At 32.0% G+C, this 57,671-nt stretch carries 59 protein-coding genes, 2 pseudogenes and 2 riboswitches (1 of these 63 running past the window's edge); of the genes and pseudogenes, 11 read left to right on the forward strand and 50 right to left on the reverse strand.

Features of this window, described 5'->3' with window-relative positions; all coding sequences use genetic code 11:
- From ACJAX4_RS01670 to ACJAX4_RS01680, 3 genes are all read right to left on the reverse strand, one after another.
- Positions 1-1,619 (reverse strand): DUF3732 domain-containing protein (locus tag ACJAX4_RS01670; RefSeq protein WP_435787716.1); only part of this gene is annotated, 1,619 nt, incomplete at its 3' end.
- The gene (locus ACJAX4_RS01675) at positions 1,616-2,074 is read right to left on the reverse strand and encodes a three component ABC system middle component (RefSeq protein WP_435787717.1); all 459 of its coding nucleotides are present in this window, start codon (positions 2,072-2,074) and stop codon (positions 1,616-1,618) included. The genes ACJAX4_RS01675 and ACJAX4_RS01670, both read right to left, overlap by 4 nt.
- Positions 2,075-3,298, reverse strand: a complete 1,224-nt coding sequence (locus tag ACJAX4_RS01680; protein ID WP_435787718.1) for a hypothetical protein — start codon at positions 3,296-3,298, stop codon at positions 2,075-2,077.
- Positions 3,299-3,831: 533 nt separating this feature from the next.
- On the opposite strand from ACJAX4_RS01680, the gene ACJAX4_RS01685 reads away from it, so the two are divergent.
- Both ACJAX4_RS01685 and ACJAX4_RS01690 read left to right on the forward strand, forming a co-directional pair.
- Positions 3,832-4,650 (forward strand): recombinase family protein, encoded by an 819-nt coding sequence (locus ACJAX4_RS01685; protein WP_435787719.1) that lies wholly within the window; start codon positions 3,832-3,834, stop codon positions 4,648-4,650.
- A gap of 107 nt (positions 4,651-4,757) precedes the next feature.
- The gene (locus ACJAX4_RS01690) at positions 4,758-5,354 is read left to right on the forward strand and encodes a recombinase zinc beta ribbon domain-containing protein (RefSeq protein ID WP_435787774.1); all 597 of its coding nucleotides are present in this window, start codon (positions 4,758-4,760) and stop codon (positions 5,352-5,354) included.
- A gap of 234 nt (positions 5,355-5,588) precedes the next feature.
- On the opposite strand, the pseudogene ACJAX4_RS01695 reads toward ACJAX4_RS01690, so the two are convergent.
- The 17 genes and pseudogenes from ACJAX4_RS01695 to ACJAX4_RS01775 form a co-directional block, all read right to left on the reverse strand.
- Positions 5,589-5,786: pseudogene (locus tag ACJAX4_RS01695) on the reverse strand (DUF255 domain-containing protein); the annotation flags it as partial.
- A gap of 614 nt (positions 5,787-6,400) precedes the next feature.
- Positions 6,401-6,706, reverse strand: coding sequence for a nucleotidyltransferase family protein (locus ACJAX4_RS01700; protein WP_435787720.1), 306 nt, complete (start codon positions 6,704-6,706; stop codon positions 6,401-6,403).
- A gap of 1 nt (position 6,707) precedes the next feature.
- The gene (locus ACJAX4_RS01705) at positions 6,708-7,109 is read right to left on the reverse strand and encodes a nucleotidyltransferase substrate binding protein (protein ID WP_435787721.1); all 402 of its coding nucleotides are present in this window, start codon (positions 7,107-7,109) and stop codon (positions 6,708-6,710) included.
- Between the two features lie 209 nt (positions 7,110-7,318).
- Positions 7,319-7,520, reverse strand: a pseudogene (locus tag ACJAX4_RS01710) (DUF255 domain-containing protein); the annotation flags it as partial.
- Positions 7,521-7,771: 251 nt separating this feature from the next.
- Positions 7,772-10,237, reverse strand: a complete 2,466-nt coding sequence (locus ACJAX4_RS01715) for an ABC transporter substrate-binding protein (protein WP_435787722.1) — start codon at positions 10,235-10,237, stop codon at positions 7,772-7,774.
- A gap of 210 nt (positions 10,238-10,447) precedes the next feature.
- Positions 10,448-11,068, reverse strand: coding sequence for a DUF2812 domain-containing protein (locus ACJAX4_RS01720; RefSeq protein ID WP_435787723.1), 621 nt, complete (start codon positions 11,066-11,068; stop codon positions 10,448-10,450).
- 14 nt (positions 11,069-11,082) lie between these two features.
- Entirely contained in the window at positions 11,083-11,388 is a 306-nt protein-coding gene (locus ACJAX4_RS01725; RefSeq protein WP_435787724.1) for a PadR family transcriptional regulator, read from the reverse strand.
- 218 nt (positions 11,389-11,606) lie between these two features.
- Positions 11,607-12,083, reverse strand: coding sequence for a GNAT family N-acetyltransferase (locus ACJAX4_RS01730; RefSeq protein WP_435787725.1), 477 nt, complete (start codon positions 12,081-12,083; stop codon positions 11,607-11,609).
- A gap of 126 nt (positions 12,084-12,209) precedes the next feature.
- A complete protein-coding gene (locus tag ACJAX4_RS01735) occupies positions 12,210-12,848 on the reverse strand; it encodes a hypothetical protein (RefSeq protein WP_435787726.1) in 639 nt (212 codons plus the stop codon).
- Positions 12,849-12,924: 76 nt separating this feature from the next.
- Positions 12,925-14,043 carry a hypothetical protein gene (locus ACJAX4_RS01740; RefSeq protein ID WP_435787727.1) on the reverse strand — a complete coding sequence of 373 codons (1,119 nt, stop codon included), beginning with the start codon at positions 14,041-14,043 and terminating at the stop codon, positions 12,925-12,927.
- 102 nt (positions 14,044-14,145) lie between these two features.
- Entirely contained in the window at positions 14,146-14,526 is a 381-nt protein-coding gene (locus tag ACJAX4_RS01745; RefSeq protein WP_435787728.1) for a MerR family transcriptional regulator, read from the reverse strand.
- Between the two features lie 47 nt (positions 14,527-14,573).
- Positions 14,574-15,695, reverse strand: coding sequence for an aldo/keto reductase (locus ACJAX4_RS01750; RefSeq protein WP_435787729.1), 1,122 nt, complete (start codon positions 15,693-15,695; stop codon positions 14,574-14,576).
- A gap of 301 nt (positions 15,696-15,996) precedes the next feature.
- Positions 15,997-16,821, reverse strand: a complete 825-nt coding sequence (gene larE, locus ACJAX4_RS01755) for an ATP-dependent sacrificial sulfur transferase LarE (protein ID WP_435787730.1) — start codon at positions 16,819-16,821, stop codon at positions 15,997-15,999.
- Positions 16,822-16,924: 103 nt separating this feature from the next.
- The gene (locus ACJAX4_RS01760) at positions 16,925-18,085 is read right to left on the reverse strand and encodes an aldo/keto reductase (RefSeq protein ID WP_435787731.1); all 1,161 of its coding nucleotides are present in this window, start codon (positions 18,083-18,085) and stop codon (positions 16,925-16,927) included.
- A gap of 145 nt (positions 18,086-18,230) precedes the next feature.
- Complete coding sequence (locus ACJAX4_RS01765; RefSeq protein WP_435787732.1) at positions 18,231-18,521, reverse strand: hypothetical protein; 291 nt, start codon at positions 18,519-18,521, stop codon at positions 18,231-18,233.
- A gap of 548 nt (positions 18,522-19,069) precedes the next feature.
- A complete protein-coding gene (locus ACJAX4_RS01770; protein WP_435787733.1) occupies positions 19,070-19,981 on the reverse strand; it encodes a DMT family transporter in 912 nt (303 codons plus the stop codon).
- A gap of 210 nt (positions 19,982-20,191) precedes the next feature.
- Positions 20,192-21,349, reverse strand: a complete 1,158-nt coding sequence (locus ACJAX4_RS01775; RefSeq protein ID WP_435787734.1) for a PucR family transcriptional regulator — start codon at positions 21,347-21,349, stop codon at positions 20,192-20,194.
- 132 nt (positions 21,350-21,481) lie between these two features.
- Between ACJAX4_RS01775 and ACJAX4_RS01780 the strand changes: the two genes are divergently transcribed.
- On the forward strand, positions 21,482-21,901 hold the full coding sequence (locus ACJAX4_RS01780; protein ID WP_435787735.1) for a DUF3842 family protein: 420 nt from the start codon (positions 21,482-21,484) through the stop codon (positions 21,899-21,901).
- Between the two features lie 9 nt (positions 21,902-21,910).
- Here the strand turns inward: ACJAX4_RS01780 and ACJAX4_RS01785 are convergent, their stop codons facing one another.
- From ACJAX4_RS01785 to ACJAX4_RS01795, 3 genes are read right to left on the reverse strand one after another with little or no spacing between them, the layout of a single operon-like run.
- Entirely contained in the window at positions 21,911-22,675 is a 765-nt protein-coding gene (locus ACJAX4_RS01785) for an energy-coupling factor ABC transporter ATP-binding protein (protein WP_435787736.1), read from the reverse strand.
- The gene (gene cbiQ, locus ACJAX4_RS01790) at positions 22,672-23,484 is read right to left on the reverse strand and encodes a cobalt ECF transporter T component CbiQ (RefSeq protein WP_435787737.1); all 813 of its coding nucleotides are present in this window, start codon (positions 23,482-23,484) and stop codon (positions 22,672-22,674) included. Before cbiQ (ACJAX4_RS01790) ends, ACJAX4_RS01785 begins: the two co-directional genes overlap by 4 nt.
- A 57-nt stretch (positions 23,485-23,541) precedes the next feature.
- Positions 23,542-24,594 (reverse strand): energy-coupling factor ABC transporter permease, encoded by a 1,053-nt coding sequence (locus ACJAX4_RS01795; protein ID WP_435787738.1) that lies wholly within the window; start codon positions 24,592-24,594, stop codon positions 23,542-23,544.
- 363 nt (positions 24,595-24,957) lie between these two features.
- Between ACJAX4_RS01795 and ACJAX4_RS01800 the strand changes: the two genes are divergently transcribed.
- Positions 24,958-27,711 (forward strand): PAS domain-containing sensor histidine kinase, encoded by a 2,754-nt coding sequence (locus ACJAX4_RS01800; RefSeq protein ID WP_435787739.1) that lies wholly within the window; start codon positions 24,958-24,960, stop codon positions 27,709-27,711.
- 67 nt (positions 27,712-27,778) lie between these two features.
- On the opposite strand, the gene ACJAX4_RS01805 is transcribed toward ACJAX4_RS01800, so the two are convergent.
- The 24 genes from ACJAX4_RS01805 to ACJAX4_RS01920 all read right to left on the reverse strand — a co-directional run bounded on the left by ACJAX4_RS01805 (position 27,779) and on the right by ACJAX4_RS01920 (position 50,527).
- On the reverse strand, positions 27,779-28,522 hold the full coding sequence (locus ACJAX4_RS01805; protein WP_435787740.1) for an AIR synthase related protein: 744 nt from the start codon (positions 28,520-28,522) through the stop codon (positions 27,779-27,781).
- A complete protein-coding gene (locus tag ACJAX4_RS01810; protein ID WP_435787741.1) occupies positions 28,513-29,013 on the reverse strand; it encodes an ECF transporter S component in 501 nt (166 codons plus the stop codon). The genes ACJAX4_RS01805 and ACJAX4_RS01810 overlap by 10 nt, the downstream gene beginning before the upstream one ends.
- A gap of 4 nt (positions 29,014-29,017) precedes the next feature.
- Positions 29,018-29,791, reverse strand: a complete 774-nt coding sequence (locus ACJAX4_RS01815) for a cobalt-precorrin-6A reductase (RefSeq protein ID WP_435787742.1) — start codon at positions 29,789-29,791, stop codon at positions 29,018-29,020.
- 1 nt (position 29,792) lies between these two features.
- On the reverse strand, positions 29,793-30,527 hold the full coding sequence (cobJ, locus tag ACJAX4_RS01820; RefSeq protein WP_435787743.1) for a precorrin-3B C(17)-methyltransferase: 735 nt from the start codon (positions 30,525-30,527) through the stop codon (positions 29,793-29,795).
- Between the two features lie 21 nt (positions 30,528-30,548).
- Positions 30,549-31,634: a cobalt-precorrin 5A hydrolase gene (gene cbiG, locus ACJAX4_RS01825; protein WP_435787744.1), complete on the reverse strand. Its 1,086-nt coding sequence runs from the start codon at positions 31,632-31,634 to the stop codon at positions 30,549-30,551.
- Positions 31,594-32,343 carry a precorrin-4 C(11)-methyltransferase gene (cobM, locus tag ACJAX4_RS01830; RefSeq protein WP_435787745.1) on the reverse strand — a complete coding sequence of 250 codons (750 nt, stop codon included), beginning with the start codon at positions 32,341-32,343 and terminating at the stop codon, positions 31,594-31,596. Before cobM ends, cbiG begins: the two co-directional genes overlap by 41 nt.
- A gap of 44 nt (positions 32,344-32,387) precedes the next feature.
- Positions 32,388-33,053, reverse strand: a complete 666-nt coding sequence (locus tag ACJAX4_RS01835) for a cobalt-factor II C(20)-methyltransferase (protein WP_435787746.1) — start codon at positions 33,051-33,053, stop codon at positions 32,388-32,390.
- 14 nt (positions 33,054-33,067) lie between these two features.
- Positions 33,068-33,628 carry a precorrin-6Y C5,15-methyltransferase (decarboxylating) subunit CbiT gene (cbiT, locus tag ACJAX4_RS01840; RefSeq protein ID WP_435787747.1) on the reverse strand — a complete coding sequence of 187 codons (561 nt, stop codon included), beginning with the start codon at positions 33,626-33,628 and terminating at the stop codon, positions 33,068-33,070.
- A gap of 9 nt (positions 33,629-33,637) precedes the next feature.
- Positions 33,638-34,240 (reverse strand): precorrin-6y C5,15-methyltransferase (decarboxylating) subunit CbiE, encoded by a 603-nt coding sequence (cbiE, locus tag ACJAX4_RS01845; protein ID WP_435787748.1) that lies wholly within the window; start codon positions 34,238-34,240, stop codon positions 33,638-33,640.
- Between the two features lie 15 nt (positions 34,241-34,255).
- A complete protein-coding gene (gene cbiD / locus ACJAX4_RS01850) occupies positions 34,256-35,335 on the reverse strand; it encodes a cobalt-precorrin-5B (C(1))-methyltransferase CbiD (RefSeq protein ID WP_435787749.1) in 1,080 nt (359 codons plus the stop codon).
- A gap of 37 nt (positions 35,336-35,372) precedes the next feature.
- Positions 35,373-35,999 carry a precorrin-8X methylmutase gene (locus tag ACJAX4_RS01855; protein WP_435787750.1) on the reverse strand — a complete coding sequence of 209 codons (627 nt, stop codon included), beginning with the start codon at positions 35,997-35,999 and terminating at the stop codon, positions 35,373-35,375.
- A gap of 14 nt (positions 36,000-36,013) precedes the next feature.
- Entirely contained in the window at positions 36,014-37,342 is a 1,329-nt protein-coding gene (locus tag ACJAX4_RS01860; protein ID WP_435787751.1) for a cobyrinate a,c-diamide synthase, read from the reverse strand.
- Positions 37,339-38,451, reverse strand: a complete 1,113-nt coding sequence (locus ACJAX4_RS01865; RefSeq protein WP_435787752.1) for a pyridoxal phosphate-dependent aminotransferase — start codon at positions 38,449-38,451, stop codon at positions 37,339-37,341. Before ACJAX4_RS01865 ends, ACJAX4_RS01860 begins: the two co-directional genes overlap by 4 nt.
- Positions 38,452-38,466: 15 nt before the next feature.
- Entirely contained in the window at positions 38,467-39,402 is a 936-nt protein-coding gene (gene cbiB, locus ACJAX4_RS01870; protein ID WP_435787753.1) for an adenosylcobinamide-phosphate synthase CbiB, read from the reverse strand.
- Positions 39,403-39,407: 5 nt separating this feature from the next.
- Entirely contained in the window at positions 39,408-40,910 is a 1,503-nt protein-coding gene (locus ACJAX4_RS01875; RefSeq protein ID WP_435787754.1) for a cobyric acid synthase, read from the reverse strand.
- Positions 40,911-41,747 (reverse strand): sirohydrochlorin cobaltochelatase, encoded by an 837-nt coding sequence (locus ACJAX4_RS01880; RefSeq protein ID WP_435787755.1) that lies wholly within the window; start codon positions 41,745-41,747, stop codon positions 40,911-40,913.
- Positions 41,748-41,779: 32 nt separating this feature from the next.
- Positions 41,780-43,048 carry a glutamate-1-semialdehyde 2,1-aminomutase gene (gene hemL / locus ACJAX4_RS01885; protein ID WP_435787756.1) on the reverse strand — a complete coding sequence of 423 codons (1,269 nt, stop codon included), beginning with the start codon at positions 43,046-43,048 and terminating at the stop codon, positions 41,780-41,782.
- Positions 43,041-44,018 carry a porphobilinogen synthase gene (gene hemB / locus ACJAX4_RS01890; RefSeq protein ID WP_435787757.1) on the reverse strand — a complete coding sequence of 326 codons (978 nt, stop codon included), beginning with the start codon at positions 44,016-44,018 and terminating at the stop codon, positions 43,041-43,043. Before hemB ends, hemL begins: the two co-directional genes overlap by 8 nt.
- 9 nt (positions 44,019-44,027) lie before the next feature.
- The gene (cobA, locus tag ACJAX4_RS01895) at positions 44,028-45,488 is read right to left on the reverse strand and encodes a uroporphyrinogen-III C-methyltransferase (protein WP_435787758.1); all 1,461 of its coding nucleotides are present in this window, start codon (positions 45,486-45,488) and stop codon (positions 44,028-44,030) included.
- A 38-nt stretch (positions 45,489-45,526) separates the two neighbouring features.
- Positions 45,527-46,399: a hydroxymethylbilane synthase gene (gene hemC, locus ACJAX4_RS01900; protein ID WP_435787759.1), complete on the reverse strand. Its 873-nt coding sequence runs from the start codon at positions 46,397-46,399 to the stop codon at positions 45,527-45,529.
- Positions 46,368-47,048 (reverse strand): NAD(P)-dependent oxidoreductase, encoded by a 681-nt coding sequence (locus ACJAX4_RS01905; RefSeq protein WP_435787760.1) that lies wholly within the window; start codon positions 47,046-47,048, stop codon positions 46,368-46,370. Before ACJAX4_RS01905 ends, hemC begins: the two co-directional genes overlap by 32 nt.
- Positions 47,006-48,202, reverse strand: coding sequence for a glutamyl-tRNA reductase (hemA, locus tag ACJAX4_RS01910; protein ID WP_435787761.1), 1,197 nt, complete (start codon positions 48,200-48,202; stop codon positions 47,006-47,008). Before hemA ends, ACJAX4_RS01905 begins: the two co-directional genes overlap by 43 nt.
- Before the next feature lie 39 nt (positions 48,203-48,241).
- The gene (cobT, locus tag ACJAX4_RS01915; protein WP_435787762.1) at positions 48,242-49,309 is read right to left on the reverse strand and encodes a nicotinate-nucleotide--dimethylbenzimidazole phosphoribosyltransferase; all 1,068 of its coding nucleotides are present in this window, start codon (positions 49,307-49,309) and stop codon (positions 48,242-48,244) included.
- Positions 49,310-49,463: 154 nt separating this feature from the next.
- A riboswitch (cobalamin riboswitch) is annotated at positions 49,464-49,631 on the reverse strand.
- Positions 49,632-49,693: 62 nt separating this feature from the next.
- Positions 49,694-50,527, reverse strand: coding sequence for a GHMP family kinase ATP-binding protein (locus ACJAX4_RS01920; RefSeq protein WP_435787763.1), 834 nt, complete (start codon positions 50,525-50,527; stop codon positions 49,694-49,696).
- Between the two features lie 149 nt (positions 50,528-50,676).
- A riboswitch (cobalamin riboswitch) is annotated at positions 50,677-50,860 on the forward strand.
- Between the two features lie 119 nt (positions 50,861-50,979).
- Here ACJAX4_RS01920 and ACJAX4_RS01925 point away from each other — a divergent pair.
- From ACJAX4_RS01925 to cobC, 7 genes are read left to right on the forward strand one after another with little or no spacing between them, the layout of a single operon-like run.
- Positions 50,980-51,720 carry an energy-coupling factor ABC transporter permease gene (locus ACJAX4_RS01925; protein WP_435787764.1) on the forward strand — a complete coding sequence of 247 codons (741 nt, stop codon included), beginning with the start codon at positions 50,980-50,982 and terminating at the stop codon, positions 51,718-51,720.
- A 3-nt stretch (positions 51,721-51,723) separates the two neighbouring features.
- The gene (locus ACJAX4_RS01930) at positions 51,724-52,047 is read left to right on the forward strand and encodes an energy-coupling factor ABC transporter substrate-binding protein (protein WP_435787765.1); all 324 of its coding nucleotides are present in this window, start codon (positions 51,724-51,726) and stop codon (positions 52,045-52,047) included.
- Entirely contained in the window at positions 52,034-52,852 is an 819-nt protein-coding gene (cbiQ, locus tag ACJAX4_RS01935; protein WP_435787766.1) for a cobalt ECF transporter T component CbiQ, read from the forward strand. Before ACJAX4_RS01930 ends, cbiQ (ACJAX4_RS01935) begins: the two co-directional genes overlap by 14 nt.
- Positions 52,831-53,667 carry an energy-coupling factor ABC transporter ATP-binding protein gene (locus ACJAX4_RS01940; protein WP_435787767.1) on the forward strand — a complete coding sequence of 279 codons (837 nt, stop codon included), beginning with the start codon at positions 52,831-52,833 and terminating at the stop codon, positions 53,665-53,667. Before cbiQ (ACJAX4_RS01935) ends, ACJAX4_RS01940 begins: the two co-directional genes overlap by 22 nt.
- Positions 53,668-53,697: 30 nt before the next feature.
- On the forward strand, positions 53,698-54,258 hold the full coding sequence (gene cobU / locus ACJAX4_RS01945; protein WP_435787768.1) for a bifunctional adenosylcobinamide kinase/adenosylcobinamide-phosphate guanylyltransferase: 561 nt from the start codon (positions 53,698-53,700) through the stop codon (positions 54,256-54,258).
- A gap of 17 nt (positions 54,259-54,275) precedes the next feature.
- Positions 54,276-55,031, forward strand: a complete 756-nt coding sequence (gene cobS / locus ACJAX4_RS01950; protein WP_435787769.1) for an adenosylcobinamide-GDP ribazoletransferase — start codon at positions 54,276-54,278, stop codon at positions 55,029-55,031.
- The gene (gene cobC / locus ACJAX4_RS01955; RefSeq protein ID WP_435787770.1) at positions 55,028-55,624 is read left to right on the forward strand and encodes an alpha-ribazole phosphatase; all 597 of its coding nucleotides are present in this window, start codon (positions 55,028-55,030) and stop codon (positions 55,622-55,624) included. The genes cobS and cobC overlap by 4 nt, the downstream gene beginning before the upstream one ends.
- Positions 55,625-55,743: 119 nt before the next feature.
- Here the strand turns inward: cobC and ACJAX4_RS01960 are convergent, their stop codons facing one another.
- From ACJAX4_RS01960 to ACJAX4_RS01970, 3 genes are all read right to left on the reverse strand, one after another.
- On the reverse strand, positions 55,744-56,556 hold the full coding sequence (locus ACJAX4_RS01960; protein WP_435787771.1) for a M56 family metallopeptidase: 813 nt from the start codon (positions 56,554-56,556) through the stop codon (positions 55,744-55,746).
- A gap of 154 nt (positions 56,557-56,710) precedes the next feature.
- Entirely contained in the window at positions 56,711-57,094 is a 384-nt protein-coding gene (locus tag ACJAX4_RS01965) for a BlaI/MecI/CopY family transcriptional regulator (RefSeq protein WP_435787772.1), read from the reverse strand.
- Between the two features lie 152 nt (positions 57,095-57,246).
- Positions 57,247-57,671 carry the final stretch of an MATE family efflux transporter gene (locus tag ACJAX4_RS01970; RefSeq protein WP_435787773.1) on the reverse strand. It continues 931 nt past the right edge of the window, so only the last 425 of its 1,356 coding nucleotides appear in the window; the start codon falls outside the window, past its right edge; the stop codon is at positions 57,247-57,249.

The raw sequence follows: 57,671 nt of genomic DNA on the forward strand, positions 1-57,671 counted from the left end.
CTACTTGGCTGATCAATTATTAAAAAAGGCAAAATATACGGAACCTGATTGTTTATTATTAACTGATGCATACCTAAAAACAAGCACAAATGCATAAACAAATGATCGGAGCTACTTGTAATATTAGCTGTGGTAGTTGCTTTACTTTTGCGTAATTTCAGAACCTTTTTGCTATAATCAAATGTTGCTAGGTATGTACCATATTCATCTAAAGCAGATTTGGCAACTTTTATATATGTTTGCACATAATCATTTAATGCATCGATCATCGTTGCTTTGCTTTCTTCTGGAGAATTATATACATCTTTTAATTCCGAAAAATCCTTTTCTTTAGCTATAATTGATTCATCAACTGTATCTGGAGATACTTCCTGATTAATCAAACGTAAAAATTCTGTTTTTATTTCACCAAGAGAAATAAGGCGCTCTTTATCATTTTTAACCGTATCGTCGACATCCGGTACTAATTTTAGCTTTTCCTTTATATTATTTAACTCTTTTTCAAGCTCCTCTATTTTGTCATCAACGCCATATTCAAAAGGCATTTTATCTTTTATGGCTTTCTTAATATTTGCTAATTCAAATTCTAAAACATTGAGAAATTGCCTATATTCATCATTAGAAATGTTTTCTGAAAAGGTACTGTTAATATATTTAATAGGCTTAAGTGCAGCTTCTTCACCACCTAAACTTTTTTTATATGTTGCATATCTATTTTTAAAACGTCCTAACTTAGTAAGTTGTATTTCCAACTTCTGCTTTTTTTGTTTTAATTCTTCAATTTCTTTGTTTTCTTTAACTTCAACTAACGATAGATTTCCTGTCTCTAATATGTTTTTAAACTCTCTTACACATTCATCCAACTCTATCAAGTTAGGAGAAATAATTTTTGCTTCCTTTGCCTTTTTTATAATAATTTTTAGGCTTGTAGTCCGATTTTCAATCTCTTTTTCTAATAAGTTTTTATCTTTTTCAAGTTTCTGTATATCTCGTTCCACGTTAGCAATTTTATCTTGTATCATCAAATTTTCAATAGTAGTAATTCCTAAAGCCAAATCAAAAATGCGAGGTAATGCCTCTCTATATCTAGAAAGATCCATTTTATCAAAATAATTTTTACTATGATCAATAACATCTCCAGATAATGTATTAAATAGCATAAAGTATCTATAGGATATTTTTGAATTCTGCTTTATAGTTTTACCACCATAACCAAATGTAACTTTTGTATTTATTGAAAATTCTTGCTCAATAATTTCCTTTAATTGAGATTCACCTATAGTTGACCACGGTAATTTCGGAATCTCTCCAACCGACGAAAAATAATAATCTGTAGACAACTTGGTTTCGTTTTCAAATTTACCCCGTGCTATAGTGTACGCTTTTCCATTGATATGAAAATACAACCCATACCATAAAACATTTTCGCCGATATGTTCATGCGAAATATTACTTTCACTTCCACACAAGCAATAATCTATAATTTCAAGAACAGCTGTCTTTCCAGTTTTACTGTTACCAGTAATAACATTTACTTTATCATTTTTAAATTCCAAAGTTCTCTGATCACCATTTTTTAACCATAAAATTATTTTTTCAATATAAAATGTCATATTCATAATTCCACTCGCAAGCTTAGGTACAAACTACTTGCCGCCTCCTTTGTTAATATTTCAGTCAAATTACTACTAGTACCAATAATATCTTGTGCGGCTTTACCTAATGTTTTTTCATTAAAATCAAATTCGTCACCAGTAAAAAGAAGAATGTTGTTTTCTATATGTAATAGTTTTAACTGTGACATTAACAAAATAGAATTAATCGATAAAGGCAACTTTTCTTGAAATCTCCAATTGAAATTTGAAAAAACAATATTTTGTTTTACCATCAATTCTTCAATGCTTCTAACCTTGCTATTAGCATTTTTTAGATAATTTCTAATACTTTTATAGCTCAACAAAGGTTCTATCAATAAGCACTTTGTTATTTCCAATTTTTTTGTTATTTTCAAAACACTGAGGATAGCTATCCCTGTTAAGATTTCATTGCTTTGAAACGAATGTGTATTTTCCATTTAATACTTCGCCTCCCATTCTATTTTCCATCCAATCTGACTTTCATTAGACAAATAGTAAAATTCACCATCGCTTAAATCTACACCTATGTCAGTGGTAAGCATTTTTAATTCCTTAGTTCTAATATCGTCTAAACAATTTATAGCGTTGATATGGTTCAGTGCTAAATTTGTTTTAGTTAATCTATGTGATCTCTTGTGAGTATTTTTCCAAATAGAAACAGCAGCTTTATGAAATTTCTCCAAATCAGATTTTGTAATTTCGCCATCAGTATGCCATTGATTTAGATTCATCTGTACACTAAGCATAAATTCAGAGAACTCTGCTACTTGTGATAAATCATCATCTTCAATTTCGCCAATTTCTATCAATTCTTTAATAAAAGGCTGTTGAAATAAATTTTCTGGAAATACTGCTTTAAAACTTCTTACAGGTAAATTTGTACTGCGATTTTTTTCAAAAATACAGGTGTATTTATTCATCCATTCATCAAATGTAATGATCTGATGTTTTCCTACCTTTACATTATTAAAAAATTCTTGCTTAAGTTCAGAAAATAGTTCATTAAACACATCATTAACTCTATCATTAGCAATCATTTTTCTTTGTATATTTAATTTGATACTTGTAATAATTTCATCACCAGTATCTATAAAGTTTAGCTTTTTAATGAAAGATTTTAATACATTTGCATTCATATCCAAAATATCTTGAAGATGACTTTTTACATTTTCATCTTTGGTATCTTTTTTTAAATCAGACAAATAATCTGTAACTTCTTCAAAATTCAGTTTTCTATTTACAAATTTTTTGATGATAGTTATAAACTTGTTATTAGATATGTTTTTATTGGTCGCTAGGATAAATTCAGTATTTTCTAAATATGCTAATTGAGCTTTATTTGTTTTCCTTTCTTCTGTCTTATCACAAATAACCTTACACCAATTTGATAATGACTTCCATAAATCATCATCTTTATCTGTAAGATTAGTTGGAACTTTCTTTGCACTTTTTTGAACAGTATGTTTCAGTTGGACTAATTGGATGATTACTTTCCTATTTGAGGGTAATTCTATATGAACATCATCTTTTGCTTCAAATCCAATTGATTGTCCATCATCTAATTTTAAAAGTTCGTTTATAAAATAGAAATATTGGAAATCAAAACCTATAATTTTTGTATCTGCTGAAGTCAAATCATACCTGTTTTTTTCCTCATTCACAAAATCACCATCCCCACATATATACATAGGATAATTATACCATATTTTTCTACAATATAAATGCTGATTTTGTTAATCTTCCGACATATATCGCACTGCCAACAATAAAACCTTCAACGTACTGAGGATTTTAGTCTTAACAATTTTGAATAAGCAGGAGTGAGCGTGGAAGGATATCTATTCCTGCTTATTCTTTACTCGTAATATGTAATCCTTTGTTCCATCACGATTCCAGATTTGAATTGAATTTCTAGCTTATCTTTATTTTATAGCATCATCCTTTAATAGCTTTTTTATTTTAATAATTACTTAGTTAGCGCTAGTAGAATTAATGTCTTTTTTCAAATACCCCATAGTTGTATAAGAAATATTATATATTTCTTACATAATTTTTTGACTGTCTCCCTTATTTCAATATAATGTAGAAAGTTTAATTTAATTATAAATAAAAACTTGAAACTTATATAAATCTTTTTCTATAAATATATTATTACAACTCAGGTATTAATTGAAATTTAGAGAGGTGGTTAAACATGAATAACGAACATGATATTTATAAATTAATTAAATTCGTTGCAATTTATTTAAGAAAATCTCGTGGTGATGAAAGCACAGATTTAGAAAAACATAGAAGCATATTAGTAGAATTATGTAAGAAGCATAATTGGAAATATGTCCAATATGAAGAAATCAAGAGTGGGGATAGCCTCGCCTTAAGGCCAGAAATTAATCGTCTACTAAATGATGTCCGTGGGGGTTTGTATGATGCTGTAGTTATAGTTGATTTTGATAGGCTTTCTAGAGGTGACTCAGGTGATCAGGATACTATAAAAAAGGCATTACAGAAGAACGGCACATTAATAGTTACTCCTAATAACATATATAATTTAAATAATGATGATGATGAATTTAGAGTAGATATTGAAGGTTTATTTGCTAGGCAGGAATACAAAAAAATCAAGAGAAGGATGCAGCAAGGTAAAAAAATAGGTGCTAGACAGGGTGACTGGACAAATGGGCCCCCCCCTTATCCATATCAATATCAAACTGGAAAAGAGAATTTAAGCGAGAAAGGATTAGTTGTAAACAAAGATAAACTAAGGATATATAGAACTATGGTTGATATGGCTCTTAAAAATGTGCCTTCCAACCAGATTGCATTTAACTTAAATAGGCTATCTATTCTATCCCCTCGTGGGCTTAAATGGTCTCCAGTTACAGTTGATCGGATATTAAAAGATGAAACTCACTTGGGTAATATAATTAGTAACAAAGGCATTGGTAATAGTCATTCTAAAAGGAGTCCGAATGCCAAAGAGTACAAAAAAATCCTAGAGAAGAATGGATTATAGTAGAAAACTGCCATGAACAAATTAAAACTCTAAACGAGCATTATACTATCTTATCTCTCATAAAGAAGCGAAAAGTTATACCCGTACGCTCTCGTAAAGGCGAATACATTTTAAGTGGCCTAGTTAAATGCGGTATCTGCGGTTATGGTATGCAGTTTATAACTAAAAATAATGGAACTGTATGTGTAAAAAAATGCCAACATACCGATCCATACGGAAATGAGTGTACAAATCGTGGAGGAACTTCAAATTATATATTAGATGCAATTAATCAAAAGTTATTAGAATTTGAAGATAAGATAATATTAGAAATTAACAATGTGCCTGATGCAGAAATTGCATCCTTAAAAAATCAAATTGAAATTTGGAAGAAGGAACTTTGTAAAAAAGAGAAGGCTTTTGAGCGAATCCAAGAAGCCTATGAGAATGGCGATTATGAATTAGATACTTATCGTAAAAGAAAAGAAAAAGTTAATAAGGAAACTAATGAAATTAAAAAGGAATTATACATTCTAGATAAACAACTATCCAACAACGAAACAGTAAGCAATGTAGATAAACTTAATGCTATTAAGGAGTTCAATAAAAATCTATCAAAGAACTGTTCACCATCTGATCTCAATAGACTTTATAAAACATTGATAGACTCTATTATTTGGACAAGAGTTGGTGACACTATAAATATTAATGTAAATTTTCTCTAGGAGTTGAGATAATGCGGTACAAATGTTTAAATGTAACTACCACATTATAAAACTGTAATAAATCATTTCAACTCCAAGTATAAGACAGAGGTTATATATAATCTCTGTTTTTCTAATCCAATTATAAATCTATCCAAAATGTTAGTAATTTTAGTTTTTTTTAAAATCTGAACCAACATGTGAAGGTAATTAAAAGCAAACTTATTTATTATTCAATATGTAGTATCATTTACGAACATGCCACCAATGGCAAGTAGAATAGCCGACTGAAAGGAATATTGGTTTATCCTCTGCTTTTGCCTTTGCAAAAGCTTCTTCACCCCACGGATTCCAATTTACTGGGTTATAAGCATGTTGCAGAAGGTATGGAGACATTTCGTTAATTAATCTGTTAGGCTTTCTGTTTTCTTTAATAGTATCGGATTTAGTCATAGTTACAACAACTCCTATCAAATATGTATTAACAATATTATACCCAAGGTAGCTACTTTGAGTCTCTAATTATATACTAACTTTTGTACTCTAAAATAGTTTTTGTTGCACCGCAATTTCCAATTTTCTATTAGCTGTTTTATCCTCAATAGTACCCATTAATTCATTTGCACTATTTAAGCTTGTAAGTCTCATGATACTTTCATCTTTAGTTTTGTAACTTAAAAAATTAGTATTACCATACCAAATTGTTTTTCTATTGCTTTATGAAATTCAGATGATGCTGCTAGCGTAATAGCTGTCCCACCTAATTTAATAACAGAGATAGGTTCTATCCAATTTCACTTCTATATTATTAATAGAATTTTTTAACTTTTCAACTTCTAAGATAAGTTCATATATCAGCTTTTCCATTTTAAATTCTCCCCTTTATTTAGTTATATTGTTCATACTTATCACATGCTATTTCTACTATGTCCATTATGCGAGTTAAAATATTAGCTATAAAAAACCTCCCTGAATTTGATTTATACAAATTTAGGGAGGTTTTCACTCAATAAACATTTCATTTCAAAGTTCTCAGTAAACATAATTAACAAATTATTTAATTCATCTCATACTCTCTCGAATATAATTTTCCCTTCATCAACTATATGCTTCTTAAGATTGTCATTCGATATAATTTCATAATGAAGTATGTCAAAAAAATAAGGCAATGGCGAAGTTTCATTTAAATAATCATCTAACTTAAAAATAACCTCACTTGTTATCTGCTCACCAAAAATAGCTATATCAACATCAGAACCTTTCTTATAATTTCCCATCGCTCTACTTCCAAATATAATAGCCTTTTCTATAGTTACAAATTTTGCTATTGCATCTTTAATGTATTCAATATCTCTATCTATTAATCCAAACATACTATAATTCCCCCGATAATCGATCATGCATTTTTTTAAGTTCTGGAAAATATAGTTCCACTATTTCTTTTGACATTTTATCAGCCAACATTTCATCATAAGTATGTGTCGTCAGATTCCTATTTGCTAATGCATCTATCCATACATGACCATTATCTATTAACCCAATTTGAAAGGCTTGCTTAATTGCTTCTCTTGGGCTTTTTACAACATATCCTTCAGTTTCTAAATAATCTTTTAATACCTTCCAGGCTAATTCAAAAGTCATTTCAAAAAATTGAATTATACCTGCTTTTTCTAGTTCTGAAGTTATTTGTTGTTTTGAATATTTCTCCATCAACTTATATGATTTATTGAAATTCTCAAATCTCTGTTTCCATCTAATATCCTTTAAGTTATCCATAAATACACCTCTTATATACAGTATATATTAATATGCTATTTGTACAAGTTTAATATCATGAACGTATATAAAAATTTAAATCAACTAATTAACTTTCCATATAATGTCTTACCAAATAGTATTATATAATAAACGTGATTTAATAATATTTAGCTTTTTAAAAATATTTTTATATTGTTTTTCACCTATAAGAACAAAGGAATTAATGCGGAATATCTTTTATGAACATGACACCAATGACAAGTAGAATAGCCGACTGAAAGGAATATTGGTTTTAGCCTCAGCAAAGGCTTCCTCTCCCCCTGGGTTCCAATTTACAGGGTTATATGCATGTTGCAGAAGGTATGGAGACTTTTCATTAATTAGTTTGTTGGGCTTTCTGTTTTCTTTAATAGTATCGGATTTAGTCATAGTTACAACAACTCCTATTAAATATGTATTAATAATATTATACCCAAGGTAACTAATTTAAGTCCAACGTATTTGAGAAGCGATTTGCATTCAAAATTTGTAACTATTTCAAAGGATACATTTGATTATGCTAAAAAAGGCGCAAAAATAATGATTAAACATAAATGGATGTAAGATCCTCCACAAATGGAAGACAGAAATCAGCATTAAGGCATATGCCTTAATGCTGATTTATTTTTAAGGTTAAATTTTTATTCTATAACAATATCTTCAAATCTTACTATTCCTAAAGGGTTTAACCTTGCGCCAAATACGCCAGTATTAGTAGCTATTGCAACTTGAGGATGATATAGAGAAATCCATGGATAATCATCAACAATTTTCTTCTGAATTTCTTCATACATATTAATACGCTTAAGTGGATTTAATATTTCTTTAGCAGTATTCATCATTTCTAGAACAGCTTCATCATTATATCCAGTAAAATCAGTATAATTTGTCAAATTAAAATTAGGTTGGAGAAAATTATCAGGGTCTCCAGTATCAGCAATCCATCTACTTATAAACAAATCATTGTTAGCTATATTTTCAAAGTATTTATCTGAAGGAACCTTTTCAACTACACATTCTATCCCCGCTTTATTTAAATCTTCAACCACATATTGAGCAATTTTGTTAAATACAGTGTCACTGTCACCTTCCCTTATAAGTAGCCTAAGCTTTTGCGATGAGCTTATTCCTTTTTTAGATAAAAGATTTTTCACCATACTAGGATTGTAATCAAAAGTAGGCAAATATTTATTATCTATTATGCTAGGCGGGAAAGGCCCCCTTGATTCAATAGCCATTCCACCTAAGATTTCGCTTATAATTCTTTTCCTATCAATAGCGTAATTTAATGCTCTTCTTATATCCACATCTTTAACAAGCTCGGAATTGCTATTTAGATTAAAACCAACATAGTAAGTTCCCATAACATCTTTCATTTTAATAGAGGAAGATTTAGAATTTTTCAAGCTTTCCATAAGACTTTTATTATCTGCAGTAATAAAATCATAATCCTTATTTAAAAATTTTTCTGCTGCATTTTTAGGTTTAAACTCAATTTCAACTTTGTCTGAATAGGGAGCACCACCGTAGTAATCCTCAAAGGCTGATAGAGTACAACCGTCAGTTCGTATTTCTTCTAAAATGAAGGGACCACAGCCCACGATTTCACCTTTGTCTATTTCTTCTTTAGCAATAATAGAGCAACAGTATTGTCCAAGGTTAAGTAAAAAACCTGTGTACGGAACTGTAAGTTTTAAAGACAATCTATATTTATCTAATACTGTTATTCCAATAACTTCTTTAGCAATGCCTTTTAAATACTGAGTAGCACCTTCTATATTTTCAAGAAACCAACTATTCGGTGATTTACATTTTGGGCTTAAAATTCTTTCATATGTATATTTAATATCATTGGCAGTCAGTTCGCGCCCGTTATGAAATTTTGCACCTTTTCTTAAATTAAAGACCCAAGTTAAATGATCCTCTTCTACATACCAACTTTTTGCTATTCCGGGAGAAACCTCGCCTGATGAACCAATCGTAAGTAAGGCTGAATGAACATTTACTATTACTTGTCCACTCTCTTGATCAAGTGCAAGACATGGATCAAATCCAAGCGGAACACCATGCAAACAGGTCCTTATAATGGTTTCTTCTTTAGCATCTGATGGAACTTCATTAATCAATTTATCAGATATGTATAATAAATCTTCTGAAACTTCTGTTAAAATGTTAAGAGATGTTTTTGTATATTGAGTGTTTAAAGAAGCTGATTCTACAACTGATAATAATTTCACTGAAGTATGGTTCATCTCTTCTGTGGAGCTGATAACACCTTCTAAATTTTGAGTTTGATTTACTAGAGCTAAGTTTATCTCTGCTGTTACATTAGTACTAGTTTGGACTGCTTTTATAATATTTTGGAAAACCAGCATTGTGTTATTAGCTATTTCGCTTCCTTCTTTTACTTTTGCAGTTGTCTTATCCATAGCATTAATAGTATGTTTTATACTACCGTTAATTTCATCTATTGTCTTAGAAATAACTCCAGCAGACTCTACACTTCGTTCTGCTAACTTTTTAATTTCTTGTGCAACTACTGTAAACCCTCTTCCCGCTTCTCCAGCCCTTGCGGCTTCAATAGATGCATTTAAAGAAAGAAGATTTGTATGATTAGCAATATCTTTAATAATATTTAACATTTCATTAATGTGTGCAGATTTTGTGTTAAGGTCCATAACAACTGTCTTTGCGTCGTCGACAGATTCTTCTATGTCAGTCATCGCTTTAATAGAGTTATCTACAGCCCTACGTCCTTCGTATGCTATTTCCATGGTTTGTTCTGCTATTTGTTTTGAATTTTCGGTGCTCGCGAGTACCTCCTCAGCTAATGCAGAATAATTAGTAATCTCATTTACCAATTTTTCAATTGAATCCATCTGTACTTCTACATATTGATTAATATTGTCTGTAATCCCAATTAAATTTTCTGTGGCGAAACCGGTTTCATCAATTTTGTTGCTTATTTTATTTACAATACATTTTTGGTTGTGTTTCAAAAGAGCAAGTTTATTTTGAGATGTCGAATGTTTAGTGTTGTCATCCTTTGTATTGTTTTCGCCTTTAATATCAATAGTGCTTGTTTTCGTTCTCTTCCAATTTAGCATATTTATCCCCCTCGTAAAAAATGGTTTTTAACAACTCTATATACATTATTAGACAAAATAATGAAAAGGTCAATATAAATATTGAATAATCAGAATTTTAGCACCAAAAATTCTGTAATAACTACAAATTCACTTAAATTGTGATATTCAAAACTTCCTTTAATAAGTAGGACACCCGCACTTCGTTTATTCACTGTACTGTAGATAATATCATTTAAGTTTCTTCAGAGCTTTATTGTATCCATGTTGAATCTTATAACTAAAAACTATATAGATGATTATAATTATAGGCAAAGCATACATGAGTATCCCTCTAAATAATACAAAGGGTGTTTCGAGCCAGAATGCTGACCAAAATGTATTACCAGTCATACCCCACAATCCAGGTGTTAGATAGAGTTTTTTTGGATTCATAAGTGCTTCAATTGTAATACTCCTTGATGATAATAAAGTAATAAAGAACACAAGCGTAATTGTTAATACCTGCCTTAGCATTTTTCTAATTCTTATAATTCTTGCCTTTTGAGAATCTTCATCTGAGAACAACTCTACTTGATTCTCTACTTGTTCATGAACAAAGTACTGGGAACCAGAACTTTTTGATCCAGCAATATGCTTCCATCCAAAGTCTTCATATAATGATATATATGCTTCAAACTCCTCTTTGTTAGTAAACATTCTATAATCCATTACTAAGTTGTATTGTTTTTTTTCGACTTCCCTAAATGTGTATCCAAATCCTATTTTATCAATAAGCCAACCATCGCCAGCCATCTTTTTAACCCAGACTTCTTCTTTTAGATTGTTCATAAATATTTTAAATACTTTCATAAGTCCTCCTAATGTTATTGCTTATTGGCAATATCAACCATATGTTTCATTCTTTCAGTATCTTGTATCAAAATTTCATTTCCTAGTGTCGTACGCTCATATACTTTTCTTCTTTTATCTGCATTTGGCACAGACTTTATATAGTTCAACTTGAGTAAATTCTCTATTGCTCCATACAAGGTTCCTGCTGCCATCCTTACAGCACCGTTTGATAGATCATCAACCTGTTGCATAATCAGATACCCATGCATTGGTTCTTTTAATGCCAAAAGTATATAAAATACTGTTTCAGTTAATGGTAACTTCTTATTTCGTCTCATTGGCCCCCCTTTGTATAGCATACCTATACAGTTGAACTGTATAGGTATATTATATACAGTTCAACTGTATATGTCAACTGTATATTTCTCAATTAAAAAGAAGCCTCCTCAACAGAATGAGAGATGCTCCTGATAAAACTAGATGATTAGAAGTGACACCAATGGCAGACCTATTATCAGACTGAAATGAAGATTGGTTTATCTCTTACTATAGAAGCCTAAAGTCTAATTTTCATAAAGCCCACTGTGAAGGGTAAATGTTTATACTTTCTTGAACCTGTATGTATAAATCCTAATCCACTGTACCAATTCCTTAATTTCGTACTTTCTTCAATTAATCCAATAGTCATTTTACTACTTCCCATTTCCCTGAGTTTGTCCATTGCAAAAGCAATCATTTCTCTGCCATAACCTTTATGACGATATTCTACCAATATAGCAAGATTATTCAGTTCAAAACCCCCACCATCATTCTTACTAAGTGAAAAAAAACCTACAATGATATCATTATCCAGATAAGCAAACATTGCTCTACCTTCATCATACTGCTTATATATTTTTTCAACTTTCATAAAACTTGCATTCCCTGGACAATTCTCTTTTGTAAGACTAAATTCTTGTGCTACCGTTCCAAAACTTTTTCTGATTACTTGTACACATACTCTAATCTCATATCTTGCTATCCGCCTTATCATTTTTATCACTTCCATACTCACATTTTATTAATAATCTTTACTTCCTAATAAATTACAAGTCATATTTAATTACTAATCAATATGTATTAACAATATTATGCCAAATTGAAGAAAGTTGACCTTTAATCACGTAATCTTTCCAAATCCTTCAAAATTAATATCTTCCAAAAATACATTTTCTTTTTTAGCTTCATCTTTTGAACGATATACCATGAAATCGGGTGAACTTTTAAGATTTGTGATAAGTAATTCAATGGATTTAGGATTTTTAATAAGTTTAAGTTCTTCTGAAATCTCACACTGATATTCAAAAAACTGTGAATGCTTATTTCTCTGGTTCATCTCTATATCAGATATATTGTAGGATAGCTGCATTTGTTCATACTCAACTATGTCTCTCCAGTACGGATAAAAAGTGACAAGTTCCAAGAACTCTTTAAGGCAGCCCGCTATTTTCCCATGCTTACCTTCTTTATTTATATATCCAACTGAGCAATCATCATCACTCCCAAGTGCACCCGTTCCACCGATTGTCCCGAAATGAGTTCCATTACTATCAACAGCGATAATTGCTAGCATCGGAACAGGATAGAATTCAAAATTCCTCAATTTATCTGTAGTACAGAAAATCAAATCACAATTATCTTCAAGTAGTTTATATATTTTCTTTTTATGCTCATTTCCATCAACTGGAATAATCATTTTTCCTGATGCAATCATTTCTATTTCTTTACCATCTTCAAAGCGAACACAGTATGCATTCAACTTATTAGTTTTTTCAACGTCTATTAAAAGTTTTTCAGCGATATCGATAACCTTTCATCCTCCTTTCTAATAAATATTATTTTTTGGAAACCAACACAAAACTATCTATACTTTCATCTAAATAAAGATCTGGTTCTTCATCATAACTCAAATAAAGCACAGAAGAATCCCCACCATCAGCCTTAGTGAAATTAATAGATATTACCCCATGAAACTTATATTGTTTTGAATTTATCATACTCAAAATTTTCTCTTGTACCTTTGTATCCTTCATGAAAATTTCAACTTTATATTTCCCTATAAGTATATCCTTTACCTTATTTCCATTTTGCCAGACTTCTTCTCCCTGTTTTATAATTTTAACCTTGAATTTTTCCTGAGGAGTTTCCTTTACTACTTTTCTCAAGATAAATTTTCCATCTGCAAACATATCATAGATCTGTTGCTTTCCACCAAGTTTATTATCATATATAGATTCTGAATTTCCAAAACCATCCGTTATTATCTTATTTACACTGCTGTCTACAGTATAGTTATCGTTAACTCTCCTAACATAACCCTTAAGGTTAACATCTTGAAACTTAAAATAATATTTGTGTACTATCTGCCCAATACCATTTTTATCAGGAATAACAAAATAAAAACTGTAGTTGTTTTCTTGTGGATAACCAATGGTTTCCTTTGTTTCCACTCCATTTTTTATCTCCTCCAGAACTTTCTTTATCTTATCCTTATCTTCTATCCTTATTGATTGTTCAACTCCTGATTTTTCAACTATAAGTGCAGTAGCTTTGAAGGTGCCCTCTGTAATTCCATTTCCAGATGGCAATTGGCCATCGCTATTTTCTGTCAAAGCTTTATATAGCATCCACTTACCATCTTGTTTTGCAGCTACATATCCCTTCTCCTTCTTAAATTTCAAAGAATATATCTTTGTACCAACCTTTAGAAAAGTAGCATCCCCATCTTTCAGATGATACTGAGAATTTGCTTTACCATCGACTAGATTGTATTTAATGCTTCCAACTTCTAATCCTATTATTTTTTCATCAGTTATTACCTGATCATTAGCCCCTATATAATTAACACCCTTTATCATAAAGGTATCTGCATAGTCAATAACTTGACTGCCACAACCGATGGTTGATATTAACACAATACTTATAATTATAAAAATAGCAATTAATTTTCTCAAACGCTACCCCCAATTTACCTATATGTTTTACTTTATGTGGTTATTATATCATATTTTATATAATGTTAATTGGGTTTCTAATAGTGTTGCTAGAATGGATAGCTAATCCTTTTTCAATTCTTCTTCTTTTACCAATACTCTTTCTTCATATCCGTCAATTTTTATATCCAGACGCTTAATTGTTTGCTGCATTTCTTCGATTTTTTCAGCAAGATGACTACGTTGTTCAATCAAAAGTTTTTTTCTGGCCTTGATTGTAGAATTCCCTTGCTTGAACATTGTTACGTACTCTATTAATACTTCAATCGTAAGTCCTGCACCACGCATACATTTTATAAACTCAACCCAATTACAATCTTCTTCTATATAGTCCCTAATTCCGCTCGAATTTCGATTCACTGGTGGAATCAAGCCGATTCGCTCATAATACCTCAGCGTATCTGCTGTTATATCATATTTTTGACTTGCTTCTGAAATCCTCATAGAAAAGTACCTCCTTTGCCCAATGAAATTTGGATTTGTCTACATTGCTAATTTTCAAATGTATTTGCTACTTCTTTCAGATATTTTGTTATCTCTATGTGCTGTGGGCAACTTTCCTCACATTTTTTACATTCGATGCAATCCGACGCTTTACCATATGTTTTAGTATAATTTGCATAATATAAACCTTGAGTAGAAAACAATTGATTTAGTGCTTGTTTCTCTGCATTATATAGTGCAAAGTATTCTGGTATCGGAATATTTTTCGGACATCCGTCTACACAGTACTGACATGCAGTACAAGGAACAACAATCGCTTCATCAATAATCTTCACAGCTTTATTTACAATATCGTATTCTTCCACAGCAAATGGTTTAAATTCTAGCATATATCCTGTATTATCCAATAATTGTTCCAGGTCAGACATACCGCTTAATACCATCATGACATTTTCATGACTTGCCGCAAAACGAATTGCCCAAGATGACACGGACATCTCTGTATCATACTCTTTAAAAAGTTTTTCTGCTTCCTTTGGCACTTCAGCTAATGTGCCACCTTTAATAGGTTCCATAACAATAACCAATTTGTTATGCATTTTTGCCACTTCATAACATTTTCTAGACTGAATACTTTCATTCTCATAGTCTAGATAGTTTAACTGTAACTGGACAAAATCTACTTCAGGATGTGCACGTAATATTTCATCTAACAGGTCGGCTTTATCATGAAAAGAGAAACCAATCTTTCTGATTTTCCCCTCCATTTTCTTTTTCTGAATAAAAGAAAATGCATCTACTTTCTTTGCGATTTCATAATGAGCTACACCTAAATTGTGAAGCATATAATAGTCAAAATAATCTACACCAACTTTTTCTAACTGTTCATTGAAAATTTTATTAAGGTCTGACCGTGTTTTTAAAAACATGGTTGGCATCTTTGTTGCAACCGTAAAAGAATCTCTTGGATGACGTTTTACCAATGATTCTCTCAAAGCAATTTCACTTATAAAATTATGATACATGTAAGCTGTATCAAAATAAGTAAATCCTCTTTCTAAGAAAGTATCCACCATTTTATTTAATTGTTCAAAATCAATACTTGACTGATCCTCTTTATCTATAATTGGTAACCGCATACATCCAAAGCCTAATTTTTTCTGTTCCATTATTTATTCCTCCTATTTTTACTAATTAACATTTTTATATTGTTATTATAAACCCTGGAGTTCGCTCCAAGTCAAGTGTTTTTTAATCCCTCCAATTTGGTGACCTATATAATTGTCTAATTACCAAACTTTAGTCTTCTACTACGCCTCTTCTTACTCTCTGACCAAGTGCACAGATTACTGTAGCACCTACGATATATAAGAAAACAAGCCTTATCAACCAATAAAATTGGATAAGACTTATTTTTTATGCTTTTTAGTTCTGAATATGAAATAAACTAACTTTATCCACCTAAAATTTTTATTTACTTTGCTCATCTGAATTTTTCACCATAGTTTCATTGAAACTCCCTACTCTATATCCTTGCATATCTAAAGTTACATATTTAAATCCACATTCTTTTATCTTTTTAGCAATAGTATCTAACAGTTTTTCATCAAATAATTTACTTCTTTCATTTTTATTTACTTCAACTCTTGCTAAATCTCCATGACATCTTACTCTAACAGCTCTAAACCCTATGCTCATCATATATTTTTCTGCATTTTCAATCTTCTCAAAATCTTCTACTTTTAATTCATTCCCATAAGGTATTCTTGTTAAAAGACAAGCATATGCTGGCTTATCCCAAGTGTTAAGTCCTAATTCTTTAGAAAAAGCTCTTATTTCCGCTTTAGTTATTTTGCATTCTAAAAGTGGACTTTTTATTTCTAATTCCTTTAATGCTTTAAGCCCTGGTCTATAATCACTTATATCATCAAAGTTAGTTCCGTCAATTACACAGTTATAACCTTCATCCTTAGCAACAGATAAAATCATACTAAACACTGCAGTTTTACAAAGATAACATCTATTTTCCGGATTAAATTTTATTGAATCAATAATCGGAGCTTCTATAATCTCATGCTGTACTCCTAATTCTTTAGCTAATTCTTTTGCTTCTGCTATTTCCCACTTTGGAATATATGGAGACATAATTGTAACTGCTTTTACATTATCTCCAAGAGCTTCTTTAGCTGCTTTAAGTAAAAAAGTACTATCTACTCCACCTGAAAATGCTAAAACCACTTTTCCTAAACCTTTGATATATTTTATTAATTCATTATACTTTTCATTGTTCATCATTTATCTTTCCTCCTCCCACCCATAATGCATAATTTTAATTTCAAATTCTATCTTGTCCAATATTTAATTAACATAACCACTCCGAATATTTTATTAGTTATGTCTACTCAAATAATTCCTTAACATTTTTTAATTCTTCGCGGATTTTAATTCCTTGTGGACAATGCTCTTCACATTTACCACACTCTACACATTTATCTGCTCTCTCTGACGCATTTACAAATGCATTATAAAAATGCTTTAGTTCTGCTTCTGTCTTTGGGGTAGCAAGCACACTATATTGATTGTAGTGAGTAAAGTTCTTAGGAATGTTTACTCCTACTGGACAAGGCATACAATATTGACAAGCTGTGCAGTTAACTTTTATTCTTTCTCTATATATTTTTTTTACATCATCCATTATTTCTACTTCTTCTTCTGTTAATGAGTTAGGTAGTGCCTCGCTTGCAATTCTTAAGTTTTCACTTACATGTTCCATTTCGGTCATACCACTAAGTACTACAGCTACTTCCGGATAATTCCATACCCATTTTAGCGCCCATTCAACTGGAGATTTTTTAGTTTCCGCTTTATCAAAAGCATTTGTAACTGCGTCTGGAAGATCTTTAATTAGCTTTCCACCTCTAAGTGGTTCCATAATAACAATTCCAAGACCTTTATCTGCTGCATATTTTAATCCTTCTGTTCCAGCCTGGAATTTTTCATCTATATAATTATATTGAATTTGGCAGAATGACCAATCATAGTAATCTACTATTTCTTTAAATACAGCTAAATCATCATGAAATGAAAATCCTGCATATCTTATTCTTCCATCTTTAATTGCTGAATTTAAAAACTCATCTATTCCTAATTTCTTTAAATTTTCCCAAGCACCTCTATTTAAAGCATGCACTAAATAGAAATCTATTTTATCTGTTTGTAGACGTTCTAATTGTTCATTTAAATACTTATCCATGTCTTCTCTAGTCTTAATCAACCAACTAGGAAGTTTTGTAGCTAAATTAACTTTTTCTCTATACCCATCTTTCAAAGCTCTACCAACAAATGGTTCACTTTCTCCTCCACTTGCCATTCCACTTCCATGATAAGGATATGCAGTATCTACATAGTTTACTCCTTCATCAATTGAATGATGAAGCATTTCTATAGCCTTTTCCTCATCAATCTTTGTTACATCTCCATCAATAATAGGTAATCTCATACATCCAAAACCTAAAGCTGATACCTTTTCATTTGTCTTTCCTAATTTTCTATATAACATATTAACTCCCCCTAAATAAATTAAGCAATATTATAAAATATTCTTGCTAAAAGTTTGATCCTATAATGCTGCACTTTTCAAACATTCCAAATTTATTCTATCATCTATAGTGCACTCCAAGTCAAGGCTTTTCTCAAAAAAATAATTATTTTTTAGGTACTACTTTTATTTTTTTATTAATATCATTAAAAAGTTCTTTTGCGTCATATAATTTTTCTTTAAAGGGAATTTTTTTATTTTCTCTCTCTATATCAATTAAATTAACTCCATCAGAAAAAAGGTTATATTTAACCCCTGATAATTTTAAAATTGTTGGAGAAATATCTAAGAAGCTTGCCACAGTTTTTTCTTCCTTGTAGCTTTTATTATCAGGGTCACCCCAGCCATCACTAGTTAAACCAAGTTTGTTTATACCCTTAAATTCGTTAAAACCCATCTTAGGATAGGCTTCGTCTCTACTATAAAAACCCCCTCTATTACCATGAAAAGCTAAAGCTGTGTAACCATTTTCTACCAAAGGTTTAACGAAAGAATTTGGATAATCATAGGCGGAAATCTTAATCGACGGAAAATTACTTAGAGGTTCAATACTGTTAATAATCTATAAACAAAATTAGCATGCTATAATTTATTGGAATGCTAAAGTTTGTTATAGTACCTACACTCTCTGTTAGAAGAGCAGTGGCCTGAAAAAAAATATGAAGGTACATAAAATAGATAAATACTTTGTTTCAGTTATAATATCTCTAAAAAAATTAGTGCTTGGCGGCTTATTTATTTCAATATTGTTATTCAAAAAAAACACTCCTTTTCCATTGTTACATTTTAATTAATTTCAGATTTAATGTCTCACCGAGTATAATATAATTATATAACAAATGTGATTAAATAACATTTAATCTTTTATGAACATGGCACCAATGAGGAGTATTTTAAGTGAACCATTAACTATTATTTTCTTTTGTATCAATAAGTATTTTGTTTTTATGTTTGCTTTGAACGAAATTTAATTTGTGTTACAAGTATTCCTCCAAGTATAAGGATACAGCCTATATACCCTCTACTACTCATACTCTCCCCAAGTAAAACTGCACCACCTATAGCACCAAATACTGATTCCATACTTAATATGATAGCAGCATGAGATGGCTTGGCATTCTTTTGGGCTATCGCTTGCAGGGTAAATGCTACACCAACTGATAAAAGACCACCATAAAGTATTGGAACTAAAGCCTGTGATATGCCATTCATGGTAACCTGTTCAAATATTAAGGCTGATATTAGACTTAAAAACGAGCATGTTGCAAATTGAATGAAAGATAGTTTCAAAACATCCATCTTACTAGAAAAATAACCTATTGTTAAAATGTGTATAGCCCAAAATATAGCTCCTATAATTTCAAGTAAGTCACCATAACCTATACTGAAATTTTCATTTACGCTTAAGAGGTAAAGTCCAACAACTGCAATTACTACTCCAATCCACGATTTTTTTTCAATTTTATGTTTTAAAAATATTCCTATAATTGGTACAAAAACCATATAAAGTCCTGTAATAAAACTTGCTTTTCCAGCTGTTGTATAAATAAGACCAACTTGCTGTAGCGTTGCAGCTGCGTAAAGAGCAATACCAACTAACACACCTGATAAAATTGATTTTTTAGTATTTAATTCAATATTACTCTCATTACGGTTGTCACTTTTCTTTCTTTTATCGAAATAAATTATTAAGGGAATGAGAGAAATACTTCCAAGAGCAAATCTTAACCCATTGAAGGTAAATGCCCCTACATATTGAGACCCTACTCTTTGTGCAACGAATGCAAATCCCCATATAGCCGCAGTAAGTAATAAGAGCATATTAGAACCATTAGTACCTAATCTTTTATTATTCATTTTATCATCTCCTTTTAATTTAAGCTTTCTTTAATAATACCACTTTTTCACTTTAAAATATTTGTATAAAATACAATTAAACTTTAATATTTTTGTACTTTTTACAAATTTACCTTCTTGAAAAATTTAAGACATCTTATAAAAAAGAAATCCTATAGAATAGACTATAATAAAAATAGTTTATTCTATAGGTTCACTTGTACACTAATTCTAAATGTTATAAATCTTATGTAACTTTATAGCTATTGAAAGCTGTTCATAGAACTTGCCTTCATACTCTTCCATATTTAATAATTCTTTTATTTTTTTTATTCTATATCTAATAGTATTTTTATGTAAGAAGAGTGCATTAGCAGTTTCAGTAATTTTACCATCATTTTCAATATATTTAACTGCTGTATCAAACAATTCCATATTGTATTTTTCATCGTAATTTTTAACTGGCATTATTATTCTATTATAGAAATCATGAATCCATATTTCATCAATATAAGGCATAAGAATACTATATATTCCAATATTGTTAAAATAGTTAAAGGAATTATCTGATACTTCACTGGTTTTTTGAGCAAAAACACTTTCGTTTATTCCAATATCTAGTTTCTCAAGACTAGAATGTAAATTACTGACTCCTATATAATAGTCCGAAATATTAATCCCAATACGTTCTATCAAAGAATTTACTTTACTTTTAATACTTTTCTCATTAATCTTTTCATCTGTAATTATTATTAATACACCATCTCTATACTTTAAAACAGCGCTATAAATATCTGTATTTTTATTTTGTTTTAATCTTTCCAGCAGTGTAAGTATATTAATATTGTCAATATACTTTTTCTTTTTACAGTAAACAACAAAAATATGTTCTTTAAATCTACTATTTATTTCAAAGGCTATTTCTTTTACAGTAGCTTTGTTAAGGTTCTTTTTAACAAGAGTATCTATTTTAGTTTCCAGTATTTCATAGTTATCTGCAAACCTTATTTTATCCATTACTTCTGTAATAATATTTTCAAAGTATACACTATTATCAAATATAAATATTGGAAAGGATTTTTCAATTGCATAATTAACCACTTCTGCTGGGATATTATCATAATAAATATTCTTTATAGCCAAACCACTAGCACCATCTTCTATGAGACTTTTAACCGCTTCAAAGATAAAGTCGGAATTATCCTTTGCAAACATTAGACTGGTAAGTACAAATTCACCTTTAATAAATTGCCCTTCCATATTCGAAAAAAATTCCCAATCCAGTATTCCTACCTTCTCAACCAAATTATCAAGACCACTAAATCCTGATATTAATCTAAATTTTTTAAATGTATTTAATTTTGTTGCTTCAAAAACAGTAATAGCCATATCAATTTCTCCTTATGATAATTAATTTTGTTTGGGCTAAAAACAGAATATATTTCTATATTATAGTATAATGTTTATGTACATAATAATAAATATCATTATATAGTAAATATTTTTTTGAGAGGTGTCACCATGAAAATAGCCGTAATAGATGCACAAGGTGCAGGTCTTGGCCAATCAATTATAAAAAAAATCCGTAAAGAAGTTGACCTTGACGTTTATATTATTGCACTTGGTACAAACGCAATTGCTACTTCGAATATGTTAAGAGCTGGTGCGAGTGTTGGAATAAGTGGGGAAAAAGAAATTTGCTCGTTTTGCAGAACAAATAAAATTGAAAGTATAATCGGACCGATTGGGATAATATGTAGTGGCGGCATAAACGGTGAAATTACCGCCAGTATTTCAAGTTCCATATTTAATATGGATTGTACTAAATATATACTTCCACTACAAAAACATGGCATTTATATACCAGGCACACGAAATCTACAAATTAAAGATATAATTGAGGAGATTGTACTTAATGTAAAATGTAATTTTGAGCTATAAAATATAATGTTAACGATACGACTTTTCAAATCCACATCTTGGACAATTTTGTATACTTAACGGAATTTCAAGACTACATTTTTCCATTAATTCTGCATTAATCATTAATTCGGAAGTTAATCCATCTGCTATTATCCTGCCACCTTTTAATATGATAGTTCTTTCACATAATTCATATACCATATCCAAATCATGTGATGCAATAATTTTAGTGTGGTCAAAGCTTTTTAGAAGATTTATAAGACAACGTCTGGATTTAGGATCCAGAGCTGTTGTCGGCTCGTCCATAATTAGTATCTCTGGATGCATGGAAAGTATAGCCGCTATTGAAGCCGAACGCTTTTCCCCACCCGAGAGTTTATATGGTGCACGATCTTTTAAATGTAATATCCCTACAGTTTCAAGGGCTTTTAGCACCCGTTTTGATACTTCTTCCTCATCTATTTTATAATTACGAGGACCAAACGCTACATCATCATATACGGTATTCATGAATAATTGATCATCAGGGTCTTGAAATACCATGCCAACTTTTTCTCTTATGTAAGGTAGAGTCTTCTTAGTTACTGGAATATTTCCAATGCTTATATTACCATTACCGGGAAATATAATTCCAAGAATAAGCATCAAAAGTGTTGATTTGCCCGCACCATTTGCTCCCACTATTCCTACTGACTCTCCATGACGTAATTTGAAAGAAATCTCATTTATAGCTTTATTACCGTCTGGATAAACATATTGCAAATCTTTTATTTCAATTACATGATGACTCATTTAATCACTCCTGTCATAATTACGCCTATTAGCTTTGGTATATTATTATATCGAACGACAACAAAAAATAACACCCACAATATAGAATACATAAAATCATTAACACATATTTTAAGACTGTTATCAGTGTTATATTCACCTTGAAACCCTCTACAGCACATTGATACATATATACGATGGGCCCTATCTATAGTTCTGATTAAAAGCTGCCCTGTAAGTGGACCCCAATCTTTAAATCTTATTCCCTTTTGGAAAGGAGAACGCAAACTATAAGCTGTTGTGGTTCTCATAACTTCTTCAATTAACACAGAAATATAACGATACGTTAGAAGAAGTTGCATTACAAATAATTTAGGTACTTTTAGAATTCTAAGTGCCATAGAAATTTTATTCATACCTGTTGTGGCTATTAGTACAAGCGTAGCCGATACTGTTAATACACATTTAAAAATAATTGATATGAATGAAACCCATCCCCCAGAAATAGATATACCTCCTATGTAAATCATAGGCGTATGATCAAGTATTGGATTGAAAATGGCAATTCCTATAACGAATGGCAATACTATTAATGTTCTATTAATAATTGGTCTAACTGGGATATCGCTAAGGGTAATTAACGCCATAGGAAATAGAACAAGCGGCGTTAGTCCGCTTATTTCATATTTTTTAAAAGAAACAACTATTATCAAAAATATAATAGTCGTAACTAATTTTGCAAGTGGATGTACCTTATGAATAATTGTTTTTTTCTCACCAAGCTCATCCAAAAGCCTTATATTATATAATACTTTTCCCATATTAGCCATAATCTCATCAAATCCAATCTTAAGTATTCTATATACTGCATTATGTCCAGGCTTTATTTAAGATGCATTAATTCTATTCTTTTTCTTTATTATGCTTAAAACAAATCCTATTATAGATACAAGTATCAGTGTTAGCCCTCCACCAACAACCCCCGCCGTACTAGTTCCAGCACTTACAGATGGCCAAGATTTCGCTTTCACTTCAGTATTTTCAGTGCTTCCAACTTCTGTGGATTTAAAGTCATACCCTGGAAGAAATGCTGTTTTATCTTGAATCTCACCAAGGGTTTTATGAACACTATCGCTGGCCACTAATTCTTCTTGCCCTGAAGTTTTAAACATAGACCACTCAAGACCATCAGGATTAGCTGATGCAAACCATGATAGAACGCCACCTACAAGTGTTGCCATAACTATTAAACTTACAATTACTTTTGTCATTGATATATTTCCTATTGGTCTTGAAGTAGTAGCATTTTCTATGATTTCAGGACGTGCCTTAAAAACAAAGCTTACAACCGCAGTTATCACAAGACCTTCAACAGCACCAATAGCAAGATGTATAGGCTGCATTAAAAGCACAAAGGAGCTAAATGGTAATTCTGTTTTACCTGATAATACGGTTTCCATTACAACACTAAATGCACCAAGTTGTAGTCCTATTATAGATGCTATCATTGCTCCAATAAGTATTCGTTTCTTAGAATAACCTTTTCTCATTATTCTTTTATAAATAAATGGATATGCTATAAAACAAGTATAAAAACCCATATTAAAAATATTACATCCAAGTGCCAAAAGTCCGCCATCCGCAAAAAATAATGCTTGTATAGTAAGAATAGATGCCATAGTAAGAAATCCTGCGTATGGACCAAGTATTATCGCCAGAAGTAAGCCTCCGCCTAAATGTCCACTAGATCCTGTTCCAGGAATAGAAAAATTAATCATTTGTGCTGCAAAAACAAATGCGCCCATAACTCCCATTAAAGGTATTTTCTTCTCATCCATCTCATTTTCAACTTTTTTAATTGAATAAGCCGAAATTGCTACTGTTGCAGCCCACATTGTTCCACCTACAATAGGTGAAATTAAAGCATCTGCCATGTGCATAATTATACCCTCCTAGCATTATTAACTAAAAATATCTTTACAACATAAAAAACCACCAAAGTTAGGACATTGCATAAACAATGTCTTCAACCTTCGTGGTTGTTTGTTTTAAGTAAACTAAAATTTAAATAAACATAAGCCTTCGTGACTTATATAATACTATACTTAGTTTAATTTATAGCTCGTTCATTGTCAAGTAAACCGCTTAATAAATAATTTTGATGCTATTTATTTTATTATAATATAAAATATGTAATTACAACGTAAAATATGATAATATGTAACAATAAGCATATTAATAGTGTACCTATTTAATAAAAATGAAGTCTATACGTTTATATGTTAAAAAATGGAGGTAATATATTGGAAAATACTTTTAGTAGCAAAATAATAGAACCATATTTTTATTCGTGTAAAGGCATTCTAACAGATGTAAATACAGAATTTATTGATTTTACAGGTTTTACGATGGTTGAACTGCTAGGCAAATCACTTACAGAAATAGGATCCCTACTAAAAATTAATTTTCAAAGTTTTATTAAGAATATTAGCGATAAACAATGTGTATATATTTTTACAAAGTCCCTTAGTGCTCGTGAGGTGACCATATCTGTTTTTTATGACACGATGTCAAATGGACAAGTATATACTTTTGTTGAGAAACCTAATTCTAGACTTGATGATAAGTTCACCTTTATGGAGCAATTATTTATAGATATTACAACAGGCTATGCTGTGTACAGTGTTCCTGATTTTATATTGCTCAGATCCAATCAAAAGTATCTTAATTTACTAGACTCGCCTCTTAATAATAAGGTAAATATTATAGGTCTCCCTGTTAGTGAAATTTTAGATGAATTTTACAGTAGCGAATCTGAAGTTGTTTGGGACTCCATTTTAGAAACAAAAAAGAACAGTTATGTAAAATATATTAGTTTCAAGGGAGACGTAAGTTATTGGAACTTTACTCAAACAGCTATACTTCAAAATGGAGAGATTAAATATATATTTGAGACTGCTTCTGAGGTGGCCGCTAAGTATTTTGAAAATCGAAATTTACTTCTAAAAAACAAAATAATAGAAAATCAAAAAGAACAATTAAAACAAAAAAACACACAGCTTATTAGTATAATTGAAAATTTATCAGAGGGAGTGATTCTTGCTGATAATACAGGTGAATTTATTATGGCAAATTCAGAAGCAAAGAGGTTAGTTTATCAATCAGATAATGTAACTTTTCTAGGCGATTCTTTTAAAGAATCTAAATTATTCGATATGAAAGGTAATGAGATACCTTTCGAAAACCTTCCTGGATTTAGGGCATTAAGAGGAGAGGAAGTAAGAAATTTTAAAGCACACATAAAGCATCCTTCTAAAGAGTATTTTTTGGAGCTAAGCTCAATTCCGATTTATAATACGCTTGGAGATATAACTATGGTGATATCGTGCTTTCACGATATTACCGACACAATTGAAAAGTCGAGAAAGATTGAAGAGCAAAAAAATCAATTAGAGGCTATCATTGAAAACATATCTGATGGTATTTCTATTTTCGATAATAAGGGCAAATATATATCATTCAATAAATCAGAAAGAAAAATGTTTTTCCCATATTACGAATATTCAGCTCAAACAAATGAAAGATATTATGTATATATAGATAAGGCAAGTGATAGTTATAACGAGGCTAAGCTTTATGATATTAATGGTGATGAGATAGCTCTTCAAAACACTCCTATTTCTAGAGTTATGAGAGGTGAAAAATTTAAAAACATGAGAATGGACTTAAGATTTCCACATAAAACATTACAAATAGATGTCAGTGGAACCCCTATTTATGATAATGAAGGAAAATTTACTATAGGTGTACTTTGCACTCAAAACATGACGGACTATTTCAAACGTGAAGACGCTATAAGAAGCCAATATAAATTGTTGAACAAAATTATAGATACTTTTGATTTGCCTGTTGTTAGAATATCATGCCCAGATTTAAAGGTTGTTGATATTAATAAAAAGGCCTTTAGTATCATTAAGCTGTTAAAGCCCGATATTTTATCAATCAGTCAATTAACCCAAAAGAAGCTTGAAGATTTATTTGAAATATATGAACAATTAGAAACAAGCAAATGTTACCTATATATTAATCAAGTTATAAGAGATAAGGAAACAAAGTATTTAAATAAAAAGGAAATTTTATTAAATGGAACTCAAACATATTGGAATGTTATTTTTGAACCCATGTTCAAAACAGATGGAGAAATCCAAGAAATACTAATCATAGTAATAGATGTTACTGCTGAAATAAAATATAATATAATTATGGAAAAGGCATTAAAGTTACAAGGAGAGTTTCTTGTTAATATATCTCATGAACTTAAAACGCCACTGAATGTAATATTTGCGACGGCTCAGTTATTTGATTTGTATTGCAAAAATGGTTCACTCGACGATAAAAAGAACTCAATTGTAAAATATATAGCTTCAATTAAGCAAAATTCCTATAGACTTTCTAGACTTATTAATAACATTGTAGATTTATCTAAAATTGAAGCAGGGTTCTACAAATTGAATTTATCAAATAACGATATAGTTGTTATTGTAGAAGATATAGTGATGTCTGTAACTAATTTCATTGATGCCAAAGGCTTAAATATAATTTTTGATACGGATATAGAAGAATATATTATTGCTTGTGACCCTGAAGCGATAGATAGAATAGTTTTAAATCTTATATCAAACGCGATAAAATTCTCAGATGTCGGCGATGAAATATTTGTGTCTATTAAAGATAAGAATGAATTTATTGAACTATCAGTAAAAGATAATGGTATTGGCATTGAAGATAAGAACTTAGATATGATTTTCGATAGATTTAACCAGGTAGATAAATCTCTGTCAAAAAATTCAGAGGGTACGGGTATTGGCTTAAGTTTAGTCAAGTCGATTGCAGAGTTACATGGTGGTAGCATATATGTTGAAAGTGAATTTGGGAAAGGGAGTAAATTTACAGTTAAACTACCCTCAAAAAACATAATTAACGAGAGTAAGCTATACACTAGCAAATTACCCGTTACTAATGAAAATATACGAGTAGAACTTTCAGATATTTATTAGTAATTAAAATAAGACAAGAGCCACTAGAATGAGTATCTAGTGGCTCCTTATATACTAAAAATACATCCTATTTAGTTGTTAGACTTCCTATAATATTAAAATTCCTTAAATGTTTTATATTATCTATAGCTTTATATGAAACTGCAGCAATAATAACGGTGCTTGGACCTGCACTTTTCATAATTTCTAATTTGATGTCTTCTTCAATTTTTAGTTTCATACCATTAAATTTTGCAAGTTGGCGAGCTTCATAAAATATACCCTTAGAGCCTACAGGTATTATTTCATAAACACCCATCGTATGTAGAAGAATATCAATGTCTCTATAATGTACAATATCCTCATCATTATTTAGCTTAACTTCGTCTCCCACCTTAGGTAATCCTATTGAAACCACTATAGTATTATCTTTTACGCTATTTACTCTTAGAGCGTTAGTATTCACTATTCCTATAACTGTTATGCCTAGACCAGTAGAAACTGTAGGAAAATTTTCTTCTGTGCTTCCAGTAAGAACAACTCTATTGATGCCTGCGACCTTAAGTTCTTCTTCTATACCCCTAATTATTTCTTCACCAGTATTATTCATCTCATTACAAATAGCATCTACTACAGTAACAATTTCAGCACCAGTGCATAATACTTCTAGAATGGCCACCCTAGCGGTGTATTTACCTGTGTAAAAGGGATTCACTTTTAAATAATCCCCTTCTTTCATTCCAACACTTCCACAACAATCACAGGCTACTACCATGGTTTTATTTTTATCAATTTTAATAAGAGTTAAATCCCTTACTTTGTTTACTTCCATGATTTATACCTTTCTGGTAGAATCTTATGTATTATTTGCGCCATAATAATATTTAGTGCAGCTACTCCCGAAAGTACAGGCACCATTCCTATAAGCACAGTTTTACCTAAAACAGGTATTAATAGTGGTGATAGTATAAGTATTAACAGAGGTCCATTTATCATAACTGCGGAAGTTAGTGAAAGTATAACTGCTACAATATAGTTTTTTGATAAAAAATATTTGAATACATATCCAAACACCAGCATAGTTACCCCCATCCCAACCATCGTAATCAAATGAACAGGTAATGATAGTGGAAAACCACTGGTAAGCGCAGTTAAGAAATGTCCTAGAGCCCCTATTAACGCTCCGTAATAAGGTCCTAGTATGATGGCTCCTAAAAAACCAGGCATGGAATCAAAGGCTATTGAACTCATTATTTTTATATTGGCCCCTACAAAACTAAGTGCTATAAAAAGTGCAGCTAAAACAAGCTTTTTCGTTTTCACCTATTTACCCCCTCCAGTATGTCTTCTTAATATATTCAACAAGTTCATCTTCATTATTAAATGAATTTTCATAGGTTACCTTACTTCTATCTATTACAAAAGCAGTTATCCCTAAATCAATTGCAGCTTTTAACTTTTCTTCTGTACCACCCTGTACTCCACTATCCTTTAAGATAATTGCCTTAGCGTCATACTCTTTAATAAAGCTACAATTTAAATCATAGCTAGTTGGTCCTTTTATAGCTATGATATCCTCAACGCAGAGCCCTAGGGAAAAGTATTCTTTCATAACTTCTATGGATGGAAGTACCCTATGAACTATTCTGTTTTCCATTCCAAGATCCATGAGTTTCTTTATATTTCTACTTCCTGTAGTATTTAGTATGGTTCCTTTGATATTTTTCGCCATTTCTAGTAGCTGTTCATACCCATAAACTCTAATTACTTCCTTATGATTCTTGAATTTATCAATAACAGAAGGTCTCTCATATCTAATATAATCAAGGTTATGTTCTGTGCATAGATCCATTAGTGTCTTTGTAATTTCCGTTGCATATGGGTGTGAACCATCTACTACTACACTTATATTGTTTTCTTTAAAAGCCTTGACTAGGCTTACTTTATCAAGTGGAGTCGTATTTAAAACCTTATATTTATAATCCTTTAAGAGTTCACCCCCATAAGAAGTGGCTGTTGAAATAAAAATATCTTCTGTAAAAGTATTTAGTAGAGATAGTATTTTTTTACCTTCCGAGGTTCCTAAAAATAATGCTATCATATTACTCCGAGGCTGCAGAGGAATATCCTCTAGGAGTTATAAATTTACCATTTTTAATATAGCTTTGACTATTACCTATAATAACTATAGAAAACATATCAACCACACTCTCATCAAAGGTTCCTAGTGTGAATAGTCTAACCTCTTGTCCATCTCTTAGTGCGTTTTTAACCACAGCTACTGGAGTTGTTTCTTTTCTATGAGAAGCAATCAAATCTATACATTCTCCTAAATACTTTGGTCTTCCCATGCTCCTTGGATTATACAATGAAATTACAAAATCACCTTCGGCTGCAAGTGAGACTCTCTTTTTTATTAAATCATAAGGGGTCATTAAATCACTCAAACTAATATTACAATTATCATGCATTAGTGGAGCTCCAACCACTGATGCAGCTGCAGATGACGCTGTAACTCCAGGAATTACCTCAACTTCTACTTTATCTAATGCATTTAACTGAAGTATTAATCCAGCCATACCATATATACCTGCATCTCCAGTGCTTATTATAGAAACAACTTTATTTTCCGCCTCTTTTAATGCATGAGTGCATCTCACTTCTTCCCCTTTCATTCCAGTGGAATAAAGCTCTTTACCATCTAAAAGTGGTTTCATAAAATCAATATATTTATTATAACCTACTACAACTTGGCTTTCTGCTATAGCCTTAATTGCCTTTAACGTCATATGTTCAAGCCCACCTGGCCCTATGCCTATTACGTATAACTTTCCCATGTTATCCCTCCATATATATTGCTATTTATTTTGTATTTCTCCTATGCAAATTGTCATGCCGTCGCTTGCTATCTTCTCTGTTAGGAGCGTACCTTGGCTTAGTTCAACACAAGGCTCACAAACTGCCCTAACTCCAATAGTTTTTTCTACGAAATCACTTCCGATATATTTATGATGAACTTTTTTAATTTCTTCTAGACTCCATATACTAAGTTCACTTTTTAAAAATTCATTAAGATCCAAAATAGCAACTTCATTTCTTTTAACCTCTACAGTAGTGACAATCACAATGGACCTAATGTCCAAATTATGCTGCTCTAATATTCTTAAAACACTTTCTCTCATTTTGACTACCGAGAAGTTTTTTTTACATCCTATTCCAAGCACTATGTTTCTTCTTATTAACTTTAGGCTTTCGCATTTATTGAATTCTTCTGCCACTTTTAAATCCTTTTTATTAGTAACATATACAAGACCTTCTGCCACTTCAGTACTTGTTTCATACCCCTTTGGAAGAGAAATTTCCTTACCCTCATCTAAAAAGGCTACTTTTCTTCCTGCTACAAGCTTTGAGGAAATGCTCTTAGCCTTTTTCAAATCATCTATTACTAAATGGTTGTCCCTTGCAATGATATCAGGTGCTATAATTCCCAGGTTATCCGTAGCCGTAGTAATTACAGGCAGAGCCTTTATAGATTCTGACACTTTTAAAGTGAGCTCATTTGCTCCCCCTAAATGCCCGCTAACTAAGCTAATTACAAAAGAACCAGTTGTATCAATTACTATTACTGCTGGATCTGTAGCCTTATTTTTTAAATATGGAGCTATAGCTCTAACTGCAATACCAGTAGAACTTATGAAGATAATGGCTTCAAAATCTTCCATGAGTTTCTTTGTTATAACACTTAAATTGAAATTAGTAGTATAATTTTTTGAAAAGAGCGTTATCTTAAAATCCTCTCTTAACCTTTTACTAATTTCATCTCCTTGATTTGTAACACTGACAATTGCAATGTTAACATTGCCTGCAATATTCATATTACTTACAATATCCATATTGCCCTCACTATTTTCCTTCCCTAAACATATGAGTAAAGCTTTTATCATAAAGTAAACTCTTCTCATATTCACAATCTATAAAGTCTCCAACTAATATCTGTGCACATTTAGTTATATTTGCAGCCTTTACCTTTTCAGAAATATCATCCAAAGTTCCTATTATGCATCTTTCATCTTCCCAAGTAGCTCTTTCCACCACAGCCACTGGAACATTTCTTCCATAACCGCGTCTAAGATTTTCTACCACCTTATCTATCATTCCTATTGATAAAAATATAGCCATAGAAGCTCCTATTTTAGCCAAACTCTCTAAATTTTCTCTCTCAGGCACTGGGGTTCTACCTTCTACCCTAGTAAGTATAACTGTCTGAGTTACACCTGGCAAAGTGAATTCTTTTTTAATTGCTGAGGCTGCTGCAGAAAAAGAACTTACTCCTGGAATAACCTTGAATTTTACATTTAGCTTATCTAGTTCATCCATTTGTTCCTTTATTGCCCCGTAAATAGCTGGGTCTCCAGTATGAAGACGGACTACCATCTTACCCGTATCTTCAGCCTTCTTCATAACTAATAGAACATCTTCAAGTGTCATTGATGCTGAGTTATGTATTTCTACGCCTTCCTTGCAAAACACTATATGTTTATTACTAACTAAGGACCCTGCATATATAACAACATCGCATTTAGTTAAAATATCTCTTCCTTTAACCGTTATTAAATCCACATCTCCCGGACCTGCTCCAATAAAATAAACCATAATTATTCCTCCACCTATTTTGAAATCAATAATACTTCTTTCAATTATTTTCTATTTGCTATAATTAGTGACATATACTCTTTATTTTTCAATATATCCTCTTTATTTCTTATAACCTCTTGGCCTTCTCTCCCAGCCTTTTTCACATATACATAATCAAACCCTTTTTCTTCAAGTACATTTATAACCTCTTCTTCCACTTTATAAACCTTCATAATAACTAAGAATTTTTCAGTTCCTATATTATGAATATTACTTGCTGGCATAATAAGAAGTGGCTCATCACCAATAACAAGCGGCTGCTTTGCAAGGCTAGCACAGGCACAAAACGATGTGATCCCTGGAATAGTTTCAGTATCAAATCCATGCTTTTCTATATACTTTAAAAGGTAAATATATGTGCTATAAACAAAAGGATCACCTATTGTTAGGAAAGCTACATTCTTTCCTTCTTTAAGTTTTTCTTCTATTGCCTTAAATGCCTCATATATCTTTTGTTCCTGTTCTTCTCCTCCCATCGGGAAGTGTTTAATCATTATCTCAGAACCCTCTCTAATATAATCCTCTGCAGTTTGGAGTGCTATACTTTTACCACCGTTCATAGCGCTAGGTGCAACAATTACATCACACATCTCTATAATTCTAACTGCCTTTAGTGTTAACAGTTCCTTGTCTCCTGGTCCAACTCCTACGCCATATAATTTGCCCATTTGTTTCCTCCTAACTATTTTTCAGCAGTTACTATAAATATTGGATTGTTTCCAAATAGCATAAAGCTTTCTCCCTTTGTTTTGCTTATAGAAGCTTGAGTGCAATTTACAACAAACCCGATTTCCTTTAATACTCTCATAGCAGTATATAAATTATTTATAGTTATAAAATTTAAAACCATTGTACCCTCTGTTTTTAGCTTTAAACTATATTCTCTAATTATCTTCTCAAGATTTCCGCCACTTCCTCCAATAAATATTGAATCAAAGCATCCGTTAATTTCATTTATAACCTCTAAAGCCTCACCCTCAACAACGGTTAAGTTATCAGTTTTAAACTTTTCTTTATTTTTATATAATACCTCTAAGGCATCGACGTCTTTTTCTATTCCGATAACTGAACCTTTGCTGCACTGCCTACTCATTTCTATTGTGACAGCTCCTGTGCCCGCTCCAATATCTAAGGCTAGGCTATCTTCTTTTAAATGGAGTTTTGCAACACTTAAAATCCTTACTTCCTCTTTCGTCATTGGGCAATTTCCTCTTATAAATTCCTCATCTCTAATATAATTCATTATCATCACCTATAGCCTTTCAATTATAACCACGCATAAATCACTAAAACTTGTATCTATAAATTCCTCCGGCGCTCCAATTGTTATCTTTTCATCAGTGTAAGATAAATTTTCACCGACATATACCACCGTCTTAAGATTACACCCCATTAATTTGTTACAAATAAATCCAGGTGTATTGTTTTTATCAGTAAGCCAAATTGAAGTACTATTTTCTTTAACCCGCTGGATAAAATCTTCCTCTCTTCCATGAAGACTTGAAAGATAACTGCCTTGCCAAGATTTATTTAATTTAGAAACAAAATATTGAAAAGAGCTGATACCTGGTACTACTTCAATGTTTCCACTATAACTCCGATTTATAAAATCTGTTATACCATAAAAAGAGGGGTCTCCCGAAGCTACAATACTTATGTTTTTATCCATATTTTCTCTAGCATAACATATAACTTCCTTCAAACTCTTAACTATTTTCTTTTTATCATAATCGAAATCTATACTGTCAAGAGCTCTTTCAAATCCTAAAATAGTATCTGAATTCTTTAGTATCTTAACAGCTTTAGGTAAAATATAATCAATACTTCCTGGCCCAAGGCCAACTATAAAAAGCATGCCATCCCCCCTTTTTTAAGTTGCGTATAGTACTCTAGGTGTGGTTGTTCCTACGAACATTGTTACTTCAGCTTTTATTTGTCCATAGGTGTATTGTTCCATTCTATTTTTGCTCTTTTTTGCTATTTCTTCATATATTTCATTGTACCTATTGCCTAATAGCTTAACTGCGCCTTCAGTGGTTTTTTCTGCATAAATATTTTGCACAAGTTCCCTAGGAGCGCCTGCAAGTGCAAGTTCTAAGGCAATAACCTCCAGTCTAACATCACATGTCCTACTATGAGTATTAAAGCATCCAGCTGATATTTTGCTAAGTTTTCCTATATGACCAACTAGTAAAACGCTATTAACCTCTTTCTCCATACAGCTATTTAGAGTAGTTCCAATAAAGTTAGATATCATAACAATTTTATTTTTATCATGGCCTAGCTTTATAGCCATTTCTTCACCTATACTACCAAATACCAGTATTAAATCCTTATGTCCCCCTGCAACCTTTTGACAGATTTCAAGATGAATAGAATCTGTAATTGACTCTATAGACATAGGAGTTACTATTCCTGTAGTTCCTAGTATAGATATACCTCCAATAATATTTAGCCGTGGATTAAAGGTTCTTTTAGCAACTTCTTCACCTCTAGGTACAGAGATGGTTATTTCTACTCCAGCTTTCTCTGGAAGTACACTTTTAACTTCTTTTTCTATCATGAGTCTAGGTACAGGGTTTATAGCAGGTTCTCCTTTTTTTACATATAAACCTTCCCCACGTACAACCCCTACTCCGCTTCCACCTTTTAATCTATATCCACTTTGCTTTTTATCTGCTCTCGCCCATATTTCTAAACCATGGGTAGCGTCCACATCATCTCCACCGTCTTTTATAATGCAACACTCAACATAATCGTCAAAAGTATTGATTTTTTCTATAGTGAGCAGAAGTTCTATGCCTTTTGGTGTATCTATTTTAACTTCTTTAATTTCCACATTGTTATATAACATATAAGTAGCAGCCTTTGCAGCAGCGGCTGCGCAGGAGCCTGTAGTATATCCGCATCTTAACTTTTTACCATCACTGTTAACAAATAGATCTAACATAACACAATACCTCGCTTTAAACAAAATTCTCTATTTACTACCTCTTAATTAACATATAAAGTAGTGCATTTACTATGGAAGCTGCAACTGAGCTACCACCCTTACGACCTCTTATCGTTATCATAGGTGTTTCTAATTTTTCTATTTCTACTTTTGACTCTGCTGCACCTACAAAACCAATAGGCGCTGCAACTATAAATTGTGCTTTTGATTTTCCCTGTATGATAAGCTCATTAAGCTTAAATAGTGCTGTAGGAGCATTTCCAAAGACAAAAAATTCAATGCCTTCCTCTACTGCTTTTTCAAGGGCCGCCATAGATCTTGTAATTCCCTTTTCCAAAGCAATTTTTGCAACTTCTTCATTACTTACATAACAAACAACCTTACAATTCAACTGATTTAATGCCTTTTTATTTATACCTGCAAGAGCCATATTTGTATCAGTATAAATTGTAGTTCCCTTTTTAAGAATTTTAAGGGCTGCATCTATCGCATCTTCTCTTATATATACTAAATCTTGGTATTCAAAGTCTGCAGTTGTATGAATTACCCTTTTAATAATCTTTAATTCATTTTCTGAAAAGTTATGGCTCGTCATTTCACTACCTATTATTTCAAAACTTTTATTCTCTATATCCATTGGAACTTTGATATAATCTTTCATTTCATCACCCTTAGTTATTTATTTTTAAATAAGAATCTATTGAAAAATTCCATACTACCGAAAAAGTGAATATGAGCATACACAGCTTTGGTATTGTTTTTAACATAGCCACATTCCCACTCTTTAATATCACCATCGTACATAGTCTTAGTTAATTTAAATTCTTTTTTCTCATCAAGCTGTACATAGGATTTATGAAATTCATGACAGTTTATTTCCAGATTATTCTCTCCAGTTAATTTTCCGCTTAGAACATTAAGTTTTGCATATCCAAAATTCTGAAGTTTTTTTGTCATATGGGACTCTCCACTAAAGAAACCAACTGTAGGAGTCCCGTCTATAGCTCCACTAAGGTACATTAGCCCTCCACATTCTGCGTAGCAGCTCAGTCCATTTATAAGCGCAGTTTTAATGCTTAAAAGCATAGATTTATTGAGACTGAGCTCTTTTACAAATACCTCAGGATAACCTCCACCAATATATAAAAAGTCAATATTTTCAGGAAGTTTGCTATCATTTAAGGGACTAAAATAAATAATTTCTCCTAGTTCCTCTAGTAACTCTAAATTTTCTCTGTAATAAAAACTAAAAGCATTATCCAATGCCACCGCTATTTTCATACCTTTGTTACTCACATGAAATTCATCTTCATATCCATTATTATCTTTAAAACATTTTATTAATTGCTCTAAATTAACGTTTTTTTCTAAAAGTTCACTGCAGATCACAACTTTATCGTCTAAGTCTTCTATTTCACTGCTTTGCACAAGTCCTAGATGTCTACTCTTTAAACTAAGCCTTTCATTCTTTGGTACATAACCAAAAACCACTATATTGCAGTGTTTTTCGATAGCGCATTTTAAAAGTTTGAAATAGCTTTCACTTATATTATTTAAAATAACCCCAATTATATTTGCATCCTCGAAATTCATAATTCCATTAATTTCAGCACATAGTGTTGCACTCTGAGCCTTTGGGGAAATTATTAATACAACTGGAAGATTTAAAGTCTTTGCTAAATGAGCTGTAGAGTACTCAGTTGTTATACCTTTACCATCATAAAGTCCCATAACTCCTTCAATAACGCCAAGTGAATTTTCACTTGAATCTTTGATTCCCCTAGTAAAGCTTGCCTTAACCCCTGCTTCTCCCATTAGAAATAAATCCAGATTTCTTGAAGGCTTAGCAGTAACATGACTATGAAATGCTGTATCAATATAGTCCGGGCCAACCTTGTAGCCTTGCACATCGTACCCTCTATTCATAAGAGCCTTCATAAGTCCAAGGGTTATGGTGGTTTTCCCCCCTCCACTGCTATTTGAAGATATAACTATTGTTTTCATTTATTCACCTCTATATCATTCGTCATTTTTTCTATGATTGTCAACGCTTCAATTAGTTTAATATTTAATTCTCTGTTTTTTATAGCAAATCTTACATAGCCATCGTCCAAACCTTTAAAATTTGATGCCCGTCTTATAAGAATCCCCTGCTCCATACACTTTCTATATAGCCACTCTCCATAAGTATTCATTAATTTACATAGCACATAATTACATTCTGTCGGGTAAACAATTTCAATGAATCTTATTTTTTCAAGCTGCCCTGGTAAGAACATTTTTTCTTCATATATCCACTTCTTAGAGTTTTCAATATATTCTTTATCCTCTAATACATACTTACAAGCAAGTTCTGCAAAGCAATTTATATTCCAAGGATTTTGTTTTTCTTTTATCTTATTAAGTAAGTTTAGATTTTTACTTATCCCATATCCAAACCTTATTCCTGGCATTCCAAAGAATTTCGTTAATGCTCTAATGATAAATAAGCAATTAAAACCACTTATTTCTTCTATAAAACTAAGCTCCGTGCTACTCGTAAACTCTATAAAAGCTTCATCTATAACTATAATTTTATTATTCGCTTCACAATATTTTAAAATATTATTAAACTTGGCTTTATCAATAACATTTCCACTGGGGTTGTTTGGATTTCCGAGTATTAAACCATCCACGCCCTTAAGCTTTGAATATATATCCTCATAATCATAACTCATATCAGCCTTTAGATAAGAGTACTCTAGGTCACACCCCCATTTTTTTGCATCAGCTTCATATTCTCCAAAGGAAGGTACAACAATTAGTAACCTTTCAAATATGCTAATAACCAGATCAATAATCTCTGAAGCACCATTACCAAGCACAAAACTATCAGCTTTAATAAAGTTACCATCTCCAACATATTTACCTAAGTATCCTATCAATTCTCTATACTTAATATCTGGATATCGCGTAATAGAATTTATTGCTTCTCCATAGTTATTTATAAATGATTTAGGTACTCCTAAGGGATTTATATTTGAACTGAAATCTATTATATCTTTTCCATTAAATACACCCTCAGAATAAATATCTCCTCCGTGGGCTGGTACAATAGCCTTTTCACCCTTCATTATTCCACCCCCAATCTATATAAAGCGCACTATGAAATATATTCCCAAACAAATTACTTCAGATACATACATAAGCACTATTGTGTATTTTATATGTTCCATAGAAAGTTCTTTTATAGGTTCACCAATCATAGGTTTTATTGATGTCTCGCCAAAATAAGTATTAGTTCCACCTATTTGAATTCTTAACGCTCCTGCAACTGCTGCCTCAGGGTATCCACAGTTTGGACTCTTATGATTTCTTCTATCTCTAATCATTATTTTAAAGCTTTGAAACACATTTCCGCCGGCAAAGGGAGCTGCTAAGCAAATAATAACTCCTGTGATTCTTGCAGGAATATAGTTAAATACATCATCAATTTTAGCAGGAAAAAATCCTATATACTTATATTTTTTAGTCATGTATCCAAGCATGGAATCCATGGTATTAACACCTTTATAGAGCATCGCCAGTGGTGCTCCACCAATCATTGCAAATAAAAGAGGCGCTATAACCCCATCAGCGGTATTTTCAGCTACTGTTTCCACATCCGCTCTTATTACTTCACTCTCAGTTAGATTACTTGTTTCTCTTCCCACTATGTATGAAAGCTTCACCCTTGCATCCTCTAAATCACCACTTCTTAATGAATTATAAATCTTAATGCCCTCACTATGAAGGCATCTAGCCGCTAATGTGGTCCAAATAATAATTATATTTAATATGTGATGCATCCAAAAGAAGTCTCTTGTTATATATAGTATAAAATATGGGATTATGAAGCTCACACCCATAACCACAATTACGATTATCCCCCCTGAAAGTTTAAGTTCCTTTTCAGACTTGCTTTTGTTTCTAAAATAATCTTCAAGTACCTTTATAAGTTTACCAATATATATAATTGGATGAGGAAACCAATTAGGGTCCCCAATTAAAAAATCAAGTAACACCGCTATGCCAATATCTATCATATAGTTCATTCCGAAAAAGGCTCTATGTTATTGCATTTAGGCTCTAAGTTTATAATTTCATATATTTTTTTCATATCTATGCTGTTTCTTACTATGTCAGCTAATTTATCAAGTTCTATTTCCCTAAGGCTTTCATAAGTTTTAGCTTCTTTTAAACACAATCCCTTTTCTTCTCGAATTCTATTTAATATCATTTCCCTAAAAGGGATACCATCGAATATTCCGTGTATATATGTTCCCATAATATTACCTTGTTTGTTTATAGCTCCATCAGGGTAGTCGACACTTTCTCCATTTTTAGTGCTTATAGTGAATAATGGCTCCGTATCTTTACCATAAGTTGAAATACCCATATGTATTTCATAACCATATACACTCTTATTATTGAATTTAGCTTCAACTCTTGTGGTTACTTTTTCATTTTCAAACTGGGTCGTAATATCTAAAAGTTTCATACCCTCTATTGATTTTAAGCTTGTCTCTACTTCATTAGGATCTAAAATAGCACTTCCAAGCATTTGGTATCCACCACAAATACCTATTATGGTCTTCTTTTCACCAAAGCTCTTTATCTCATCAAAAAGTCCACAATCCTTAAGAGTAAGTAAATCTTCAATGGTATTTTTACTTCCAGGAATTATGAGTAAATCTGGGCATCCAAACTCCTCTTTACTAGTGATGAACCTTACAGAAACATCCTCTTCAATTTTAAGAGCATCAAAATCTGTGAAATTAGATATATGAGGTAGTTTTATCACTGCAATATCTATTTCCTTTGTTGCCTTTTTATTGAATTCTACTGCCCCGTCTTCATCTTCTAATTGTAGATTGAAGCTTGGAACCACTCCAAGACATGGCACATTTATTATATCTTCAATCATAGTAAGTCCAGGTTTTAGTATTTCTAAGTCTCCCCTGAATTTATTTATAATTGTACCCTTAACTCTTTTCTTTTCATTGTCCTCTAGTAAAAGCATAGTTCCTGCTAATGCTGCAAAAACTCCTCCCTTATCTATATCCCCTACCAAAATCACAGGTGCATCAACAAGCTGCGCAAGTCCCATATTTACAATGTCTCTATCCCTTAAATTTATTTCTGCGGGACTGCCTGCTCCTTCTATTACAACAATTTCGAAATTCTTTTCAATTTCCTCGAAATCCACCTTTAACATATCACTAAACTCAAGCTTCATATTATGGTATTCCTTAGCTGAAGAATTACAATACACCTTACCCTTTACAATAACTTGACACTTTTTATCGGAGCTTGGCTTTAATAAAATCGGATTCATGTAGGCCTCTGGTTCGAGCCCCGCTGCATAAGCCTGAAGCACCTGTGCTCTCCCCATCTCTTTACCATCTAATGTTATATAGGAGTTTAGAGACATGTTTTGAGATTTATAAGGACATACTGTAAATCCATCTTGTTTAAATATTCTACATAATGCAGTAACTAATATACTCTTCCCAACAGAAGATGCAGTCCCTTGAACCATTATTTTAGCCATCTAAATCCCACCTTTTTTTGTTTTTCCAAGCCCTTCGTATTTATCTTCTATAACATCTCTAATATGGTCCAAATATATCTCCTGAAATTTCGAAATTTCTCCTAGCCCATGCAGATATATGTTAACTTTCATTCCCTGATTCTGTAAAACCATTTTCCAGGAATCCTCTTCATCACTTGCCATGTCATTTTTAGCATGATCCCCTGCAACTACCATTAAAGGTACTAAAGTTACTTCATTTATTTTATCTTCCTTAAGCTTTCTAATAACATCTTGTAGTGTTGGATAGCCTTCCACTGTTCCTAGATAAACATTTGAAAATCCCTTGTCATAGAATACACTTTGAAGACAAGGGTAGCAAGCATTAGCATAATGTATAGTTCCATGTCCCATTAAAACCACCACTTTATCACTAGGAATAACTTCCGCTACCGCATCCACTAGAATTCCATAATCATTGGGTATTTCGCCTTCTTCACCTTTATAATATAAGGCTGGTCTACCTAATTTTATCTCTTGAAAAGCCTTTTTATTTTTAAATCTATGGACTACCGCTTTAATATAATCGTACTCGAGACCGGGTATTAGGTGCAACGGCTGAACTATAACCTCTGAATATCCCTCCTGCGCTAACTTATCTAAAGCCTCTTCTGGTGTATATTCAATGATTCCATCTCTATCTTTAAGTTTTTTTATTATCATGTGAGATGTAAAAGCTCTTATAACCTCATAATCATTAAAGGTTTCCTTTACTCTTTCCTGAATTCTTTCAATAGTTAATTTCCTAGTATCCGCGTATGTTGTTCCAAAACTTACCACTAATATTGCTTTCTTCATTTTTCACCTCTACTATTTTATATATTGCTCTATTAAAACTTCTTCAAAACATCTAAGAATTTCTCAATATCATCCTTGCTATGCTTAACACTTAAGAATAATGATTCAAATTGTGAAGGAGCAATATATATGCCATTACTTATCATATGTTTAAAGAATTTCGCGAAAAGCACAGTATCACACTGTTTTGCATCTTCATAATTATTAACTTCGTGAAGCTTCGTAAAGAATATAGTAACCATTGATCCACATCTGTTTACAACTATAGGAAGATTTTTTTCCACTGCGATTTTTTCTACACCGCTTTGAATCATAGAACCTAATTCCTCTAATTTTTCATAATAACTTGGATTATCATAAAGGTCCTTAAGCGCTGCATATCCTGCTGCCATAACCACTGGGTTTCCGGACATAGTTCCTGCTTGATACACTGGTCCCATCGGAGATAACATTTCCATAATTTCTCTTCTTCCGCCATAAGCCCCACAAGGTAATCCTCCCCCCATAATTTTTGCATAAGTTACAAGGTCAGGCTTTATTCCATATAAACTAGCTGCCCCCTTATAAGCAACTCTAAAGCCACTCATCACCTCATCAAAAATTAATAGACTTCCATTTTCCTTGCATATTTTATTTAATGCTTCTAAAAATGATTTACTAGCTGGTATAACTCCCATGTTTCCAGCTACTGGTTCTATAATTACCGCTGCTATATCATTTCCATGACTCTTAAATACATTTTTAACACTTTCAATGTCATTGTACTGCGCTATAAGAGTATTTTTAATGCTTTCTTCTGGCACCCCTGCACTTCCTGGTATACCTTCAGTTAGAACCCCTGAACCTGCACTTACTAGAAATCCATCAAAATGTCCATGATAACATCCAGCAAATTTAATTATTTTATTTCTACCTGTATATCCTCTTGCAAGCTTAACTGCGCTCATAGTAGCCTCGGTTCCAGAGTTAACCATTCTAATCATGTCCAGTCCATCCAGAGTGGTGCACATATGCTTTGCAAGCTTTAGTTCAAGATTTGTAGGAGCCCCAAAAGCTATGGCCGACTCACAAGTTTCTTTAATTGCTTTTACAATGATTTCATTACAATGTCCCATCATCATAGGACCCCAAGCGCAAACAAAATCTATATATTTGTTTCCATCCTCATCAAATATGTAAGCATCCTTACCACTTTTAATTACGGGTGGATTTATATCCACATCTTTAAATGCTCTAACTGGGCTATTTACTCCACCAGGCATATATTTCTTCGATTCATTAAATATATCTAAATTACTCATTTATATCCTCCCTAAGCCATTTACTAGCTTCTAGCGCATAATATGTGATAATCATATCTGCTCCTGCTCTTTTAATAGAAAGTAACATTTCTAGTGCCATTGCTTTTTCATCAATGAGTCCAAGCTTTGCTCCGGCTTTAACCAAAGCGTATTCACCGCTAACGCTATAAGCTGCAATTGGAACATCACTTCTATCTCTAGCCCATCTTATAACATCTAAATATGATAGAGCTGGTTTAATCATTACGATGTCTGCGCCTTCTTCTATATCATATTGAATTTCTGTCATTGCTTCTCTAATGTTTGCAGGGTCCATTTGGTAGGTCTTTCTATCTCCAAATTGTGGCGCTGAATTAGCTGCTTCTCTAAACGGGCCATAAAAAGCCGAACAATATTTTGCACTATAGCTCATAATAGGAATATTATCATAACCATTTTGGTCCAGTAAATTTCTTATAGCTAGAACTCTGCCATCCATCATGTCAGAAGGTGCTATCATATCTGCTCCAGCCGCTGCATGAGATAGTGCAATTTCCGCAAGATATTTTAGTGACTTATCATTATTAACTGTGCTCTCCTCAACAATTCCACAATGACCGTGACTTGTGTATTGACACATACACACATCTGTAATAATTAATAAATCACTTGTAATTTTCTTTATCACCTTAACAGCCCTTTGAACTATTCCATCAGCATCAAAAGCTGAAGATGCTATTTCATCCTTATGCTCTGGTATTCCAAAAACCATTACTCCTCTAACTTTGCACTTTACTACCTGTTCTATAACTTCATGTAATCTATCTAATGAATAATGATAACATCCAGGAAGTGAAGATATTTCTTCTTTTATATTTTCACCCTCAACTGCAAATATTGGATAGATAAAATCATCTGATGAAATTACTGTTTCTCTAACTAAATCTCTCGTAGCGCTTTTACCTCTTAATCTTCTGTTTCTATTAAACATAGTTCCCTCCTAATTTAATTCTAATATTTTGCTTATAATTCCGTCTTCGCTATATTCCTTGCAAACAGATGGATTTATACCATTTAGTTCTAATTCCTTAGCCGTTATAGGCCCAATCGCCACAGATTTTTTCTGCTTTATAGCATCCAGTCCTACTAGTTTAATCATGTTTTTTACCGTGGATGGGCTTGTAAATATAACTATATCCACAATTTCGAATACATTTACATCCTTTAGTTCTCCACAGATTGGTTCATAAATATGTATCTTATCAACAATTGCACCACAATTTCTTAATTTTTCAGAAAGATAAGCTCTAGAATGTTTTGAACAGGGGATTAAGATTTTATCTTCTAATTTAATTTTAGTGTTCAATTTATGGAACAAATCCTCACTTATAAACTCTTCTGCAACAGTATCCGGGATTATTCCTCTATCCTTTAAGCATCTCTGCGTTGCAGACCCAATTACTGCAAATTCCCCCCTTAAGCTTCTTATGTCTATTGCATTTTCTAAAATGTAATCAAAAAATATATTTACAGCATTTACACTCGTAAATATTATGTGCTCATATTCACTTAGCTTATGTTTAACACTATCAAGCTCAAACTGGCTTCTTTTTATTTTAATAGAATTTATTTCAGTTACTTCGGCTCCCAAATCCACAAGTCTTTCATTTATAGATTTTGATTGCTCCACAGAACGAGTAGTACATATGTTAAGTCCGAACAATGGCATTCTTTCATACCAATTCAAGTTTTCACCCAATGTGACCACATCTCCAACAACTATAATGCAAGGTGATGTAAATGATGCTTCCTTTACTTTTAATGCAATGTCCACTAACGTCCCTACAACTTTTTTTTGTTTTGCTGTTGTTCCCCTCATTACTACTGCACAAGGAGTTTCTATAGATTTTCCTGAATTTATTAAATTCCTAGTTATATCGTCAATATGCGCCAGTCCCATTAGGAAAATCAAAGTACCATTAAGGCTAGATACACCTTCCCAGTTGATATTTAACTTTTCTGCGCTCATGCCTGTAAATACATGAAATCCTTGTGAAAGTCCCCTATGTGTAACTGGAATTCCAGCATAGCTTAGAACGGAAATAACAGAGGTAACTCCTGGAATAACTTCAAAATCGATTCCTTCATTAAACAGTATTAATGCTTCTTCTCCTCCACGCCCAAATACATATGGGTCTCCACCTTTAACCCTTCCTACTATATGACCTTCTTTTGCAAGGCTAACGAGCATTTCATTTATTTCATCTTGCCTTTTATAATGGCATCCCGGTTCCTTGCCACAATAGAAAATTTTACAACCCTCATTTAAATATTTTAGCGCATTTGCCCCTGCCAGCCTATCATACATTACCGCAGTGCATTTTTTTAACATACGGACCGCTTTAAGAGTCATTAATTCTGGTTCTCCAGGACCCGCACCTATTAGATATACTTTTCCCATATTTATCTCCTTTACCTACAGTTTTTTATAAAGTGATTTTATCCCAGTAAAACTCTTTCTGCTAGATCCCTCCCTAGTTCTAAATACCTTTCACTTGGACCCATTATATCTTTTTTTACAAGTCTTCCCCCAACACTAAAAATTCCGACGATATGCATTAGGTCTCCTTCTAGTTCAGCATAAGCACCAAGTGAAGAATGACATCCACCATCTAATCTTCTCATAAAACTTCTTTCCGCCTCAACACAAATTCTTATGTCGCGGTCATTAAGGCTCCTGAAAATTTCTGCATGCTGGCCTTTTGAAAGAACTTCAATTCCCAAAGCGCCTTGTCCTACTGCTGGTATAAACTCATGAGGATCAAAATAATCCGTAATAATGCTTTCCATATCTAACCTCTTTAAACCCGCTGATGCAAGTATTATTCCATCTAAATCTTCACTCTCAATCTTGCTTATTCTAGTTTGAACATTTCCCCTTATTGAAACCGTAACTATATCAGGTCTTAGAAGTTTAACCAAAGCCGATCTCCTATTGCTACTCGTTCCAATTTTAGCCCCTTTCCTAAGTTCAAAAAAACTTATACCATTCATAGAAATAAACGCATCCCTTGCATCTTCTCTTGTAGGAATAGCTGCTATTTCAAAAGCTTCATTTATCTCATAAGGTACATCCTTCATGCTATGAACCGCAGCATCTGCCCTTCCATCAGCGATCGCCATCTCTATATCTTTTACGAAAATTCCCTTTCCGCCTATCTTATCAAGCGAAACGTCAAGTCTTTTATCTCCCTCCGTTTTAATAAGTAGTTTTTCACTGCACACACCATGTTTTTCCATAACTTTATTCATAACCCAATCGGCTTGAATAAGGGCTAACTTACTCTTTCTTGTAGCAATTTTTAAATTCAAAATTTTCCCCTCCATAAAACATATTTAAAACACTTTCATGAGCTCCCTTAGAATAAAAAAACATAAAATCTTCAGTTGAAACAAAATCCATGAACTCAATTTTATGATCTAATTTCTTTACTTTTTCTCTTAAACCACCAATATACTCGATAAATTCAGTATAATCATTAAGTTTATTATAAATACAATCCGCAAGTAGAATTGAAGCCTTTGGATTTCCTGCCTTTGTGTGAATACTAAAAGATAAATTTTTTATTTGTCTTTGTATTGGTGTTATAAAAAGTCCCTCTTTAAAATTGGAACAATCTAAATATAATTTATAATTGCTTTCACAGTCCTCTTTGATTTTTACATTATCCGACTTATCATCCACTGCAATCACAACTAAATGCTTATTAAGTATATAACTTTTCTTATAGGCATCTTTTATTAACTCAACATTATAACGGTTACTTAAGTCGTTAAAACTAGAATTAAATTCTTTTGATACCACTAAAACATTACATCCTTTATCAGCAAAACTCTTACACTTTATAAAACCCGCTTTTCCACCTCCAATTATTACAACTGAAATTTTGTTAGAAAGAAGTGATATAAATGCATATTCTACTTCTGAGGATAAAATATTTTTTGTACTATTCTTAGACATTCATCAGCCCTTCCCTTCAATTGCTCTTCTTTCAGCACTTCTATTGCCCTATTAATGTAGGCATCAGAAGTACTTTTAAGTAGTGTCATAGCCAGTTCCTCATTGTCTTTCGCATGCTGTTTATGCTTAAAGCTCTTAAACCTTTCATAATATACTTTTTCCCCTGATTTTAAAAGTTTTTTGATGTGAGGATCAATTTCCCGAAGCTTTTGCCAATCTATGAAGTCACCTACATATTTTTCTATTATATATTTATTCTTATGCATTAACTCTTTTCTTTTTTTTCTATTCTCATCATCAATAGCACTTATTTTATCTATATCATAAACCACAACTTTAGCCATGGACAATACCTGTTTCTCCACATCTCTTGGAATCGCAAGGTCATATATTATTAGTTTTTTATCTAGCAAATCTTTCTTTAATATCACGGGATGTGGTGCTGAGGTACAACTTATAATACAGTCTACCTGTTCGAAATAACTGTTTTTCTCTTCAAACCTTATTATTTTCACCCTGCTATCTTTTATTTTAACGATTTCAACATTTCTTACTGCAATATAAAGCACATCAAAATCACTGCTTAAGATATAATTTAAAGTTAATGCTCCTACATCTCCAAATCCAACAAGCATAAACTTTCTAAGGCCATTATTTATAGCCTCCTTTACTACAATAGATGAAGATGATACCGGTATTTTATAAATCTTCGATTTGTCCCTAAATTTTTTACCGCAAGTAATAGCCATCTGAAACAATTTCTGCAAATCACTATTTACTCCATTAACCTTTGCAGAACTTTCAATTGCATTTTTGACTTGACCTAAAATTTGGTCCTCACCTAAAATTTTGGAATGGAATCCGCAAACTACTTCCATCAAATGTTCGGAAGCTCTTTTCTCTTTAATGTGAAATGTATGTTCTATAAGTTCTAAATCCCAATTCAAAAGATTAAAAATTTCTTCAACCTTATTCTTATCATAATCTTCTGAATTAAAATATATTTCTGTTCTATTGCAGGTGCTTATTATAACTACCTCATCACTTATACTTAAAACACTTCTTATACTTTCCTCTAAATGCTTTGGTATAATTGAAAGCTTTTCTCTTATTTCAACTGTACTCTCGCTATGTAATCCAATAAGTTGTATCATTTACTCATCTCCAAATTTACTCTTCTTCGTTTTAAGTCTCTACCTAATGTCCACATAGCAATCTTTGATTATTTCTGCTTCCTGAAAGGTAGCCATATTATTTATAGTATAAAGTGCTGCTTCTATTATATTAAATGCTAAGGCACACCCCGATCCTTCTCCAAGTCTCATATTTAAATTTAACATAGGAGTAAGATTTAATTCATTCATCATATAAATAGCCCCTGTTTCTGCTGACAAGTGAGAAGGAAACATGTATTCCTTACAAAGAGGATTAATTCTATAGGCACATAATGCAGCCGCTGATGAAATAAATCCATCTATAACAATCGGTACCCGAAGACTTGCCGCTGCTAAAAAGCATCCACAAAGCGCGGCAATATCGAAACCTCCAACTTTGGCTAATACATCAATTACATCATTTTTATTAGGGGCGTTTACCTGAATTGACCTTTTAACTACACTTTTTTTATTTTCATATTGCATCTGCGTAAGTCCTGATCCTTTTCCCACTACTAAATCTGAATTCATACCTGAAAGCACACTAAGAACTGCTGCTGAAGTTGTTGTATTTCCTATGCCCATCTCCCCTGTTCCCAGTAGATCATATCCTGATGATACCAACCCGTTCACTGTTTCTATTCCAACCTCTATAGCTCTTATTGCCTCATCTTTAGTCATAGCTGGACCTATTGCCATATTTTTAGTTCCGTAGGCAATTTTTTTATTTATTATAGTTTTATTATCAAAATCAGCATTAACACCAACATCCACCACAGTTATATCTGAATTTGAGTACTGTGCAAGTTTGCACACACCCGTTATATGTTTTGTAAAATTTTTTGTGACAATGGCTGTTATATTTTGAGGACATGCACTTACTCCCTCTTCTGTTACTCCATTATCGGCACACATGATTATAATGTTTTTTTTATTTATACTATTATTTGTCTTACCAGTGATACCTATTAACTTAGCTGCAATTTCTTCTAACCCGCCTAGGCTTCCTATAGGCTTTGTAAGATTATCAATTCTTTGCCAAGCCTTCACAACGCACTCACTATATAGTGGTTTTATACTATCTGTTGTTTCCTTTAGAAGATTCAATATTTACACTCCCTTTTAAATCAAAAAAAAATTGTACCCCTACCAAAAGATAGGGGTACAATAATCCTTATTATTTATAATAAATGAAAACCTAATAAAAATATAGGTTATACTGTTTCAAAAGGATATCTACGCCACTACCCTTCCCTCCGAAGGATTAGCCTAACTCATGGCAGGTCTCCTGACTTACGCGTCTCTCTCTTCCCACCTTCCCAGCTTTCTTTAGCCAGTGGTCGGGATTTGTCTACGTATACAGTAGCGGGGGCTGTAGCATTACTGCTTTCCCTTTTAAACATTTAGTACCATAAATTTTCTATTTAATTATAGTTAAATTATAACTCAGATTGTTAAAAAGTACAACCTTATAATTATTATTTACAAATATTATTTACAATTAGCAATTGTCTTTAGAGCATATTTTTTATATCCTGGAATTGATGTTCCATAATTCAAAACCCCTTTCATCATAGTATTTTCACTATATATTATTCCAAGGAAATCTCCACTATGCGCACCAATAATTCCAATTCCACCTGTCTTAATTTGTATTTCTTTAATGATTGGTAAAATATCGTACTTTAATCTATATTGATTTCTTAATATACTTTCTGATGAAATATTGGCTAACTTTTCTATATTCCTTTCACTAACAGCTTGTTTTAGATTTGGTATAAGGTCTTCTATTTCTGCCAAATCACACTTCACATTTTTATTAAATCCAACAGTATCAATAACCTTTTGCCCCTCAAATACAAGCACATTAAATTCTAGGTAACTGCCTAAAATCTCCTTAAAGTCTCCATTTTTATAATCAAACAAAGTCATTTCCGGAAAAATTATACTATCTGTTGGCTCAATTCCAATAGTATGATTAATTAAATCCTGCTCATCATATTTCCTCTCAAAAAGCTTAAGTAAGGACAAATAGAGAGCCATTATATCTGCGGTGCTACTGGCAAACCCTTTTCCAATTGGGATTTCAGACACAATTTCTATATCCAGCTCATCATAACTGCGTATATAGCCCCAGCTTTCTAAAATGTTCTTCATAAATTTTTTACACTTTGGGTATTTATTTTTATTAACTGGCAAAATACTTTCAAAAACCATAACCCTAGTAAATAAATTAACAGGACAAGATAATAACAGTTCTTTCCCATATGCTTTCCCCTGTATTACTTCCCCTAGACTTCCAGGATAACTTCGTACTACCTTCATATATTTTTCTCCGATCTTATATATAATAATGTCTAAATTATAGTTGTGGTTTAAATATAAATCAACAGTTTTATAAAATGAATTTTATTTGAGTAACATAATATATTATTGACACTAATAAATATGTGATGTAAAATTATAATATAATTGAATACTAAATTTATATAGGTTTAATCTTTATAGATTAATTAAAAGAGAAGTTGAGTGAAAATCTCACACGGTGCCGCCGCTGTAAAAGAGGAGTTCTTATATTTATACCACTGATTATTTCGGGAAGGTTTATAAGAATAATGATTCTTGAGTCAGAAGACCTACCTACATTTATATGCCATTTACTCTACGAGCGATAGGGAGGGGTGTTAAAATATTGATTTTATCATTATTAGTCCTTCTAACGAATTCGTTAGAAGGATTTTTTGTTCTGTAAACATTATTATTTTTGGAGGTTTTTTATGAAAAAGAAATATCAAGTTGCCCTCGGAATTTTTCTTGCGTTAATATTTATGCCTAAAAATGCCTTTGCAATGCATATAATGGAAGGATTTTTGCCTCCTGTATGGTGTATTTCATGGGGAGCAGTGAGTTTACCATTTATTATTGTTGGCTTGTTTTCAATAAAGAAAAAAGTGGAGATAAATCCAAGAATAAAGATGCTTATTGCAATGGCAGGTGCATTTACCTTTGCTCTATCAGCACTGAAGATTCCATCTGTTACTGGTAGCTCGTCGCATCCAACAGGAATTGGTCTTGGTGCAATACTTTTTGGTCCCACAGTAATGGTTGTGATAGGATTAATAGTTCTTATTTTTCAAGCTATAATGCTTGCCCATGGGGGGCTCACTACACTTGGTGCAAATACATTTTCAATGGCTGTTGTTGGAGGGCTCGTAACATATTATTCATATAAAACGCTTAAAAAAATGAAGGTATCACGGTCAACTTCAATTTTTATAGCGGCCGCACTGGGAGATTTAATGACATATGTTACAACTTCCTTTCAGCTTGCGCTGGCTTTTCCAGATAAAACCGGAGGGTTTATAGCATCACTTATGAAATTTATGGGTATATTTGCAGTAACTCAAATTCCACTTGCTATTAGTGAAGGGATATTAACTGTGATAGTATTTAACCTTTTAACTGCCTACAGCAAGTCTGAATTAATAGACTTAAACGTATTATCTCAGGAGGCATAAAAAATGAATAATAAAAAAAGCTATAAAATGTTAAAGAAGAATCTTATTCTAGCACTTATTGTGGTCATTCTCGGGGTTTCGCCATTATTAATTAATAAAAACGCTGGATTTGGTGGTGCAGATGGACATGCAAAGGATGCTATTACACAAATTGATTCCACTTATGAGCCGTGGTTTACTTCTGTTTGGACACCACCAAGTGGCGAGGTAGAAAGTTTACTATTTGCATTACAAGCAGCAACAGGTGTAGGATTTATTTGTTACTATTTCGGATACGCAAAAGCTAAGAAAGAATTTTCTAAAGTGAATAAACATGATCTCAATTGATAAATTATCTTATATCTCTAATCTTAGAAAAGTTAACCCAATGGAAAAGTTTGTTTTTGCTATTATAACAATGCTACTGAGTATATATTTAAACAATATTTTAATATCTGTAATTGTAATCATTCTTATGGGACTCATAACTGTTTATAAAGGTAAAATACCCTTCAGTTCATATTTCATATTAATGTTAATTCCACTTAGCTTTTTAATAATCGGAGTTATAACCATAGCTATAAACATAGGAGCGAGTACTAGTGAATCATTATTTAGTTTTAGTATTTTAAACGTCGAATTTGGATGTACAGTGGAAAGCATTATGGAATCCGTAAAAGTATTATTTAGGTCCCTTGCGGCAGTGTCTTGCCTATACTTCCTTTCACTATCTACACCAATTGTTGAACTTTTATCTGTATTAAAAAAACTTAAAGTTCCCAAATTATTTATAGAGCTTATGAGTCTTATATATAGATTTATTTTCATAATGCTAGAAACTATAAATATGATTTATATATCACAGAATTCAAGACTCGGATACTCAAACCTAAAAACTAGCTATAACTCACTAGGAAAACTTATAGGTTCACTATTTCTAAGTTCCTACAAGCGTTCTCAAGATATGTATACTGCTCTAGAATCAAGATGCTATGATGGTGACATTAACGTTCTTGAAAATACTTATAAAATTTCATATGTAAATTTATTCATGATTATATTACTGGAAACGTTCTTAATATTTTTAGCTACAAATGACAATATAGGTGTGATCATCTCGGGAGGATTATTATGGATAAAGAATATATTATAGAAACAAAAGATTTGAATTTTAAATATCAAGATGGAACTAAGGCTCTGAATAATATTAGTTTGAAAATAGAAAAAGGAAAAAAAATATCGTTTTTAGGAGTGAATGGTTCGGGTAAATCCACACTATTTTTAAACTTTAACGGTGTTTTAAAACCTTCTTCAGGTAAGGTTTTTTATAGTGGTAATGAAATAAAATATAAGGCCACGTCATTAAATGCCTTAAGAAAAAATGTAGGTATTGTGTTCCAAGACCCGGATAATCAGCTTTTTTCAGCAAGTGTGTATCAAGAAATTTCTTTTGGGCCAATGAATCTAAAGCTAGATGAGACTGAGGTTCGACGTCGCGTGGACGAAGCCCTTATAAATACAGGTATGACTGAGTTTAAAGATAAAGCAGTTCATTTTCTAAGTCATGGACAAAAGAAAAGAGTAGCAATAGCAGATATAATTGCAATGAGCCCTGAAGTAATAATACTTGATGAGCCGACTTCAAGCCTTGACCCTAAACATTCAAAACAAGTAGTAGAGATATTTAATGACCTTAATGAAAATGGCATGACTGTAATTTTATCAACCCATGATGTTGAACTTGCCTACGCCTGGTCAGACTACATATTTGTTATGAAAGACGGAGAAATAGTTCGCGAAGGTTCACCTTATGAAATCTTTTCAGATGATGAATTAATATCTAACTCTTATCTTGAAAAGCCATTAATTCTCGAAATTTTTGAGAAGTTACAAGCAAATGGAAAAATAAATTCTGATGTACAGGCGCCAAAAAATAAGCAGGAGCTTTTTAAAATAATAAATCAATAGCTACCCTTTGGTAGTGTTGGAGGTAAAAAAATGGGAAAATTAGTTTTGGTTACTGGCGGAGCAAGAAGTGGAAAAAGTACTTATGCCGAGGATTTGGCAAAAGCGGTTGGTGATGACGTTATGTATATTGCTACCTCTATACCCTTTGATGATGAAATGAGGGAACGAGTAAAGAAACATAAGGCTAGAAGACCTGAAAATTGGGGTACCTTTGAAGGTTATATGGATTTAAAGAGAGTATTTCGAGATAAAGAAAGATCCTATCAATCTATATTGTTAGATTGTATCACCATAATGATTACCAATCTAATGTTTGAATTTGGTGGTTTTGATGTTGAAAATTTAGATGAGGAATCAATAAATAAACTAGAAAAAAGAATTCTAAACGAAATAACTGAGTTTCTAGACGAATCAAATTTAAATACAGAAACACTAATACTTGTTACAAATGAAATTGGTTTTGGCATTGTACCAGATAATAAACTATCAAGAATATTCAGAGATATATCAGGACGAGCAAATCAATATATTGCCTCAAGAGCGGATGAAGTTTATCTTGTAGTTTGCGGTTTGCCTATGAAAATAAAATAAATTCCAGGGGGCATGTTATGAAAAATTTTATTCTTATGCTACAATTTTTAACAAGAATACCTATAAATACACAAATTGATGTAGATGAGAATAGCTTTAAAAGTGCAATGGTATATTTTCCACTTATAGGGCTTATTATAGGAATTTTAAATGCGTTAGTTTTCTTATTACTCTCACCTATATTTTCAAATTCCGTAACTATTATTTTTGTAGCGCTATTCAATGTGTGTATAACTGGCGCTTTTCATCTTGATGGCCTAGCAGACACCTGCGATGGAATATACTCAGCTAGAAAAAAGGAAAGAATGCTTGAGATAATGAAAGATAGTAGTATAGGAACTAATGGATCCGTAGCTATTTTTTTTGATTTAGCCTTAAGAATTGGGCTCTTAGCTTCCATTAATAATACCAATTATAATGTAGTAAAAGCTATTATAATATCTTGTGTTTTATCAAAAACTATTTTAGTTTTACTTAGCTATATTTCCACTTATGCAAGAAAAGAAGGTGGTCTAGGCAATGTATTTATCGGTAAAATATCACTAAAAACACTTGTTATAGCATTAATTATAATGGCAGCATTAACTTATTCACTAGTAGGCTTAAATGCTATATTCATCATTGTTCCAACAATACTAATAATGATTTTATTTGAAAAATATATAAAATCTATAATAGATGGAATAACAGGTGATATCTTAGGCGCTGCAAGCGAGCTAACTGAGATTTTAGTATTTTGTATATTTATAATATTACAAAGGTATATGCTATGACCACAAATATATATTTAACTAGGCATGGGGAAACAGAATTAAATATGAAAAAAGTTTATTTTGGGTGGACGGATGTACCTTTAACATTACAGGGAGAAGCTCAATGTAGAGTTGTAGCGGAAAGTCTCAATGGCATTGCTTTCGACTCAATAATAACAAGTCCTCTCATAAGAACTATGCAATCTTCAGAAATAATAACTGGCTTAAACAAAAATAACTTTGAAATATACCCAGAGCTTAAAGAACTTAATTTCGGCAAATGGGAGAATCTTCATTATAAAGAAATAGAAAAAATATATAATAATGAATGGCTTGAGTGGGCAAAAGATTGGCAAGGTTTTTGTATTCCAGAAGGCGAAAGCTTTAACACTTTTTACGACAGGGTAAAGTTATGTTTTAATGAAATTGCAGAAAAATATAAAGGTAAAACAATTTTAATAGTAGGTCATCAAGGAGTCTTAAAAATAATAGCAACTCTAATACTAAACTTGAAGGCAGAAGAATTTTGGACACTGACCTTCAAGTTTGGCACATGCAAACTTTATCAAATTGATAAATGTGGCAAAGGAATGTTATGTTTGCCACCTACATAGCTGTTATATTTAATTCTATTTACTTTTTCTTATATATATCCGGTAATTGATTTATCCCAAACCCCCGCACTTTCCATTGACCGTTTTCTTTTATAAGATCAATGGCTCCTTTTGAGGGGCTACTTATTTTTGAATAATTGCAAGTATAATTCCGGGAATTGTTTTATCCCAAACGCACACACTTTCCACGTGCCATCTTCTTTTACTAGTTCTATAACTCCTTTGGCTGTGTCTGCTTGTTTGGTTTTACCATCAGAAGATATAAAATCAAATTTAACTTCGTAAGGATATCTTACTTTATCATTATCATTATCTTTATAATCTTTATACACGTCTTCCCCTAAAGTAATGTCTGTAACTTGTGCTGTATAATTACCCTTAGCACATGTTCTTGTACTCACACTCTTAAACTGATTTGCTAATGCTACCATGTACCCTTCGTCTGTCATTAAATCTACTATTTCTTTATCAATCGACTTCCTTACTTCAAGGACTATAGCACTGTGTTTTTTATAATCTTCTTCGCTCATTGGTTGTTCCCCAGTATACTCTGGCATAGGTATCTTAAAATCAGCTACTTCTTTTGCATCTACTGCATAGATACTTTCAACAAATTCTTTGGCAAACTTAACTGATGTTTCTTCTTGTGATTTTGAAGTGTTTAGTGCAATACCTATACCTCCTAATATAATTACAATGATAGCTCCAAGTACTATATTTTTAATATTTGCCTTCTTATACTTTGAAATCATAATAATCCTCCTTTTTATTTCAGAGCTATTCATAACCATAGAAGTGGTTCCAATTAGTCTATTGTTGCTGCCCCTGAGCTCTAGTACTCTTACTATTGCATCCCCATATTGAAGATTTTTCCCTTTATCTAAATAAGAAATTACTCTAGCATCACAGGAAATTTCAAGGTCCTGTCTCATTTTATGATTAATATTAACCATATATAATAGTGAAAGTTAGAGCTTAATTTATCTTTGAATATACCTTTAATAATTAAAATCATGAGTACTATTATGCTGCCAATTAATGAGGATAGTAGAATCATCTTAAAGATACTTAATATATCCATATACATCACCCCTCCTTATTACTTGATTTATTTAGTATATTTTTAAGTTCAACTATATCAGTTTCAGATAGTTGCTCAGATTTAGCAAAGTTCAAGAGCATAGATTTAATTGAACCATCAAATACCTTATCAATAAAGGACTGACTTTCTAATTTTATACATTCGTCCTCTGATACCAAAGGGTAATATAAATATTCATTACATAATTTATTAAAACCAATTGCATTTTTATTTAATAATCTGTTTATTAGAGTTTTAACTGTGGAGGGTTTCCACTCTACTTTATCCTTTAATTCCTGCATGATATTAATTGATGTAATTTCAGAATGATTCCATATTACTTTCATTACTTCCCACTCTGCATTTGATATTTTAGGGATTTCACTCATTATTATTCTACCTCCGCTCCGTTTACAACTGTAATCTAAGTTTACAAGTGTAATCACGAATTGTCAACATATATTTTCAATATTGGAATATTTTATTTTTTAAATAGTTTATAAATTCGCTAAATAAAAAAAGCCCTTGGTTATCCCAGAGCTTAATCTTCATCATGTAATTTATTTAAATGTTTAATTTCTACATATAAGAATATAGCTGTTATAATAGACGATATAACGTCTGAGGTTGGAGCCGATGCCCATACACCATTTAACCCGAGAAACCTGGGTAAAATAAATAAAAGTGGTATAAGAATTATAACTTGTCTGCTTAAGCTTAAAAATATAGATATTTTAGCTTTACCTATGGCTTGAAAATAGTTGGAACTAACTATTTGAAATCCTATTATGGGAATCATAAATAGGTATATTCTAATGCCATGAACTCCTATTGCTACAAGCTCCGGATCCTTATTGAATAAGCTTATGAGTTGTTTTGGAATCAACTGTATGATTATGAATCCAGTTGTAGTAACAGCAGTAGTTGCTATTATTGCTAATTTTAAAGCATGTTTTACACGACGAT

The organism is Clostridium sp. (assembly GCF_051278035.1).
GTDB lineage: Bacteria > Bacillota > Clostridia > Clostridiales > Clostridiaceae > Clostridium_AD.

Bases quoted from the DNA above. Each gene is read 5' to 3' on its own strand.
- ACJAX4_RS01675 (WP_435787717.1), bottom strand. From the start codon at position 2,074: ATGGAAAATACACATTCGTTTCAAAGCAATGAAATCTTAACAGGGATA.
- ACJAX4_RS01685 (WP_435787719.1), top strand. From the start codon at position 3,832: ATGAATAACGAACATGATATTTATAAATTAATTAAATTCGTTGCAATT.
- ACJAX4_RS01700 (WP_435787720.1), bottom strand. From the start codon at position 6,706: ATGTTTGGATTAATAGATAGAGATATTGAATACATTAAAGATGCAATA.
- ACJAX4_RS01705 (WP_435787721.1), bottom strand. From the start codon at position 7,109: ATGGATAACTTAAAGGATATTAGATGGAAACAGAGATTTGAGAATTTC.
- ACJAX4_RS01715 (WP_435787722.1), bottom strand. From the start codon at position 10,237: ATGCTAAATTGGAAGAGAACGAAAACAAGCACTATTGATATTAAAGGC.
- ACJAX4_RS01720 (WP_435787723.1), bottom strand. From the start codon at position 11,068: ATGAAAGTATTTAAAATATTTATGAACAATCTAAAAGAAGAAGTCTGG.
- ACJAX4_RS01725 (WP_435787724.1), bottom strand. From the start codon at position 11,388: ATGAGACGAAATAAGAAGTTACCATTAACTGAAACAGTATTTTATATA.
- ACJAX4_RS01730 (WP_435787725.1), bottom strand. From the start codon at position 12,083: ATGATAAGGCGGATAGCAAGATATGAGATTAGAGTATGTGTACAAGTA.
- ACJAX4_RS01745 (WP_435787728.1), bottom strand. From the start codon at position 14,526: ATGAGGATTTCAGAAGCAAGTCAAAAATATGATATAACAGCAGATACG.
- ACJAX4_RS01750 (WP_435787729.1), bottom strand. From the start codon at position 15,695: ATGGAACAGAAAAAATTAGGCTTTGGATGTATGCGGTTACCAATTATA.
- larE (WP_435787730.1), bottom strand. From the start codon at position 16,821: ATGATGAACAATGAAAAGTATAATGAATTAATAAAATATATCAAAGGT.
- ACJAX4_RS01760 (WP_435787731.1), bottom strand. From the start codon at position 18,085: ATGTTATATAGAAAATTAGGAAAGACAAATGAAAAGGTATCAGCTTTA.
- ACJAX4_RS01765 (WP_435787732.1), bottom strand. From the start codon at position 18,521: ATGGGTTTTAACGAATTTAAGGGTATAAACAAACTTGGTTTAACTAGT.
- ACJAX4_RS01770 (WP_435787733.1), bottom strand. From the start codon at position 19,981: ATGAATAATAAAAGATTAGGTACTAATGGTTCTAATATGCTCTTATTA.
- ACJAX4_RS01775 (WP_435787734.1), bottom strand. From the start codon at position 21,349: ATGGCTATTACTGTTTTTGAAGCAACAAAATTAAATACATTTAAAAAA.
- ACJAX4_RS01780 (WP_435787735.1), top strand. From the start codon at position 21,482: ATGAAAATAGCCGTAATAGATGCACAAGGTGCAGGTCTTGGCCAATCA.
- ACJAX4_RS01785 (WP_435787736.1), bottom strand. From the start codon at position 22,675: ATGAGTCATCATGTAATTGAAATAAAAGATTTGCAATATGTTTATCCA.
- cbiQ (WP_435787737.1), bottom strand. From the start codon at position 23,484: ATGGCTAATATGGGAAAAGTATTATATAATATAAGGCTTTTGGATGAG.
- ACJAX4_RS01795 (WP_435787738.1), bottom strand. From the start codon at position 24,594: ATGCACATGGCAGATGCTTTAATTTCACCTATTGTAGGTGGAACAATG.
- ACJAX4_RS01805 (WP_435787740.1), bottom strand. From the start codon at position 28,522: ATGGAAGTAAACAAAGTAAGGGATTTAACTCTTATTAAAATTGATAAA.
- ACJAX4_RS01815 (WP_435787742.1), bottom strand. From the start codon at position 29,791: ATGATAGCATTATTTTTAGGAACCTCGGAAGGTAAAAAAATACTATCT.
- cobJ (WP_435787743.1), bottom strand. From the start codon at position 30,527: ATGGGAAAGTTATACGTAATAGGCATAGGGCCAGGTGGGCTTGAACAT.
- cbiG (WP_435787744.1), bottom strand. From the start codon at position 31,634: ATGATAAAAGCTTTACTCATATGTTTAGGGAAGGAAAATAGTGAGGGC.
- cobM (WP_435787745.1), bottom strand. From the start codon at position 32,343: ATGGTTTATTTTATTGGAGCAGGTCCGGGAGATGTGGATTTAATAACG.
- ACJAX4_RS01835 (WP_435787746.1), bottom strand. From the start codon at position 33,053: ATGGGCAAATTATATGGCGTAGGAGTTGGACCAGGAGACAAGGAACTG.
- cbiT (WP_435787747.1), bottom strand. From the start codon at position 33,628: ATGAATTATATTAGAGATGAGGAATTTATAAGAGGAAATTGCCCAATG.
- cbiE (WP_435787748.1), bottom strand. From the start codon at position 34,240: ATGCTTTTTATAGTTGGCCTTGGGCCAGGAAGTATTGATTATATTTTA.
- cbiD (WP_435787749.1), bottom strand. From the start codon at position 35,335: ATGTTAGATCTATTTGTTAACAGTGATGGTAAAAAGTTAAGATGCGGA.
- ACJAX4_RS01855 (WP_435787750.1), bottom strand. From the start codon at position 35,999: ATGAAAGATTATATCAAAGTTCCAATGGATATAGAGAATAAAAGTTTT.
- ACJAX4_RS01860 (WP_435787751.1), bottom strand. From the start codon at position 37,342: ATGAAAACAATAGTTATATCTTCAAATAGCAGTGGAGGGGGGAAAACC.
- ACJAX4_RS01865 (WP_435787752.1), bottom strand. From the start codon at position 38,451: ATGAAGGGTGAAAAGGCTATTGTACCAGCCCACGGAGGAGATATTTAT.
- cbiB (WP_435787753.1), bottom strand. From the start codon at position 39,402: ATGATAGATATTGGCATAGCGGTGTTACTTGATTTTTTAATTGGGGAC.
- ACJAX4_RS01875 (WP_435787754.1), bottom strand. From the start codon at position 40,910: ATGGCTAAAATAATGGTTCAAGGGACTGCATCTTCTGTTGGGAAGAGT.
- ACJAX4_RS01880 (WP_435787755.1), bottom strand. From the start codon at position 41,747: ATGAAGAAAGCAATATTAGTGGTAAGTTTTGGAACAACATACGCGGAT.
- hemL (WP_435787756.1), bottom strand. From the start codon at position 43,048: ATGAGTAATTTAGATATATTTAATGAATCGAAGAAATATATGCCTGGT.
- hemB (WP_435787757.1), bottom strand. From the start codon at position 44,018: ATGTTTAATAGAAACAGAAGATTAAGAGGTAAAAGCGCTACGAGAGAT.
- cobA (WP_435787758.1), bottom strand. From the start codon at position 45,488: ATGGGAAAAGTATATCTAATAGGTGCGGGTCCTGGAGAACCAGAATTA.
- ACJAX4_RS01905 (WP_435787760.1), bottom strand. From the start codon at position 47,048: ATGTCTAAGAATAGTACAAAAAATATTTTATCCTCAGAAGTAGAATAT.
- hemA (WP_435787761.1), bottom strand. From the start codon at position 48,202: ATGATACAACTTATTGGATTACATAGCGAGAGTACAGTTGAAATAAGA.
- ACJAX4_RS01920 (WP_435787763.1), bottom strand. From the start codon at position 50,527: ATGAAGGTAGTACGAAGTTATCCTGGAAGTCTAGGGGAAGTAATACAG.
- ACJAX4_RS01925 (WP_435787764.1), top strand. From the start codon at position 50,980: ATGAAAAAGAAATATCAAGTTGCCCTCGGAATTTTTCTTGCGTTAATA.
- ACJAX4_RS01930 (WP_435787765.1), top strand. From the start codon at position 51,724: ATGAATAATAAAAAAAGCTATAAAATGTTAAAGAAGAATCTTATTCTA.
- cbiQ (WP_435787766.1), top strand. From the start codon at position 52,034: ATGATCTCAATTGATAAATTATCTTATATCTCTAATCTTAGAAAAGTT.
- ACJAX4_RS01940 (WP_435787767.1), top strand. From the start codon at position 52,831: ATGGATAAAGAATATATTATAGAAACAAAAGATTTGAATTTTAAATAT.
- cobU (WP_435787768.1), top strand. From the start codon at position 53,698: ATGGGAAAATTAGTTTTGGTTACTGGCGGAGCAAGAAGTGGAAAAAGT.
- cobS (WP_435787769.1), top strand. From the start codon at position 54,276: ATGAAAAATTTTATTCTTATGCTACAATTTTTAACAAGAATACCTATA.
- cobC (WP_435787770.1), top strand. From the start codon at position 55,028: ATGACCACAAATATATATTTAACTAGGCATGGGGAAACAGAATTAAAT.
- ACJAX4_RS01960 (WP_435787771.1), bottom strand. From the start codon at position 56,556: ATGAGACAGGACCTTGAAATTTCCTGTGATGCTAGAGTAATTTCTTAT.
- ACJAX4_RS01965 (WP_435787772.1), bottom strand. From the start codon at position 57,094: ATGAGTGAAATCCCTAAAATATCAAATGCAGAGTGGGAAGTAATGAAA.